The sequence below is a fragment of the Mycobacterium sp. 852002-51613_SCH5001154 genome, from assembly GCF_001667425.1.
Lineage (GTDB): Bacteria > Actinomycetota > Actinomycetes > Mycobacteriales > Mycobacteriaceae > Mycobacterium.
The window spans coordinates 54,776-108,279 of record NZ_LZII01000037.1 but is presented as its reverse complement, the minus strand read 5'-3'; the positions used below and the strand labels follow the sequence as shown (position 1 = coordinate 108,279).

Below are 53,504 nucleotides of genomic sequence, written 5' to 3'. Positions count from 1 at the left end.
CAAAGATGGGTGTGTGACGTAAATCACACATAACCGGGCGGCCATCCGGGCACGAATCATTTGGTGGATGCGTTCGACGCTGGTACAAAGCGATGCCTGAGACACGAGGCATGAAGAGGCAATAGGGCAGGGGAAACGAATATGCCTACCGACTACGACGCTCCACGGCGTACCGAGACCGACGACGTCTCGGAAGACTCGCTGGAGGAGCTCAAAGCGCGACGCAACGAGGCGGCTTCGGCCGTGGTGGACGTCGACGAATCCGAAACCGCTGAGTCTTTCGAGCTGCCCGGCGCCGATCTGTCCGGGGAAGAACTGTCAGTTCGCGTCATTCCGAAGCAGGCCGACGAATTCACCTGCTCGAGCTGTTTCCTGGTGCAACACCGCAGCCGGTTGGCCAGCGAGAAGAACGGCCTGATGATCTGTACCGACTGCGCGGCCTGACCGGGCTTCGGGATCAGCTGCGCAATGCCGAAAGCACCCGCTCGGGGTGGCGGCAACTCACCAGCCAGTACGGCGTCGGGTCGTCCGGGTCATCGAGGACGACCAGGATCATCGGCCCGATCCATGCCCGATGCAACACGAAAGCGGCCGGGTCGAGTTGGCGGCCCAGGGCCGCGGACTTGGCCGACGGGGCGACCGCAGCGGACCGGGCGATCACGGTGACCGGCAGGTGCGCCTCGCCGGCCCACAGTTCGACCCCGCCAGGGACGTTCGGGTCGGCGGTCACCCGGATCTCGACGCGGCCCAGCCACAGCAGGGCTCCGGCCGCCACCGCGAAGAGCGTTGCGTACGGCAACCAGGAAGGCCGGGGGGCGACACCCATGTTGACTTCGAAAGCGATCAGCCCCGCCAGCCCGAAGGCCAGCGGCCACCACCACCATGGCACCCACAGTCGTTCGCGATATCGCACACTGTGCGGCGCGACGCGCGTACCGGACACGCAGTCAAGGGTAATCTGTGGCCCCGTGTCGACCAGTCTCGCCATCGTCCGTCTTGATCCCGAGCTTCCTCTGCCCACGCGCGCCCACCAAGGCGACGCCGGGGTGGACCTCTACAGCGCGGAAGACCTCAAGCTGGAACCCGGGCGACGCGCCCTGGTCCGCACGGGCGTGGCCGTGGCGATCCCGTTCGGGATGGTCGGGTTGGTGCATCCCCGTTCGGGATTGGCGTCGCGCGTGGGGCTTTCGATCGTCAACAGTCCGGGAACCATCGACGCGGGCTATCGCGGCGAGATCAAGGTCGCGCTGATTAACCTCGACCCCACCGAGCCCATCGTGGTGCACCGCGGCGACCGCATCGCCCAGTTGCTCGTGCAGCGGGTCGAGCTGGTAGAGCTGGTCGAGGTGTCGTCGTTCGACGAGGCCGGCCTCGCCGACACATCCCGTGGCGACGGTGGCCACGGTTCCTCCGGCGGACATGCGAGTTTGTGATGGCACTCAACAGACGTTCCAGCAACGACGACAGCGACGAGTCGGTGGACGCAGTCGCCGATCCGATCGACGAAGAGTTCGACGAAGAACTCGACGGCCCGTTCGACATCGACGATTTCGAGGACCCGTCGGTCGCGGAGCTCGCGCGCCTGGACCTGGGCTCGGTGCTCATTCCGATGCCGGAGGCCGGCCAGCTGCAGGTCGAACTGACCGAGACCGGCGTTCCGAGCGCCGTGTGGGTCGTCACGCCCAACGGCCGCTTCACCATCGCGGCCTACGCGGCGCCGAAGACGGGCGGCCTGTGGCGCGAAGTGGCCAGTGAACTCGCGGATTCGCTGCGCAAGGACTCGGCCAAAGTCAGCATCAAGGACGGCCCCTGGGGTCGCGAAGTGGTCGGCTCCGCCTCCGGTGCGGTGCGCTTCATCGGAGTCGACGGCTACCGGTGGATGATCCGCTGCGTCATCAACGGCCCCCACGAGACCATGGAAGCCCTCGAGCAGGAGGCGCGAGCGGCGTTGGCGGACACCGTGGTTCGCCGCGGTGACACACCGCTTCCGGTGCGCACGCCGTTGACCGTGCAGCTGCCCGAGCCGATGGCGCAGCAATTGCGGGAAGCCGCGGCCACCCAGCAGGCCCAGCAGGCGGAGGCGCAACAGGCCCAACAAGGCGAGGAGCAGGAGGGGTCCAACCAGCCGGCGGCGCGCCGCAGCGTCGACGGTTCGGCCATGCAGCAGCTGCGCACCACCTCCGGGGGCTGAACCAAAGCCGCTAGCTCAGCTCGGCGAGAGCGGCCAGGCATGCCGCGCCCAGCGCGGCGGGGTCCGAGCCGATCTGGTCGAGCGTCACCGTCCGCAGCGCGGCCCGCGGCGCGGCGGCGACCCACTCCACACCGACCTGGAGTGGGTGGATGGGATCGTCGACGGCGGATGCGACAGCAAGTGGCACGGCCAGCCGGGCCAGCTCGGCGTGGTCGGGCGCCACATGGCCGGCGGCTTCGTCCATGGCGTCGGGCAGTTGTGGCCACTGGGCGCGCCACGACCGCGCCAGCTCGTCGGCCAGCCACGGCGGGCTGGACGCCCGCATCTGGTTGGTCGTCGCCTCCAGTCCGTCGGCACGGAGCTGCGATGCCGTATGCCGCGCCGCGAGTGCCGCGGGCGCCGTTTCGGGCTCCCCGGCCCAGGCCGGCAGCGCGGCCAGGACGGCGACCGCCGTGTCCGGGTGCGCCAGTGCCCAGGCGACCGCCACCGCCGCGCCGATCGAGACGCCGCCGACGGCGATCGGGCCCGTGCGCGCGGCGGCATCCAAAGCGGACACGTAGCCGTCGATCAACCGATCCGGGTTGGGCGGCGGGGTCACCAGCAGGGCACCGGCCTCGCGCAACGGACCCGAAAAAGCCCGGCGAACGTAGTCGTCGTCGGACCCCGTGCCGGGCAGCAAGACGGTCGTGACACCCCGCAGATCGACAGTCATCCCCTGATATTGCCCCGGCGTTCAGTTGTGCCCAACAGCGGTGTTTGAGTCGGTTGGCGCGCGGGAACCAACAGGTCTACGGTGTCCGTTGGCATAAATGGAAGCGCCAAGGCTTATCGGCATTGTCAGGAGGGGCCATGGGGGCCCAGGGATATCTGCGCCGGCTCACCCGCCGCTTGACGGAGGCTCCGGAGCAACGCGACTCGGAGGAGTTGTCCGACGAGGTCGCACTTACCGGCGCGCAACGAGTCATCGATTGCGAGCGTGGCCAAGAGGTCACCATGGTCGGCACGCTGCGCAGCGTGGAATGTAACGGCAAGGCCTGTGCGGGCGGTGTCCGCGCCGAGCTGTTCGACGGCAGCGACACCGTCACTTTGGTCTGGTTGGGCCAGCGCCGGATACCCGGCATCGACTCGGGCCGCAAGCTGCGGGTGCGGGGCCGGCTGGGCAAGCTGGAGAACGGCACCAAGGCCATCTACAACCCGCACTACGAAATTCAGCGGTGACTCGACCCGCCGATCGGGGGTCAAGTCCGGGACCGCATGAGTCGGGCTCGCCCGAACCCGCGAGCGCCAGCCGCATCACACCGGAACGTCTGCTGGGGCAGGTGGGTGGCGTCAGCGGTGTCATCTATTCGTCGCTGCCCGTTGTGATCTTCGTCATTGCTTCGAGCGTGTCCGGCTTGCTCGTGGCGATCGGGTCCGCGCTGGCCGTCGCCGCGCTGGTGTTGGTATGGCGGTTGATCCGGCGCGAATCGCCGCAGCCGGCATTCTCGGGCTTCTTCGGCGTCGCCATCTGCGCGCTCATCGCCTACATCGTGGGGGAGTCCAAGGGTTACTTCCTGCTGGGCATCTGGATGTCATTGGCGTGGGCGGTGGTGTTCGCCGTGTCGGTCGTCATCCGACGGCCTCTGGTCGGCTACGCGTGGAGCTGGGCCAGCGGGCGTGGTCGCGGATGGCGCGACGTGCCCCGGGCCGTCTACGCGTTCGACATCGCCTCGGTCTGCTGGGTGCTGGTGTTCGCCGCCCGGTTCGTCGTCCAGGGCCTGCTTTATGACGCCGACCAGACCGGGTGGCTGGCGGTCGCGCGGATCGCGATGGGGTGGCCACTGACCCTTGCGGCCGCGCTGGCGACGTACGCGGCGATCAAAGCGGTGCAGCGTGCCCTGCCGGCGGTCGGTGACACCGGCGTCCAGGTCGACGCCGATCCCGTCCGGGACTAGCCCTCGAGCGGCGGGCCATCCGGCAGCAGGAGCTTGCGCAGGTCCTCTTCGACCTCCGCGACCGCGACGAAGAGCAGCTCGTCGCCGCCCTCCAGCGGCTCGTCCGCCTCGGGCACGATCACGCGCGGGCCGCGCAGGATCGTCACCAGCGAGGCGTCCCGGGGCAGTTGCAGGCGGCGCACCGGCTTGCCGCCCCAGGGCGTGTCGTCGGGCAGGGTGATCTCGACGAGGTTGGCCTGCCCCCGACGGAATTCCATGAGCCGCACCAGATCACCGACGGCGACGGCCTCTTCGATGAGCGACGCGAGCATGCGCGGCGTGGACACCGCGACATCCACGCCCCAGGCGTCGGTGAACAACCACTCGTTGCGGGGATCGTTGACCCGGGCCACGACCCGCGGCACCGCGAATTCGGTCTTCGCCAGCAAGCTGAGCACGACGTTGGCCTTGTCGTCGCCAGTCGCGGCCACCACGACGTCGAAGTCCTGTAGGTGCACCGATTCCAGCAGGCTCAGCTCGCAGGCATCGCCGAGCCGCCAGTGGGCGGCGGGGATGGCGTCGACGTCGACGTGATCGGGGTTGCGCTCGATGAGCGTCACGTCGTGGCCGTTGCCGATGAGTTCGCGACTGACGGAGCGGCCGACCGCGCCGGCGCCGGCGACAGCTACCTTCATGTTCGCCGCTCCTTAAACCCGGCTGCGCCGGCTTCTTCGTCGTCGGCGGTCTTCATGTTCGCCGTCTCCTTAACCGAGGTCTTCACTGGGTGGCATGGCCGCGATGGCGATGGCCTCGGCGGCGCGGCCGGAGATCGCGGCGACGTACACCTGATCGCCGGACTGGATGACCGTTTTCGGTTCCGGCAAGACGCCGGCACCGAACCGGATCAGGAACGCGACGCGGGCGCCGGTGGCCTGCTCGAGATCGGTGACCCGGTGCCCGATCCACTCCTCGTGCAGGACGACCTCGGCGACGGCCACGGTGCCGGTCGGGTCCCGCCATTTCGCGGTCTCGGTGTCGCGCAGCAGCGCGTTGAGCAGACGGTCGGTGGTCCAGGGCACGGTGGCGATGGTCGGGATGCCGAGGCGTTCGTAGACCTCGGCGCGCTTGGCGTCGTAGATCCGGGCGACAACGCGCTTGACGCCGAAGGTCTCCCGGGCCAGCCGCGCCGAGATGATGTTCGAGTTATCCCCGGATGACACGGCGGCGAACGCGTCGGCCTCCTCGATGCCGGCCCGCAGCAGTACGTCCCGGTCAAATCCCTGCCCCAACACCCGCTCCCCGGCGTACTCGGGGCTGAGCCGGTTGAAGGCGGTGCTGTCGCGGTCGATGACCGCGACGTCGTGGCCGATCCGCGATAACCCGTCGGCCACCGAGGAACCGACGCGGCCGCAGCCCATCACCACTACTCGCACTTTCCGATCCTCTCGGCTGCGTCCTGCGCCCCCCGATCGGCAACCCACGTCGGCCAGCCGATTTCGGGTCGGCAAACATTCTCGCCTACGAAGCTACCGCCAAACCCTTGTGGGCTTACTCTTGGCTCTCGTGTCCAAACTTTCAACCGCAGCGCGTCGGTTGCTAATTGGCCGGCCGTTTCGCAGCGACCGGCTGAGTCACACCCTGCTGCCCAAGCGGATCGCCTTGCCGGTGTTCGCCTCCGACGCGTTGTCGTCGGTGGCGTACGCACCCGAAGAGGTCTTCCTGATGCTCTCGGTGGCCGGCCTGTCCGCGTACGCGTTGACGCCCTGGATCGGGCTGGCCGTGGCCGCGGTGATGCTGGTCGTGGTGGCCAGCTACCGGCAGAACGTGCACGCCTACCCGTCGGGCGGTGGCGACTTCGAGGTGGTCACCACCAACCTCGGTGACACCGCCGGCCTGGTGGTCGCCAGCGCCCTGATGGTGGATTACGTTCTCACCGTTGCCGTTTCGACGGCGTCGGCGATGTCTAACATCGGCTCCGCCATCCCGCTGGTGGCCCAGCACAAGGTGTGGTTCTGCGTGGCGGCAATCCTGCTGGTGATGGCGTTGAACCTGCGCGGAATCCGGGAGTCCGGCGTGGCGTTCGCCATTCCGACCTATGCGTTCATCGTCGGCGTCTTCATCATGATCGGCTGGGGGCTGTTCCGGATCTTCGTGCTGGGCAACCCGCTGCGCGCGGAGTCGGCGGGCTTCCAGATGCACGCCGAGCACGGCCAGGTCGTCGGCTTCGCGCTGGCATTCCTGGTGGCGCGGTCCTTCTCCTCGGGCTGCGCGGCGCTGACCGGTGTGGAGGCCATCAGCAACGGCGTTCCGGCTTTCGAGAAGCCCAAGTCACGCAACGCGGCGACGACGCTGCTGATGCTGGGGGCGATCGCGGTGGCCCTGCTGATGGGCATCATCGTGTTGGCCCAGCAGATCCGCGTTCAGCTGGTCGAGGATCCCGCCACGCAACTGGCCGGCGCCCCGCCGGGCTACTACCAGAAGACCCTGGTCACCCAGCTGGCGGAAACGGTGTTCGGCAGCTTCCACATCGGCTTCCTGCTGATCGCCACGGTGACCGCGCTGATCCTGGTGCTGGCAGCCAACACCGCGTTCAACGGATTCCCGGTGCTCGGCTCGGTACTGGCGCAGCACAGTTACCTGCCGCGCCAGTTGCACACCCGCGGGGACCGGTTGGCGTTCTCCAACGGGATCCTGTTCCTGTCGGGGGCGGCGCTACTGGCGATCATCGCGTTCCGCGCCGAGGTCACCGCCCTGATCCAGCTGTACATCGTCGGGGTGTTCATTTCGTTCACCCTGAGCCAGATCGGCATGGTGCGGCACTGGACCCGATTGCTGCGCACCGAGACCGACCCGCGTGCGCGGCGCAAGATGATGCGCTCCCGGGTCGTCAATACAGTCGGATTGCTCTCCACCGGCGCGGTTTTGTTGGTCGTCCTGGTGACGAAGTTCGTCGCCGGCGCGTGGATCGCGCTTTTCGCCATGGGTTTGCTGTTCGGGATGATGAAGATGATCCACCGGCACTACGGCACCGTCACCCGGGAATTGGAGGAGCAGGCCGCCGCCCAGCACGACGTGGTGTTGCCCAGCCGCAATCACGCGCTGGTGCTGGTGTCCAAACTGCATCTGCCCACGCTGCGCGCGCTGGCCTACGCCCGGGCGACCCGCCCCGATGCGCTCGAGGCGCTCACCGTCAGCGTGGATGACGGGGAGACCCGCGAGCTGGTGCACCAGTGGGAGGAAAGCGACATCAGTGTGCCGCTGAAGGTCATCGCCTCGCCGTACCGTGAAATCACCCGCCCCATACTGGATTACGTCAAGCGGGTCAGCAAGGAATCGCCGCGCACCGTCGTCACCGTGTTCATCCCCGAGTACGTGGTGGGCCATTGGTGGGAGCAGGTGCTGCACAACCAAAGCGCGCTGCGGCTCAAGGGCCGGCTGTTGTTCATGCCCAACGTGATGGTGACTTCTGTTCCGTGGCAACTGACTTCGTCGGAGCGGCTGCAGACGCTGGAGCACCACGTGGCTCCGGGGGACACTCGTCGGGGAATCTTCGATTGACCCGCGAATCCCCCCGCGCACCCGCGGCGGTGCTGCCCCCGCACGAGGAGCTCACGTTGGTCACCGGCGCCCCGGCCAACGGCGGCAGCTGCGTGGCGCACCACAAGGGGCGCGTGGTGTTCGTCCGTTACGCGTTGCCGGGTGAGCGGGTGCGGGTGCGGGTCACCGCCGACCGTGGATCTTATTGGCACGCCGAGGTTGTCGAGGTGCTCGAGCCGTCGGCCGACCGCGTCGAGTCGCTGTGTCCCATCGCCGGGGTGGACGGTGCCGGGTGCTGTGACCTCGCGTTCGTCGCCCCGGAGGCGGCCCGCGCGATCAAGGCGCAAGTGGTGGTCAATCAGCTGGAGCGGCTGGGCGGACACCGCTGGAATGGCGAGGCGGAACCGCTGTCGGACTCCGGGCCGACGGGTTGGCGCACCCGGGTCCGGCTCGACGTGGGCGCCGACCGTCGCGCCGGGTTTCACCGGTATCACAGCGACGAGCTGGTGACCGGCCTGCGCTGCGCGCAGTTGCCGGCCGGCATGCTCGACGGAATCGCCGAATCCGACTGGCCGCCGGCCGCCCAGCTGCACGTCGTCGTGGACGACGACGGTGCGCGCCACGTGGTGCGCACGCTGCGGCAGGGCAGGAAGACCGCGACCAAGGTCGTCGAGGGCAGCTACGAGGCGGTGCAGCGCGTCGACGGCCGCAGCTGGCAGATCCCGGTGACGGCCTTCTGGCAGGCGCACCGCGGCGCGGCGACGGTGTACAGCCGCCTGGTCGCCGACTGGGCCCAGCCCGGCACCGGCGCGACCGCGTGGGACCTGTACGGCGGCGCCGGCGTTTTCGCCGCGGCGCTCGGCGCGGCGGTCGGGGAGTCCGGTCGGGTGCTGAGCGTCGACACCTCGCGCGCGGCCACGCGCGCCGCCCGGGCCGCGCTGGGCGACCTGCCGCAGGTGCACGTCGTCACCGACTCGGTGCGGCGGGTGCTCAACGCGCAACGATCCGGCGCCGATGTGGCGGTGCTGGATCCGCCGCGCGCGGGGGCCGGGCGCGAAATCGTCGATCTACTGGCCGCCGCCGGCGTCCCGCGGATAGTGCACATCGGTTGCGAGGCAGCATCTTTCGCCCGCGACATCGGGCTCTACCTCGGCCGCGGCTATGCCGTCGAGAAGATCAAGGTGTTCGACGCGTTCCCGCTGACTCATCACACCGAATGCGTCGCGCTGCTGACCGCTGGCAATTAGAAGAAGGGCGCCGCAGCCGATAGACTCCATCGCGGTGTGCCGGGAAGTCTGGTCGGCGATGTCCCTGTCGACCAACCGAAAGGCACGAGTGCCTACCGACAAAGCGCCGTCGCGTCTGCGGGTGCCGCGATCGTGAACGATGGTCTGCGGTTCGCGCTCATCATCTTGTTCTCCAGTGCGGTAGGTCTGGTCGCTGTCTTGGCGAACCGCCTGACAGAGCGGGTCAAGGTCCCCGTTCCACTGCTCGTGCTCGTCGGGACGGCAGCGGTGGTGCACTCCGTGCCCGCGGTGCAACCACCGTCCGAGCGGATCGTGCAACAGGTAATCACCATCGCCCTGGTGCTGGTGCTGTTCGACGGCGGAATGCATATCGGGCCTTCTCGTTTCCGCGCGGCGGTGGCCCCCATCCTGTCGGCCGGCGTCGTGGGCACCGCCCTCACCGCCGCCGGCGCAGCCTTGGTCCTGCACTACGCATGCGGAATCAGCTGGTTCCCCGCGGTGCTCGTCGCAACCGCCGTAGCCCCCACCGATCCGGCCGTGGTGTTTTCTGTCCTGGGCAAACGCGAGATCAGAGGCCGCAGCAGCACCATCTTGGAGGGCGAGTCAGGCGCCAACGATCCTGTGGGCATCTCGTTGATGTCCGGCCTGATCGCTGCCGGCGGCCTCAGCGCGGCCGGATTCGCCAGCGTCGGAACTCAATTCGCTCTGCAGATGGCGATCGGCCTGGCCGTCGGGGTGATCGGCGGCCGCGCCTTGCTCGTCTTCATGCGCCGCGTGGCGCTGCCGAGCGAAGGTCTCTATCCGCTACGAACGCTGGCATCCATCCTGATGCTGTACGGCATCGCCACGCTTGCACACGGATCGGGATTTCTGGCGGTGTTCGTCGCCGGCATCGTGATCGGCGACGCTCGCGCGCCCTACAAGCCGGAGATCAAGCGATTCCACGCCGCCTTGGCCGGTCTGGCCGAGATCGTCGCGTTTGCCATTTTGGGTTTGACCGTCGACCTCAACGTGCTTACCCATCCCGATGTCTGGATTCCCGGGCTCGTCCTCGGTGTGGCCCTAACATTGGTGATTCGCCCGTTAGCGGTGGGTTCCTGCCTGGTTCCAGTCCGACTGCAGCGAAACGAACGCGTCTTCATCCTGTTCGCCGGCCTCAAAGGGGCGGTGCCGATCCTGCTCGGCGAGTTGCTGCGCGCCGCGCACATTCCCAACGCCGAACGCCTCTACGGCATCGTCGTCGTCGTCGTGATCTTCTCGGTTCTGGTGCAAGGCAGCTCGGTGCCCGGCGTCGCAAGACTGCTGGAACTGCCCATGCGCACCGTGCAGACCCAGCCATGGGAGATAGGTGTGCGGCTCGCGGACGAACCGGAGGGGGTCCATCGCTTCAGCGTTGCCGCGGGCTCTGCCGCCGAGGGGTGCACGGTCGAGGGGCTCAGTGACCGTGTCGGCGACATCTGGGTGAGCATCGTGGTCCGCACCACCGGCCTGGTGCCGGTGCGGGGCGACACCGAACTTCAGACCGGTGACGAGGTCGTCGTGCTGGCGGATCCCGAGCTTCGCGACACCCTGGCCGAGCTTTTCGGGCCCTCGTAGTCCGGCCCTCGTAGTTCGGCCCTCGTAGTCCGGCGACATCAGGCTCCCTGCTGTTCCGGCGCTCGCTGCGTAGACTATCGGGATGCTGGAACAGATCCGCGGGCCCGCTGATCTGCAACACCTGTCCCAACAGCAGCTGCGCGAACTGGCCGCCGAGATCCGCCAGTTCCTGATCCACAAGGTCGCTGCGACCGGGGGACACCTCGGGCCCAACCTCGGCGTCGTCGAACTGACGCTGGCGCTGCACCGGGTGTTCGACTCGCCGCATGATCCGATCGTCTTCGACACCGGTCACCAGGCATACGTCCACAAGATGCTGACCGGGCGCTCGCAGGACTTCGAAAGCCTGCGCAAAAAGGGCGGGCTGTCGGGCTATCCCTCGCGCGCGGAGAGCGAACACGACTGGGTCGAGTCCAGCCACGCCAGCGCGGCGCTGTCGTACGCCGACGGCCTGGCCAAGGCGTTCGAGCTGACCGGCCACCGCAACCGGCACGTGGTCGCCGTGGTCGGCGACGGCGCGCTCACCGGCGGCATGTGCTGGGAGGCGCTGAACAACATCGCGGCGTCGAAGCGGCCGGTGATCATCGTGGTCAACGACAACGGCCGCAGTTATGCGCCGACGATCGGCGGCGTCGCCGACCATCTGGCCACCCTGCGGCTGCAGCCGGCCTACGAGCACGCCCTGGAGAGGGGCCGCGAGGCGGTGCGCTCGATGCCGTTCTTCGGCGAGCTCGCCTACCGGTTCATGCACAGCGTCAAGGCCGGCATCAAGGACTCCCTGTCACCGCAGCTGCTGTTCACCGACCTCGGGTTGAAGTACGTGGGACCGGTCGATGGCCACGACGAACGCGCGGTGGAGATGGCGCTGCGCCACGCGCGGGGCTTCGGCCGGCCGGTGATCGTGCACGTCGTCACCCGCAAGGGCATGGGTTTCGGCCCGGCGGAGGACGACGAAGCCGAGCAGATGCATTCCTGCGGCGTCATCGATCCGGTCACCGGGCAGGCCACCAAGGTCGCCGGTCCCGGTTGGACCGCCACCTTCTCCGACGCGCTGATCGGCTACGCCAGGAAGCGCCGCGACATCGTGGCCATCACCGCGGCGATGCCCGGTCCGACCGGCCTGAGCGCCTTCGGGCAACAGTTCCCGGATCGCTTGTTCGACGTCGGAATCGCCGAGCAGCACGCGCTGACGTCGGCCGCAGGGCTGGCGATGGGCGGCATGCACCCGGTGGTGGCCATCTATTCGACGTTCCTCAACCGGGCCTTCGACCAGATCATGATGGACGTGGCGCTGCACAAGCTGCCCGTCACCATGGTGCTCGACCGGGCCGGGATCACGGGTTCGGACGGCGCCAGCCACAACGGCATGTGGGACATGTCGATGCTGGGCATCGTTCCCGGCATGCGGGTGGCCGCGCCCCGGGACGCCACCCGGTTGCGCGAGGAACTCGGCGAGGCGCTCGACGTCAACGACGGGCCGACGGCGCTTCGGTTCCCCAAAGGCGATGTGGGAGAAGACATTCCGGCCCTCGAGCGGCGCGCGGGTGTCGACGTGCTCGCCGTCCCGGCCGCCGGGCTGAACCACGACGTGCTGCTGGTGGGTGTCGGCGCGTTCGTCCCGATGGCGCTCGAGGTCGCCAAGCGGCTACACAACCAGGGGATCGGCGTTACGGTGATCGACCCGCGTTGGGTGCTGCCGGTGTCCGAGGGCGTGATCGAGCTCGCCGGGCAGCACAAGCTGGTCGTCACGTGCGAGGACAACGGCGTCAACGGCGGCGTGGGGTCGGCGGTATCGGCGGCCCTGCGGCGCGCGGAGATCGACGTGCCGTGCCGCGACGTCGGCCTGCCGCAGCGGTTCTACGAGCACGCCTCGCGGGGTGAGCTGCTGGCCGACCTGGGGCTTACGGATCAGGACGTGGCCCGCCGCATCACCGGATGGGTGGCCGCGCTGGGTAACGCCGTCACCGAAGCGGAGATCCGCGAGCACCTCGACTAGCGGCGATCGGGAGCGCGGCGGAGCCGGGCGAACCGGGTCGCCGCTATCGGGACTAGTCGCTTTCGGCCTCCGGCTCGTCGGGCGGTTGCAGCGCCCGGGCCAGAGCGGGATCCACCAATTCGCGCTGCCAGCGCCGGGCCTGCCCGGCCCGCAGAAACGTCTCGACGGCCTCGAAAGGGTCGGGGGCGGGCTCCCAGTCCCAGCACAGCCGTCGCACCAGGTCGGGCGAGACCAGGTTCTCGGTGGGGACGTGCACCTGCTCGGACACCTCCGACAACGCCGCCCGCGCCGCCTCCAGCCGTGCGGCCGCCTCCGGTTTGCGCCTGCTCCACCGCGCCGCCGGCGGGGGCCCGTTTGGCGGTTCGGCATCGACGGGCGGGTTCTTGGTTTGCCGGGCCGACTCCAGCGCCCCCAACCACGTGGCGGCGCTGCGACGTTGATTGCGCCCACCGAACACCGGCAAGGCGGTGAGGTCCTCGATGGTCTTCGGGTCGGCGATGGCGGCCTCGATGATGGCCGAGTCCGGCAGGATGCGTCGCGGTGCGATGTCGCGGCGCTCGGCGATGCGGTCGCGCGTCAGCCACAGCTCGCGGACGGCGGCCAGGGCGCGCTGGTCGCGCACCCGATGGATTCCCGACGTCCGCCGCCACCGGTCCCGCCGTGTGGCCGCGCTGGGCTCCCTGGCACCTGCCACCCGTAGGAAATCGAATTCCTCTGCGGCCCAACCGGTTTTGCCTTGATCGGCCAGCACATCGGCGATCGCGGCGCGCAGCTCGATGAGCAGTTCCACATCCAGCGCCGCGTAATTGAGCCATTCGGCGGGCAGCGGGCGTTTGGACCAATCGGCCGCCCCGTGCCCCTTGGCCAACCCGGAACCGAGCAGCCGCTCCACCATGGTCGCCAGGTTCACCCGTTCGAAGCCGGCCAGCCGCCCGGCGAGCTCGGTGTCGTACAGCGCGGGGGGCCGCAAGCCGACCTCCGCGAGGCAGGGCAGGTCCTGGTCGGCTGAATGCAGGATCCATTCGTCTTCGCTGAGCACCTCGGCGACGGGCCGCAGGGCCTCGAGCGGCTCGGCGCCGTGACTGACGGGGTCGATGAGCACGGTGCCTGCGCCGGCCCGCCGGATCTGAATCAGGTAGGCCCGGTTGGAGTACCGGAAACCCGAGGCCCGCTCGGCGTCCACCGCAAACGGTCCGCGACCACGGTCGAGCAGCTCCGCCGCCTCCTGGATCTGGCGGACGGTCACCGAGAGGTCCGGGATCCCTTCGGCCGGGTGCAGCAGGGGCGTGGGCGCGGATTCGGTGTCGTCGGGCGCCGTGCTGCCGGCCCCATGGGCCGCCGGTTCGCACATGTCAGGCGCGTGACCGCGAGCTCAGATCGGTTACGCCGGTCGGCGGGAGACCCGCCGCGTGTTCCAGTACCTCGCAGAAGGCCTCGACATGGACGCCGACTTGCGGCGTGGTCGCCGTCCACGACGCCCGCAGCTCCAACTGGTGGGCGCGCGGGGGTCCCGAAATGTCGCCGTAGCGCACCGAGGTGGTGGCGGTGACCGTGCCGCCGAGGGCGGTGACCTGCTCCATCCGCGACTCGAGCGCGTCGACCAGCCAACTCCACGCCACCTCCGGGAGCAGGGGGTCGACGGCCTCGCTGGGGTCCAGGTCGGCCTGGATGTAGGCGACCAGGCGGATGGTGCCGTCCCACGCGTCGGCGCCTTCCGGGTCGTACAGCAGGATCAGGCGACCGAAGGCGTCGCCGTCGGATCGCTCGGGGACGATTTCGCGGTCGGGATGCTTGACCTCGGCCCCCAGCGCGTAGCTGTAGGGCGCCAGTCGTTGCGGCGGGCGGATGGGGCCCAGCTCGATTTCCGGGCGGACGGTGACGCCGTTCATCGCCGCTACCGCCTCGCGGAATGGCTCCGGTTCAGCTGAGGTCACTTGGCGCCGCTCCTGTTCATCCCGGCCACTCTGCGTCGTCGCGGCCCGGGTCATCTGTGCCGCTCCTCCACATCGCTGCCGTCCCCCGCAAGCGGGAGGTGCCCCCACTGCGTCGTCGCGGCGCGGGTCACAGGGTCCGACGGTAGCGCTATCGGGCGACACGCGGAACCAGGCGCGCCGACCGCTACCAACCCGTTACCCGACCTCAACGGCCGGTATCTCCCCTGCTCAGGAGCCATTTCCGCCGGTAAATCGGGCCGGCCGCTTCTCGCGGTGCGCCGCGAGCCCTTCCTGCACGTCGGGGCCGCTGAAGCTGAGGAATTCCAGGCCGAGCGAGGTCTCGAAGGTGGGCGCGAACATGCGGTACCAGGAGTTGAGGCTGTGCTTGGTCCAGCGGATGGCGTCCTGTGCGCCGCGGGCCAGATCCTCGGCGATCCGCGTCGCCGTGGACAGCACGTCATCGTCGTCGACGCAGGTGGACACCAGCCCGATGCGCTCGGCTTCCTCACCGAGCAGCGTCTCGCAGGTGAGCAGGTAGTACTTGGCCTTGGCCATGCCGACCAGCAGCGGCCAGCAGATCGCTGCGTGGTCGCCCGCGGCCACGCCCAGCTTGGTGTGCCCGTCGATGAGTTTCGCGGTGCGGCCCGCCACCGAGACGTCGGCGAGCAGGGCCACCACCAGGCCCGCCCCGACGGCCGGGCCGCGGATGGCCGAGACGACCGGCTTGTCGAAGTTGACCATGTTGAGCACCAGGTCGCGCGCTTCCCGCATGATGCGCATCCGGCCCTCGTAGTCGCCGATGGTTTCGGCGATCAGGTCGAAGCTGCCGCCGGAGGAGAAGGCCTTGCCCTCGCCGCGGACCAGCACGACGCGCACGTCGGGGTCGCGGGCGATCGCCGGCCAGATGTCGGCCAGGTCCCGGTGCATCTGCGGCCCGACCGAATTGAGGCCGGGGGCGTCGAGAACCAGCGTCAGGATGCCTTCGAGACCGGTTGCGTCGCCGACCTCGCAGCGCAGGCTGGGGAACTCGTCGTAATTCACGGGCGGGTGGCTGACTGGCACGGTCGTCGATATTACGCAGCAGCGCCCTCGTGGCAGCATTGAGGACAATGAGTACTCGCCGCGACCTCCCCGAGTCGCCGTATCTGGCCGCCGTCACCGGTGGCAAACCCGGCCGGATCCCGGTGTGGTTCATGCGGCAGGCGGGTCGTTCGCTGCCCGAATACCGGGCGCTGCGGGCCCAGACCGACATGTTGTCGGCCTGCTTCGACGCCGAGCTGGTCTGCGAGATCACCCTGCAGCCGGTGCGCCGGCACGACGTCGACGCGGCGATATTGTTCTCCGACATCGTGGTGCCGCTGCTCGGCGCGGGCGTCGACCTGGACATCGTCGCGGGTGTGGGGCCGGTGATCGCGTCACCGGTGCGCACCGCGGCTGACGTCGATGCGATGAAACCCCTTGACCGCCAACGGATTCAGCCGGTGTCCGACGCTGTCACGCTGCTGGTGGCCGCGCTCGGCAGCGTCCCGCTGATCGGGTTCGCCGGCGCGCCGTTCACCCTGGCGTCTTATCTGATCGAGGGCGGCCCCAGCCGTCACCACGCCCGCACCAAGGCGATGATGCTGGCCGAACCGGATTGCTGGCATGCGCTGATGGAAAAGCTGACCGACATCACCGTGGGCTTCCTGCGGGCGCAGCTGGAGGCCGGGGTGGACGCCATTCAGGTGTTCGACTCGTGGGCGGGCGCGCTGTCGCTCGCCGACTACCGCACCTACGTGCAACCGCACAGCGCCCGGGTTTTCGGCGCGCTGGCCGACTATGGCGTGCCGATGACGCACTTCGGGGTCGGCACCGCCGAACTGCTGGGGGCCATGTCAACGGTAGGCACGACGGTGGTGGGCGTGGACTGGCGGACCTCGCTCACCGACGCGGCCACCCGGGTGGCACCGGGTAACGCGCTGCAGGGCAACCTCGATCCGGTGGTGTTGCTAGCGGGCTGGCCGGCCGTCGAACGGGCTGCCCGGGCCGTGGTCGACGATGGGCGCCGCGCCGTCGACGCGGGAGTGACCGGTCACGTGTTCAACCTCGGCCACGGCGTGCTGCCTGAGACCGACCCCGGTGTGCTGACCGATCTGGTGTCACTGGTCCACTCCCTATGAGTTCGTATTGCGTTGTCGGGGGCGGTATTTCGGGTCTGACGGCGGCATACCGGCTGCGCACGGCGGTGGGTGACGACGCGGCCATCACCCTGTTCGATCCCGGGGACCGGGTGGGCGGGATCTTGCGCACCGAGCAGGTCGGCGGGCAGACCATGGACCTGGGTGCCGAGGCGTTCATCCTGCGCCGGCCCGAGATGCCCGCGCTGCTGGCCGAGCTGGGCCTGTCGGGGCGCCAGCTGGTGTCCACCGGCGCCCGGCCGTTGATCTACAGCCAGCAGACGCTGCACCCGTTGCCCACCGGCACGGTGGTCGGGATTCCGTCGTCGGCCGCCTCCGTGGCGGGGTTGGTCGACGAAGCGACCGTCGCGCGCATCGAAGCCGAACCCGGGCGTCCTTTCAGCTGGCGACCCGGCAGCGATCCCGCGACCGCCGAACTGGTGGGCGAGCGGTTCGGCGATCAGGTCGTGGCGCGGTCGGTGGATCCGCTGCTGAGCGGGGTGTACGCCGGTTCGGCGGCCACCATCGGGCTGCGCGCGGCGGCCCCCGGCGTCGCGGCCGCCTTGGACCGCGGGGCCACCAGCCTGACGGACGCGGTCCGGCAGGCGCTGCCGCCGGTGAACGGCGCACCCGTGTTCGGGGCGCTGGACGGCGGGTACCAGGTGCTGCTCGACGCGCTCGTCGAGCGCGGCCGGCCGCACCGGGTCCGGGCCGCGGTGCAACGGCTCGAACCGGCCGGCCCCGGGTGGTCGGTGCTGGATGACACCGGCGCCCGATGGCACGCCGACGCGGTGATCCTGGCCGTCCCGGCCCCGCGGGTGGCGCGCCTGCTCGCCGATGTCGCCCCCACGAGCGCCGCTGCCGCGGGCCGGATCACCAGCGCGTCGTCGGTGGTGGTGGCGCTGGCGGTGCCGGGCGACACGCCGTTCCCGCGGTGTTCCGGCGTGCTGGTCGCCACCGGCGAGCCGTTGCGGAGCAAGGCGATTACGCTTTCGTCGCGCAAATGGGGCGCCCGCGGGGACACCCAGCTGCTTCGGCTGTCGGTCGGGCGCTGCGGCGACGACGTGGCTGTCAGCATCTCGGACGACGAACTGCTGGGCTGGGCGTTGAGCGACCTGGTCGACGTGTTCGACCTGGCCGTGGACCCCGTCGATGCCCGCGTGCAGCGCTGGATCGAGGCCATGCCGCAGTACGGACCCGGCCACGCCGAACTGGCGGCCGAGATCCGCGCGGGTCTGCCCCCGACGCTCGCCGTGGCCGGCAGCTACCTCGACGGCATCGGCGTGCCGGCATGCATCGGGGCGGCCGGCCGCGCGATCGAGGCCCTCGACGTGGAAGTGGCACGATAGGTTCCATGGCCAAGCTCGACTACGACACCCTCAACGCGACGATCCGCTACCTGATGTTCTCGGTCTTCTCCGTGCGGCCGGGCGAGCTCGGAGAAGAGCGCGATGCCGTCATCGATGACGCGTCGCGGTTTTTCAAGCAGCAGGAGGAGCGCGGGGTCGTGGTGCGCGGCCTCTACGACGTGGCGGGTCTGCGGGCCGACGCCGACTTCATGATCTGGACCCACGCCGAAACCATCGAGGCGCTGCAGGCCACCTATGCCGACTTCCGGCGCACCACCGCGCTGGGACGGGCCTGCTCGCCGGTGTGGAGCAGCGTGGCGCTGCACCGGCCGGCCGAGTTCAACAAGAGCCACGTCCCCGCATTCTTGGCCGGTGAGGAGCCCGGCAACTACATCTGCGTGTATCCGTTCGTGCGGTCCTACGAGTGGTACCTACTGCCCGACGAGGAGCGGCGCCGCATGCTCGCCGAACACGGCATGGCCGCCCGCGAGTACAAGGACGTTCGCGCCAACACGGTGCCGGCGTTCGCGCTCGGTGACTACGAATGGATCCTGGCCTTCGAGGCCCCCGAACTGCACCGCATCGTCGACTTGATGCGCGAGCTGCGCGCCACCGACGCCCGCCGGCACACCCGCGAGGAGACGCCGTTCTTCACCGGCCCGCGCGTGCCGGTCGAGCAGTTGGTGAACGCGCTGCCGTGACAACCGCACCGTTCGACCCCACCGACCCGGCCCGTTTCGAGGAGATGTACCGCGACGAGCGGACGTCGCACGGACTGCCGGCCGCCACGCCGTGGGACATCGGCGGCCCGCAGCCGGTGGTTCAGCGACTGGTCGCCCTGGGCGCGATCAAAGGTGAGGTGCTCGACCCGGGCACCGGCCCGGGCCACCACGCGATCTACTACGCGTCAAAGGGGTATGCGGCCACCGGCATCGACGGGTCGGCAGCCGCGCTGGCGCGGGCCCGCGAAAACGCCCGCAGGGCAGGGGTTTCGGTCAACTTCGAGCTGGCCGACGCCACCAAGCTCGAAGGCATGGAAGGCCGGTTCGACACCGTCGTCGACTGCGCCTTCTACCACACCTTCAGCACCGATCCCGAGCTGCAGAGGTCCTACGTGCAGGCCCTGCACCGGGCCACCAAGCCCGGTGCGCGGCTGTACATGTTCGAGTTCGGCGAGCACAACGTCAACGGATTCAAGATGCTGCGGACGTTGTCCGATAAGGCTTTTCGCGACGTGCTTCCCCTCGGCGGCTGGGAGATCACCTACCTCGGCCCGACGACCTACCTGGTCAACATGAGCGTCGAGCAGATCGAGATGATGGCCGCGCGCAATCCCGACATGGCCGATCAGGTCCATGAATTGCTGGAACAGTTCCGCTTGATGGAACCCTGGCTGGTGAACGGCCGGGTGCACGCCCCATTCTGGGAAGTGCACGCCACCCGGGTGGACTAGCCCCACCCGCCTTATCGCAACTGGTCAAGTGTCGCGAAACGCAGGAGTAGCTACTCGCCCTTAGGCACCAGGCGCAGCGAGATGGAGTTGATGCAGTAGCGCTGATCGGTCGGGGTGGGGTAGCCCTCGCCGGCGAAGACGTGGCCCAGGTGGCTGTGGCAGTTCGCGCACAGCACCTCGGTGCGCGTCGTGCCCATCGAGTGGTCGGGCCGCAGGATCACCGCATCGGAGTTCGTGGGGTCGAAGAACGACGGCCAGCCGCAATGCGACTCGAACTTCTCTGTGCTGCGGAACAATTCGGCCCCGCAGGCGCGGCACTGGTAGACACCTTCGGTCTTGGTGTCGGTGTACTCACCGGTGAAGGGCCGCTCGGTGCCCGCCTGGCGCAACACGTGAAACTCTTCGGGCGTGAGCTTCTGGCGCCACTCGGCATCGGTCAGCTGGAGCTTGGGATTCATGCATCCACGCTAGCGCGCCGACGCCCGGTCGTCAGCCAGGCCGGATCGATGCCCTCGTCCAGCCGGTTCTCGGCCTTCGCGTCCAGATACCGGAACAGCAGCACCGTAAACACCACGATGAGCAACAGCGACCAGCCGTAGGTGATCTTCAGATAGTGCAAGGCGCGGCCGTACCTCATCCACCGGTAGATCAGCCAGTCGTCCAGCGCCAAGAAGCCGTAGATCCCGAGCCACGCCGGCCAGTTGCGGATCAGCGAGTTGGGCAACACCACGGTCATCAGGAACGGGAACAGCATCATCGAGTAGTAGCCCTGGGCCAGCGACAGGACCAGCCACGACCACAGCAACAGCACGCCCGACGAGCTGGTGAACCAGAACAGTGGGTCGCGGGTGCGGTAGTAGCGATAGAGCAGCCACATCGCGCCGATCGCAATGACGGTGAACAGCAGCCGCAGGAACACGATCAGCCACGTGGGCAGGCCGAAGTAGACGCCGTTGCCCTCGATCGAGCTGTTGAAGTAGTCACGCGTGCCAAGGATGTACGGCACCGTCTTGGTGACGAAGTCCATCGGATCGCTGACCAGAGGCCACGCCGCCAGGTTGACCACGACGGGTACGACGATCGCGGGAACCAGCGCCCGCCACTGGCGGTTCAGCAGCGGCAACAACAGCAGCGGCCCGAGCAACGGTTTGAGCGTCAGCGTCAGCCCGATCGCGACGCCGGCCCACCACTGACGGCTGACGCGGCCGTCGAGCAGCCAGCGCAGGAACAGCATCTCCGCCAGCAGCACGCAGCCGTTGATGTTGGTGAATACCAGAGTGCTGGTGACGCTTTCGGTGCAGAACATGGCCAGCAGCAAGGCGGGCGCGGCCACCGACGACAGGGCGAATTTGAACATCCGCAGCAGGAGGTACCAGGCCAGCAGGATCGCGACGGTGTTGATCAAAACGAACAGATACCGCGACGGCGTGAAGGACAGGTACCCGAACGGCGCCATCAGCAGCGTGCCGCCGGGCGGGTACAGGTAGTGCGGGTCGACGTAGTCGAAGTGCTCGTTGTAGATGTCCCAGCCGCGCCGGAAGTTCAGCACCGCCCGGTAGACCGGCTTGAAGTCGTCGGTGATGTTGCCGTTGAGGGTGAGGATGATGCTGCGGTGCAGCACCGACATAATCGCCAGGGGCCACAACGCGGACCGCACGATGGTCGCCGCGCTCGGGGGGCCGCTGCGTGAACGAAAGGCGGCCAGGATCCAATCGCGAGAGCCGGCTCGGCTCGATTCAGCTGCCGTCACCAGCGCACCGTACACCGGCAGCTGGCCGGAAAATCAGGCGGGACAGTACGTGTCGGTGCCGGGCAATTTGCCGCTGTTGACGTAGCCGATCAGCGGGGGGACGGCGCAGCTCGAGTAGATGCTGGCGCCGTGTCCGATGCCCTGCCACATCACCCGCTTGCTGGCCGCGTTGGCGTTGATGACGGTGGCCGCCGTCGCCGCGACCCCTTCGGTGCCGACGATCGGGTCGTTCTGTACACCCAGCAACAGGACGTCGACCTTCAACGATTTCGGCGGTGCCGGTGGCGAGCCGGTGGGCCAGTGCACGCATTTGACCATGTTGAGCGCCGCGACGGTGCCGAACTGGGGGTACAGCTTGGCCCACGCCACGACCAGTTCGCGCACGCGGTCCGGGGTGGGGCGGTTGACGGCGTCGCTGCAGGTGTTGACGAACTGGCCGTCGGAGTCCTCGGTGGCGTCGGCGTGGTTGATCAGGTTGGTCAGCTGATTGGTGTCGCCGGATCGGGCGGACGCCAGAGCGTTGGCCAGGCCGGTGGTGGCGTTGACGCGGCCGCCCGAGGGAAAGCCCAGCGCGACGGTGATGGCGCTCGCCAGCTGGGCCACCGACGCCCCGGCGGGTCCCTTGCCGGCGCGGGCGTCGGCCAGCAACCCGCTGACGGCGCCCTTGGGGTCGGGGCCCAGCGCGCAGTTCACCGCGAGGCACTGGGCGGCGAACGCATCGAGCGCGGCCTGCTGGCCCTTGGCCTGTTGCTCGGCGGCGGCTTCGGCGCTGGCGCCCAACGCAACTGGCGAGTCGAGTATCAGCCGGGCGACCTTGTCGGGGCGCGCCGCGGCATAGGCCAGCGCCACCTGCGCGCCGTTGCCGATCCCGACCAGCGCGACCGCCGGCACGTCCCACAGCGACCGCAGTCGCTCGATGTCCGAGGCGGCGTGGGCGTTGTCGTAGGCGGACGCGCCGGGCGCGATGGCGTCGGTGCAGTTGGTGGTGGCGTTGTTCGCGACGTCCGACAGGTTGGCGACGGGGTCGTCCCCGGTCTGGAACTGCGCCTGATCGCGCATGATCTGCCGGTCGGAGGTGTCCCGGCAGTCGATCGGGTTCGACATGCCCATGCCGCGACGGTCGACGGCGACGATCGGGTGGGTCTGCAGCACGTCGGCGCCGCCCCGGGACAGCCAGACCGGCAACTGCGCCGAAGACGGCAGGTCCGAGCCGGTGGTGAAGACCAGCGGGCCCGCGTCGCGCGGCGTCTGGTTCGAGCGGGCGCGGACCACGCCCACGCTCACGGTGCCGGTTCCGCCGCCGTTCGGGTCCAGGTCGGCGTCGTAGTTCGCGCAATCCAGCTGGACCCCGGCCGCGGGCGGCACCGCGGCGTCACCGAACACCCGCGACGTGCAGTCGTGCCACGGCAGGTCGTTCTTGGGGGCGGCGAGCGGCGGCGGGCCGCTGGGGGGCGGCTTGGCGGTGGCCGCACCCTGGGGTTTGGCGCCGGAATTGGTGGCGAAGCGCGGGTCGGCGGCCAGGCCCGGGACGCAGCCGGCCACCACGGTGGTCGCCGCAATCAAGATCGTGGCGAACGTGATCTGCCGACTCATGTCGACCACAGTAGCTAGCGGCGATCGCAAGCGCGGCGAAGCCGGGCGCAGCCGGGTCGCCGTAAAGCTAGGCCTTGACGTAGCGGGTGTACAGGTAACCGGCGTCGTCGGTCAAAACGTGGGCACAGCGCATCCGGGTGAGCAGCTGGCTGGGGCCCGTCGCGATGCGCCGGGCCAGCCCGCCGACGATGTAGGGCGCGATGGTCAGGCAGAGCTCGTCGAGCATGTCGCGCTGGATCAACGAATCGAGCAGCATCGGCCCGCCCTCGGTCAGGACGCGGCGCATGCCGCGAGCGCCGAGGGTGGCCAGCATGACGTCCTCGTCGACCTCGCCGGGGTCGCTGCCGGAGCAGTCGATCACTTCGCACAGGTCGGCGAGCAGGCGGCGCGCCGGGGCGGCGGCCGCCGCACAGGTGAGGATCAGCGGCGGCACCTCGGTCCTGGTGAACACCGCCATGTCGCGGTCCAGCCGACCCGACTTGGTGACGATCGCCAGCGGCGGTACCTCGCTTTGCCCGCGGGCCTGCCGCTGCTGGCGTTGGGCGACGCTCAGCTGCGCACCGGAATAGCCCTCGACCCGCACGGTCCCCGCGCCGACCAGGATGACGTCGGCGAGCTCACGCAGCAGGTTGAAGACGAATCGGTCGCCGGGACCTCCCATCGTTCCGCTGCTGCCGCCGGAGGTGGCCCCGCCGTCCACGCTGGTGATGAAATTGGCCCGCACCCATGTCCCGTCGTGTTCGGGGTAGCCGTAGAGCCGGGGGAGTTCACCGTCGTCGACTTCGCGTATCGATCCGAGCAGCGACAGCGGCGTCTCGGGAAGGGACATGAGGTCGATTGCAGCACGTCGTTACAGTTCTGGCATGCACGGGTCCCCGTCCACGCGAGTCGCGCACCTGGTGGATCGGCATCCGACCGTCTCACCGGAGCGGTTGATCGCTCAATTGAGGCCGCCCCCAACATTCGCCGACGTGAGCTTCGCGACGTACCAGCCCGATCCAGCCGAGCCGACGCAGGCCGCCGCCGTCGTGGCATGCCGCGACTTCTGCCGACAGGCCGTGGAACGGCGCGCGGGCCGGCGAAAACTGTTGGGCCGACGGGCGGTTCTGCCCGGTGTCGGGCTATACCTGGACGGCGGCTTCGGCGTGGGCAAGACCCACCTGCTCGCGTCGGCCTACTACGAGCTGCCCGGCGAGGGGCCGGAGTCGTCAAATCCCAAGGCGTTCGCAACCTTTGGGGAGCTGACACAGTTGGCCGGGGTGTTCGGGTTCGCCGAATGCGTCGACCTGCTGGCCCACTACACGGCCGTGTGCATCGATGAGTTCGAGCTCGACGACCCCGGCAACACCACACTGATATCCCGGCTGCTCTCGTCACTGGTCGAGCGGGGGGTGTCGGTGGCAGCCACCTCCAATACGCTGCCCGAGCAGCTCGGCGAGGGCCGATTTGCCGCCCAGGACTTTCTGCGGGAAATCAACACGCTGGCAAGCATTTTCACCACCGTGCGGATCGAGGGTCCCGACTATCGGCACCGTGGCCTGCCGCCGGCGCCGCAGCCGCTGTCGGACGAAGAGGTGGCCGAGCGCGCCGCACGGGTCGACGGCGCGACGCTCGATGATTTCGACGCGTTGTGCGCGCACCTGGCCACTATGCACCCGTCTCGGTATCTGACCCTCATCGAGGGAGTGACCGCCGTGTTTCTGACTGGCGTGCACGGCATCGATGACCAGAACGTCGCGCTGCGGCTGGTGGCGCTGACCGACCGGCTCTATGACGCCGGTATCCCGGTGGTGGCCTCCGGCGCGAAGCTGGACACCATCTTCAGCGAGGAGATGCTGGCCGGCGGGTACCGAAAGAAGTATCTGCGGGCCATGTCTCGGCTCCTGGCGCTGACGGCCGGGGTCAACGAAGCACGCGGGTCATGACGAAGTCGTTCTCGCGTCCGGTGCCGACCTGAAAAGTCCGGGTGCCACTAACCGTGAATCCGCTCTTGGTGTAGAACCGCTGTGCGCGTTGGTTTGCCTGATTGACGCCCAGCCACACGCGCCGCACGTCCCATTCGCGGGCCGTGGCCAGCGCGAGGTCCATCAGCCCGGTGGCGACCCCGGTGCCGTGGTGCTCGGGTGCAACGTAGATCTTGGACAGCTCGGCGGCGTCGCCGTCGCGAATCAGCATGGCATAACCGATGATTCGGTTGTCATCCGCCGCGGTCAGGACGGCGCGTTGCGGATCGGCCAGGTATTCGGCGAAGCGATCGGGCGACAGGTTGGCCTCGACGAACGCTGCGATGTTCGCCGGCGCCATCGAGGCGGGGCAGGCCAACGGGAATGTGCGAGCGGCGATATCGGCAAGCTGCTGAACGTCAACCGAGTTCGTTGTTGCGATGCGTGTCAGAGGTTCCACTGCGCGAGGTGGTAGCCCGTCTTCTTGTCCAGCAGCACCACGGTGGAAACGGGATCACGGTAGGCGTCCCAATACACTTCGCCGCGCACGATCGCGCCGTTCGGCGCGTTGGTGAGCACGTTGTCCAGGGCGTCGGGCGCATCGGTGGCTCGTGGCTTGTAGGCGTCGGCGAACGGGGTCACGCCGTCGAAGCTGAAGTTGGTCGCCATGATGAACGGGTTGGGTACCCGGACCGCGTGGACGACCACGTCGGCCCGCTCAACCGAGCTGCCTGGAAAGCCGCGGAAGGTACCTTCGCGCGTGTAGCCGAATCCGGGGGGTGGGTCACAGGGCGACACGCCGGTGACGGTGACGTCGGCGACGTAGGTGCCGGTGTCCACCCGCAGCGTGTCCCCGATGTGGCCGATCGGTGCGTCACCGGCCCACGCGCGGGGAGCGGGAAGCCCGGCGACGGCGGTGGCGCTCGCCGCGGCGACGAGGAACGCGGACAGGACGACCAGCCAGCGGTGCATCTTCGCCTCCTAGCACCCTTGGAAGGGGACCATCGAATGATCGCACACGCGGTGAGGCGGCCGGGAGGGGTCAGACCACACCCGATCAGCCGTCCGCGTGGTCGGTCTTGCCGCCGGCGAGCGATTCCAGCGCCTTGATCAAATCGGCCTCCACACGGGCCTTGTCGACACCGCATCGGCGCAGCGGTCCCTCGTCGGAGGAGGCTTCCTCCAACTCGAGCAGGGCCAGCAGCAGATGCTCGGTCCCAATGTAGTTGTGGCCCAAACGAAGTGCTTCCCGGAAGGTCAGCTCGAGGGCTTTGCGCGCCGGGCCGCTGAACGGGATGAGGTCGGGAGTCCCGCTGCTGGGCGGGGGCAGCTCGACCGCGGCGCGCAGTGCTTCGGTGTCGACCTTTTGCAGGTGCAGCAACACGGTGGCCAGGGCGGCCGGATCGTCGAGGAGACCGAGGAGCAGGTGCTCGGGGGTGATCTCGTTGTTGGCCGCCTCGTGCGCGGCGTTCTGGGCGGCCACCACGGCGCCGCGCGCCCGCGGGGTGAAGCGGCCGAAGCCCTGTTCGGGGTCCAGAGTGGCCGGCTCGGCGCGCGGCACGAACCGCTTCTGAGCGGCCTGTTTGGTGACGCCCATGCTCTTGCCGATGTCGGTCCACGACGCCCCGGATCGGCGGGCCTGATCGACGAAGTGCCCGATGAGGTGGTCGGCGACCTCGCCCAGGTGCTCGGCGGCCAGCACGGCGTCGGCCAGTTGATCCAGCGCGTCGGCGTGCACCGATTTGATGGCGTCGATCAGCTCGTCGAGGCGGACGGGATAGGCGATGCGGGTCGGGTCCGGCATGCCGTCAACGATAGGTTGACGACCCTGGAGCTGTCAACCAGTGGTTGACGATTGTTAAAAATTGTTTCGCCAGCGGCGAACCGCCCGCGCGTCTGGGACGATTTCGAATTTATGAAGCTTGTTCTGACGATTTCCAGTGTTGCGGCCGTGATTGGCTTGGCCGTTCCCGCGCACGCCGATGACACCGACGACGCGTTCCTCGCGTCGCTGAATTCGGCCGGCTTCACCTATAACGATCCGGCGCAGGTTATCCAGGCCGCCCACTACGTGTGCTCGGCGGCCGGCGGCGGCACGGCGATGGCGGATATCGCGAAGGCGATGACATCGAAGGCGGCCGCACTGACCGAGGAGAAGGCGGAGAAATTCACCGCGATCGCGGCGAGCGCCTACTGTCCGGACGCGATCTCGTCGACCACCACGACGACCGCGACCGCCAGCTCCTGAGCGACCGATCCGCGCCACGAGATGCGGACCGTCGCCAGCTCTGGAACGATCTGTGAGCCGTGAGGCTACTTCTGACTCTGCTCGGCCTTGCGGCCGCGATCGGCCTGGCCGGCCCCGCGCGCGCCGACAGCAACGACGACGCCTTCCTCGCCACGGTGCACGCGGCCGGCCTGACCTATTCGGATTCCGAACAGGCGATAACCTCCGGAAGGTCGGTGTGCAAGTTGGTGAGCGAAGGCTCGAATCTGGCCGACGTCGTCCGGATGATCCAGATGCTCAATCGGGGGCTTCAGGGGGACGACGCCACCCGGTTCGCCGCTATCGCCGCCAACTCCTATTGCCCCCAAGCGCTCTCGGCGCCCACCGCCGCCTCCTAGGGGTGGGCCCGGTGGGGAAATGTGATGCGCTTTTTACATATCCGCTCGCTAACGGCGGGTGAACGAAACCTGTAATCAACAATTCGCCCATACCATTTCGGCGACGGATCGCGGCCGTAGTCGAAAGGAAGCAGGGGTTTGGACTTCCTTCAGCAGCAGTTGGTCGAACCCCTTAGCAACATCCTCAATACGCACATCTTGATCTATTTGCTGATCGGCGGCGGCATCTATTTCACGGTGCGCACCCGGTTCATTCAGATCCGCTACTTCGGCCGCATGCTTCGCCAGCTCCGGAGAGCGCACCACCACGACGGCGGGATCTCGTCCTTCCAGGCGTTCTGCGTGGGTCTCGCCTCGCGCGTGGGTACCGGCAATATCGCCGGTGTCGCGATCGCGCTGACCGTCGGCGGGCCCGGTGCCGTCTTCTGGATGTGGGTGGTGGCAGCGGTCGGCATGGCCACCGCGGTGATCGAGGCCACCCTGGCCCAGATCTTCAAAGTCCGCTCGGACGACGGCGCCTTCCGTGGCGGTCCCGCGTTCTACATCCAACGCGGGCTGCGGTCACGCGCGGGCGGCGTCGTGTTCGCCATGCTGTTGGTGCTCACGTTCTCCACCGCGTTCAACATGGTGGAGACCAACGCGATCAGCGGGGTCTTGCAATCGTCACACGGCATCGGGGTCGGTTGGACGACAGCCATTTTGGCGGTGCTGGCGGCGCCCGTGCTCTTCGGTGGCGTGCGACGGGTCGCCCAGTTCGCCGGGTCGGTCCTTCCGGTGGTGGCGCTGGTGTACACGGTGCTCGCGCTGGGAATCGTGGCGGTCAACATCACCGAACTGCCGACGGTGGTCAAGGAGATCATCGGCGGGGCGTTCGGAATCCGGCAAATGGCAGGCGGTTTCGCGGGGGGTGCGCTCGCCGCGATGTTCACCGGCGTCAAGCGCGGCCTGTTCGCCTGTGAGGCAGGGATGGGCAGCTCACCCAATATCGCCGGAGCCGCGACCGTGGCACATCCGGTGGAACAGGGGCTGATTCAGTCGCTCGCCGTGTTCGTCGACACGATGGTGATCTGCACGGCGACGGCATTCATCGTGCTGCTGTCGGGTCCCGAAACCTACAACCCGGCCCGGCTGGGAGCGATTGCCGGTGCGAGCCTGACGGAGTCGGCGGTTGCCGCCGATCTCGGTTCGTGGACCACGGTGTTGATGACCGCGGTGGTGTTCGTCTTCGCGTTCGCCTCGGTGCTGAGCAATTACGTGGTCGCCGAGGCCAATCTGTTCTACCTGGGTGGCCGGCGCCTGGCGGCCAATCTGTTGAAGGTGGTCACGCTGCTGTCGATCATCTTCGGGGCCCTGGCCAAGCTCACGTTGGTGTGGGCGCTTGCCGACCTGACGATGGCGGTGATGGCCATCGCGAACCTGCTCACCATCTGCCTGCTGGGGAAGTGGGCGTTCGCGGCGCTCAAGGATTACCACCGACAGTTCGTGCAAGGCGTCGCGCCGGTTTTCATTGCCAGCCAGGCCGGCCTGCCCGGCGTCCTCGACGGCGACATCTGGGAACCCGCGGAGCGCCGGCAGGTCGGGGCGCTGCCCGAGTCGTTGACGTTGCGCCGCCCCGCGCTGCGCTTCTCCCGCGCGCCCGCGGCATAGCCGGGGGGCCGGGGGAGAGTTCACCCGCCGTTTGCCCGGCGAGGTGCCATTCCCCAACAGGTCTGCGACAATCGCTGCGTTATGCGATTTCTACTGGTGCTGGCGAGCGTCGCCGCAATCGGCCTGGCCGCGCCCGCGTATGCCGACATCGACAACGATCAGGACTTCCTCAAAGACCTGCGAGACGCCGGTCTCACCTACCAGGACGGCGGCAACGCGGTCACCATCGCCAAGTCGGTGTGTGAACTGCTCGACGACGGTCAGTCGTCCGCCGAGATCGTGACGCAACTCCGCAACCAGAATCCGGCTTTCCAGGGTGCCAGCGCGGCCAAGTTCACGTACCTGGCTTCTGCCCACTACTGCCCGAAGTACATAACCGGCGAAGACCGTGGTCCCAAGCCCGAGGGTCAACCCGGCAACTGATTACGCGGAGTTGTTCCGCCGTGGCTGAGCGCGCTCAGGCTGCCCGCGCCGTCCAGGTGAAGTTGTGCATCTCGGGGATCTTCGGCGCCAGGGCGGCGGCAACCAGACGGCCTGTCCGTTCGGCCACTGCCAGCGGAGTCTCGGGGGAGAGGAAGCCCTCCACCTCGACCCGCAAAGTCCGGCCGGTCCACCGGGCCCGGGCGTGCGCGTGCGTGACGCCCGGCACCGTGGCGGCGAGGGCCTCGGCGGTCGTAATGATGTCGGGGTCCACGCCGTCGAGCAGGCGGTGAGCAATGTCGGCGGTCACCTCCCAGCCGACGTGGCAGATGAATCCGGTGACGACGATCCCGGCGACCGCGTCGGCCCAGGCCCAGCCGAGCGCCACCCCGATCAGCCCCAGCATTGCCCCGGCCGACGACAGCGCGTCCAGCCAGGAATGTTTGGCGTCGGCCACCATGGTCGCCGAGCGAATCCGCTTGCCCACCGCCAACTTGTAGCGTGCCACCAGCTGATTGCCCGCGATTCCCACGATGGCCGCGGCGATGCCCCAGCCCACGTATTCGGTGCCGCCGTGCCGGAGCAGCTTGTTGATGCTCTCGTAGGCGGCGACGGCGGCGCTGCCCCAGATGACCAGTGCCACACCGATTCCGGCGAGGTCCTCGGCGCGTTCGTAGCCGTAGGGGTAGCGCTCGGTGGGCAGTTTGCGCGACGCCCGAAAGCCGACGAACACCAGGACGCTGGTGGAGACGTCCGACAGGTTGTGCAACGCGTCGCCGAGCAATGCCACCGAGCCGGACAGCAGCGCGATGGCCAATTCGATGAGCCCGGTCAGCGCCAGGCCGACGGCGCTGACGGCGACAGCCCGGTTGGCCTGCCGGCGCTCGGCCGCATCGTCGGTGACGGTGTCGAGAGGAAAACTTGCCGCGGGGTCACGGACGCCGTTGACGAGGTGCATAGGGCAAGCATGCCCGATCGAGAGCCGGCACCGCATCCCTCGCTGGCGCCCTGGGTCACTTGTCCTGATCGAGGTGGGGGGTTTGTTCCCGCGGTGAGCGATTACGCCTCGGCAGCAGCATGAGCATGACCGGGAACCGCAGCCGCGCGTCACGGTGGGAGATTTCGAGGAACACGGTTTCTATCTCGACGTTTCTTATCGGTTGTCGTTCCATCATCAAACGCGTCCGCAGATAGTGCGGGGTCCTCAGCCACTCCACCAAATTCATGCCCGTGACTGTACTCCTCTGACGAAAGCCGTTGCAGCGCAGAATGGTTGAGTGTGCGTGGCCCCGAGTGGCGTATGTCATCGCGCATTCAGCCGGCCGGTAGGCGTAGGGGTTGGTTCCCATTGACTTCGGCTCGCGTCACCGCCGATTGTCAGGAATTCTCCAGGTCTTTAGCAGGACCGCACGGCTAGAATTCATAGCGTGAACGCGCAGGCCGAAGGCTAGCGACAATCGCCTTGGTGGATCCCCATTCACCGGAATCGCGATGAGGAAGTCGGCAGCGATATTTGTGGCCGTTGGGGCACTAATGCTCAGCGGGGCCACCGCTCACGCTGACAAGCCGTCGCCGGGTCCCACGCCGCCGCCCGGCACGCCCAAATGCCTGACGTTCGATGGCCCCCAGCTGAACTGGCTGCCCTGCGGGTGGACCACCGACGGACGGCGATGGACGCCGCCACCGCCTCCGCCGCCCGCACCGTGACCAGTGGCCCACTAATCGGGGGCCCGGCGATTGGCATCCGCAAATCCGATTATTCAGCTTCCCATAAGCTGGATTTTTCCTGCACTTCCTATTCTTCGTATTCCTCCCGCATTGGAGCCGGCCCTGACGGCCTCGTCGCCGGCGTGAGAAAGGAAGTGGATCCATGCCGCTACCTCGTTGGCGTGCGCGACTGGTCGCCCCCGTCATGGCAATCGCGGCCTTGTTCGCGAGCGCTGCGATTGCCGTCGCGGATCCCGCCGACGACGCCTACCTCGCCCAACTGCGCGCCGCGGGATTTAGTTGGCCGCCGGACCACGACGCCGCGCTGACCGGGATGGGGCGCCTCGTCTGTGACGATCTCGGGTGGGGCTGGACCTACGAGCAGATCGCTCAGAATGTGCATGCCGACTTGGATCCGAGGAACGTGACGCTGGGCGACGTCCAGTCCATGGTGAGCATCGCGCATGCGACCTATTGTCCGCTTCAGCGGTGCTGGGCCGCGCACTGCTGAGGGCTTCCCGGGCCGGGGGGTGGCCCGACTCGTTACGAAGGCGCCGGCTGGCTAAAGCGCGAAATCGCTTGCCTGAGAAGTAGGTTCACGCGGTGCGCCGCCGACGCGTGTTCGCGGAGGGAACCCGCGGAGCTGAGTCAGTCGACCCTGGGCCGTGGTTGGAGACTAGGGGCCTACTGGCCGCTCGTTGCGATCGCCCCTTTCGGAGAAGGGCAGGGGGGAATGGCGGCCGTTGGTCGCCGAGATTTAACTCCCTTGAGGTTCGTTCGGGATAACGTCGCCGGTTGCTCGCTGATGAGCGCTAGTTTCCTTAAGGAATTACGCTCGAGTTCTTATTACCATTTCAAACACATAACGTTTGCTGCTGGTGTAGCGTCCCGATCAATTTCATAGGGACGTGGCAGAAAGACCGGGCAATGAAAGCAGCAATCGCGGTCGCGACGGCAGCCGTTTTTGCGTTAGGTCTGCCCGCTGCCGCGCCGGCTCACGCGGAGACGACTGCGACCGTCAAAGCGCAGACCACGAACCGCATGAACGGCCCCAACTTGAAGGCGGGCCAAGAAGGCGTTTACAACGCCGGCCAGGTCCTCACTCTCGTGTGTCACGCCGCGGGCGACCCGGTGAAGGGCTTCTTCAGCTACCAGATTGCCAATGGGGGCTGGGACAGCCTCTGGTACAAGACAACCGACGGCCATTACGTCGCCGATGTCGACGTGGACACGCGCACGCTCGACGCCCTCGGTCCGGACTGCGGCGGGGGCGGGGGAGCGCCCGCTTCCGCTGCCGGCGACGACAAGGCCGCCCATGCTCTGGCGTGGGCTCGCGACCAAATGGCGGCTGACCCCAATAACACGGTCCAATGCGAGGCATTCGTCGAGCAGGCCTACAACCGTGCGTTCAGATATCCGTCGGCGATGGATGCTTTCAACGACTTCAACCGTAAAGGGCAGATCCATACCAACGCCGACAACATTCCGGAAGGGGCGCTCGTTTTTACGAGCAATCCGGGATTCGACCACGGCACCGGGCACGTCATGCTTAGCGAGGGCAACGGTCAGTACCTCACCGCCAACTACTTCACTCCGCCGCACATTCGGGAAATAAGGCCAAGCCCCAACGATTCGCAAAACATCTTTCTCGGCTGGGCGTATGCCCCGTAGGCGCTGAGGCCGAGGCGCACCGGCATTTGGACTCCGCCGGGGACAACACCCGTTCCGGAGACGCCGCGGCCTGTGGTACTCACGACCCCATGAACAATCCTTCGCCGGGCCCTGGCTGGTGGCTGGCCGCCGACGGCAAGTGGTATCCGCAGCAGTGGGAATACACGTGGGATTACCGGGAGGGGGACACCGCCATGGACGAGATGAAGCTGAGGGCCGACGAGCTGGGGCGGCTGGGGTGGGAGATGGTCGGACTCGACGCCGACCACCGCGGAGCCTTCTCTGTCGCCTGCTTCTTCAAGCGGCCGATCGCACCGTAAGAACGATGCACTAGGTCGATTTGGGCCCCCACGAGTGAGGCGTTACCGGCACAAGTGGGTAAACAACGCAGTAACGCGCCGGGACGCGTCGGTTGTGCGATCAGGTCACTAGTCGGAAGGCGGCAGCAAATGGTTCGTCAAGAGGGCGGCCGGTGGGACGTCGGCATCAAAGACAACGCGGTTTACCTCCAGCGCGTCTCGGAGGACGACGAGCAATTATTCGACGACTCGCTGGACTCTGATGAGGCCCGCAAACTTGCGGGGCTCTTGACGAAATTCGCCGACAAGCTCGACGACTCAGACAAGTCCGACGATTCCGACGAGGACAAGGACTCGAAGGACAAGGGCTCGAAGGACAAGGACTCGAAGGACAAGGACTCCAAGGACAAGGACTCCAAGGACAAGGACTCCAAGGACAAGGAGTCGAAGAAGTCGAAGGAGTCGAAAAACTCCGATGACGACGAAGATGAGGATGAAGACGACGATGAAGACGACGATGATGAGTCCGATGAGTCCGATGAGTCCGATGAGTCCGATGAGTCCGACGACTCCGACGACTCCGACAAGTCCTCGGATTAGGTGCCGCTAGACGCTGCGAGGCCATCCCGACCTGGTGGAGAACTGAGGGATGCGCGCCGGGAAAACCGGAGGTCACCGACAGGTCAGGCCTCCCAATTTCCTTAGCTGGACACGCCTTCCGCGCGGCCGTGGGCGTCCTGCGGACCGTGGGAGGATGGCGGTGATGGCCACGGTATCCGCGGGGTTTCCAGTTTCAATGCCGCTGACAGGTCGAGCATGCCCCTGAAGCGTGTCGACGAATTGGAGCCCGGGGACAAGATCCGGATGAAGATCGGGCATGCCACCGTCGTCGCGACTGAGCCGCTTGACGACGGCCGCACCCTGCTCAGCTTTGCCTACGGGACCAAAGCCCCCGCTGACAACGATCTCACGGTGGATGTCCTGAATCCTGACGAGTGGGGTTGGTAAGGCGAGGATCCACGGGGACGCCTAGACAATCGGCCAAAATGCTTGTCGCCGATAACTCTGGGTACGACCATTGGGGAAATGGTCACGGACTCAGAGGAGAAACGATGACCTCGGACCGCTTGAAAATGTTCGTCGGTTTATCCGCGGCGTCGCTCCCGATCGCCCTGTCACTTTCCCCGACAGCCTTCGCCGACAACCCGTCCTGGAACGGCCAGTACGCGATCACGTTCATGGTTGGGCCGAAGGCCGGGACCAGCATGGCGGTCGGCGACCCTGAGGGGCAGCACACCGAGACCTACGGTCTCCGCTCGAGCTGCACGAACGGAAAATGCGTCGCCACAATCATCAGTGGCCCTCCGCCCAGCAACCCGACTGTTCCACAGCCGGTTCAGTTCACGTGGGATGGAACGGCCTGGTCGCAGACCAATGATTTTCAGTGGGACTGCATGATGCCCGACACGACGATCCAATGGAGTCCGGCGCGAGCCACCGTGCGCTACACGCCGCAACCCGACGGGTCGCTTGACGGGGTCATGCACACCGACATCTTGAGCGGGCCGTGCCAGGGCACCATCGACATGGACATGAAGGCCGAGCGCGTGTGAAGTTCAAATTCGCCCAAAAGCATTGACGCACAACGTATTTCAAACGGTGAGTCGTGTTTTGCCGGCGATTTCGGCGGGCGCGCTAATGCGGCCGGTTGGCCATGAAGCACTGCACTCGTTTAACGGCGTCGGCCGGCGCGACTCCCATTTCCACTAATCTCGCCTCTACCTGGTTAGAAGGCACTCCACCATCGATATCCGTCGCTATGACATGAATGCTGGGAAACCAATCTTCTGCATTTACCCCCGGCGGCGGGGGCTTCGCATCGCCTCCCACGCATTGAACGTAACCATTGACCCCGGTGTCAGCGTGAGCCGGCGACGCCCCCATCGGCACGGCGATGGTTATGCCGACCGCCGCGGCGACATAGATGAAACGCATGCTGCATTATCGCTGCGTTCGCGCGTTCGCGGAAGACCTGAATTGAGACATCAGGCCGTCTAGCGCCGGTTTATCTGGCGCTTGCCGAACCAGGCTCGGTAGGCGAGGTAGCTCATCAACACGGCGAGGCCCCCGTTACTGATCAGGCCCAGCGTCGTGCCGTGGGTGCAGACATTCAGCACGAAGAGGGTCAAGAACAGCACAGCCATCAGTGTGTAGAGGGCCCGGGCGCAGCCGGAGTTCGCGTTCACGCGCGCATTCTGCCTGTCGTGGGCGTGTCTGGGATCAGCTTGTCAATCATCATCCAGCGTCAGCCGCACCATCAGGGCGAGAAGCTCACTGCCCCTGAGAACGTGGTTCAAGGATGGGACCGCAGACGCACGTGCCAGCCGCGAACGCCGCTGGAGGCGATGAGACCATGAGCGGATGACCACCCAAACCTGCATGGGTTGTGGCCTCAAAACCCGCTACTCGTACGGGCGCACCTGCATGGGTTGCGGCCTACAAACCCGTTACTCGTACGGTCGGTGTCCGGATCATGCGCCGCGCGCGGCAGAGGCGCTCGCGGCGCTGACGAGAATTGTGAACCTGAGCGGCCGGCATCCCACGGCCGCGCTGGCGCTGACGGTGCCGAGCGTGATCATCGGGTTGGCCGCGGTCGCCGCGTACCCGTTCGTGTTCGTGCCATCGCTGGTTTTGCTCAGCGTGGCTTTGGTGGCCTCAGCCCGCTACGAGGAAGCCCGCAACCACCCGAAGTAGTGGGTTGGCCGCAGGGTGCAAGCGAAGCCCAGCAGGCGGCCGAGCGGTGACGCGAGCCCCCGAACCTCTCGGGGGCGGCTCACCGCACACGTCAAACCCGGCTGCACCTCGATCTACCTGCCGCCACGGCCAGACCGATACCGCGAAGGGGCGCTACGCGGGCTCAGATAAGCCGTCTCAGAGGACTTCCCGGCTCAAGGGCCAGTGCATTGACCCAACCCAAATGTCCTCATCGCAAGCGCCACATGCAGTTTCGCGGCGGCGACAGTCCCATGAACCCGGCCAGGAAAGAAGCCCGCAACGTCGAGAACCGACTTGGTGCATGAGGTCAGCGCTCGGGAGGACGGCGCCACGTAACACTCGTCGTTGCGTCGGCGTATCACCAACAGGGCATAGCGGGCCGACACCGACGACGCTGGTGTCGAAAGGTGGTCGTCCGCCCTCCCACGTCGGCACGTGATCGACTGGGGCTGACGGCGAACAAATCCTTCGCTGACATCGTGTCTTTGGTATGAAGTTCGCAATGATCGCCGCGCTGGTGTTCGCACCGCTGGCGCCGTCGCCGGGTGACCAGTGCCCGCTGGGCGCACCACCCGCCACAGACGGGCAGGGCAAGCAGATGGTGTGCGTGCATCATCACGAGTTGAACCACACAAACATCTGGGAATACCCACCCGATAACTGAAGAAGTTGTCCGTCCTTGATGATGCACAGCCCATCTGGCTCGTTGTCGCCGGCGACAGAACACACGGCTACTGCTGCCCGAAACGCTGGGCTAATTAATGACGGCCTCAGTGTGTTTGCGAGGCTTGCACTTTCCGGGTCAGAACCGGAGCATGATTGGGCGGTGCGACCGGCCGGTGGGGATTCGTGCGTGCCGGCGCAGCACTGACGACGATTTTCCCGCCGGTGCAGGTGACGAGCTTGCCTCCGACGATGACGCCCTGGCCCTCGTCGATCGGGATGTCGTAGCCGTCAGGGTCGGTGTAGTGGCATCCGCTGCTCGAGCCGGTTGACCCGTTGGGCTCGGCGTAGGCGGTGGCAGGGGCCAATGCGGCTATGGCCAGCGCGCCAAACAGCGTGGCGGCGTAGTGGATGCGAGTCGGTTTGCGGGTGGTGTTCTTCATGATGATCTCCTTTAGGTCGTCGCGGCCCGTCCTTCGGGCTGCATTCATAGACCTGGAGCAACCAGGAACACCGAAAAGGGACACTTTCCCTTGTGCGGGGGTGGATGGCATGCCATAACTGGTCGGCAGGGGGCGCCTGCTCACTATTGACGCCGCCCTCAAGCAGCCGTCACTGATCGCGAAGCTCGCCGAGCGGCCAGGGCATAGCCCTAAAATAGATCCTGACCTGCAAAAACTCTGGTGCGCGATACTGGGATTGAACCAGTGACCTCTTCCGTGTCAGGGAAGCGCTCTCCCGCTGAGCTAATCGCGCCGGGGTCAAAAGCTGGAGGTGGAGACGGGAATCGAACCCGTGTGCACGGCTTTGCAGGCCGTTGCCTCACCACTCGGCCACTCCACCGCTGGATTGATGCCACTTGCACCTTCGAGCGGATGACGGGATTCGAACCCGCGACCCTCACCTTGGCAAGGTGATGCGCTACCAACTGCGCTACATCCGCGCGCCCCGGACGAGATCGTCGCCCGGTGCGAAGCACGACGATAGTCGACGTGAGCGGGCACATACAAATTTCTTGGTACGGACCGCGTCTAGGCTATCGCGGCGTACCGATGACGCGCAGGCGGCCGGTACTGTCGAGGCCAGGCTCGTGCTAATCTTCGACGTCGTTCGCCTCTCGGCGCCGGTCCCGTGGCTCAGTGGGAGAGCGTCCGCTTCACACGCGGAAGGTCGCTGGTTCGATCCCAGCCGGGACCACAAGTAAAGACGCAGGCACAGCGGGCGCGAATGGTGCTCAACCCCGCAGCCGCAAAACCTCGCTGAGCGGTCGACGCGGCGTTGGCTTGGGTGGTTCGGCCGCCGCGGGCGCCACACCCACACGGACCAGGACCTGCGGCCGCCTGCCCTCTTCCAGCAGGTCCGCAATCATCTCGCGCGTGACTTTGAGCTCGGTGACGTGAGTGACCGGGCACGTGGCCAGGTTCGCCACCGTGCATTCCAGTAGCACCGCGGAGAGCGCCTCGCCGGACAACAACGCGCCAAGCTGACTGTCGTCGTCGGTGGACAGCATCAGAATCGTCGACTCGTCGGCGGGGATGTCGGTGCGCCGTTCAAGGTTATGCGTCATCGGGAACGTCCGCCCCACGTCGACGCGCTCCCTTTCGGCCGGCGACACCAGCGCACTGTACGGAATGCCCTCAGCGGCCTCGAAAGGCGCTGTCCACCAACGAAGTTCCTCCTGATAGGCGGTGTCATAGAGGCGCACCGATTCGGCCACCCACGACGCCTGTGCCAGCCTGCCGCGCGCGTCGTCGGCCATCACGTCCAGATGGACGGCATCGTTGTCGATGGCACCCCGCAGCGACGGCTCGAACGCCTCCCAGTTCATCGGCGCGATGAACGGCAATCGGTCGGTCCGGCGGGCCCAGATCGCGGAGGCGCGACGCCGTTCTTCGTCGGTGACGTTCTCCGCCGGGGTGAAGTCGACGGACGCCAGATGGTTCGGATCCTTCGGGTCGGGGAATCGCGAGATCCGGGCTTGCCACCCCGCAGCGGCGAGTGCCACTCGAAGGTGATCGAGCGCGGCGCCACAGCTGATCAGCGCCTCCCGGCCGGACCGGTCGGACACCATCGCCCGGTTTGCATCAAGAAAAAGATCCAGCTGACGGCCGCCGGCCACCCACTGCCAGGGTTGGCTGTTGTGCAGTGACGGCGCGCGGCATGCTGACCGCACCGCGTCCTCGAGGAGTTCGGTGTCCGCCATGGCGGCTGGCATTTCGACCTCAATTCTTGTCCTGGCACCGAGCATTCCACTTCTCAAGCCTATTGTCGGCCGAGTTTCGATATGACGATTGCGAACGGTCCAGATGACCGCGGGGACGCCGCCGTAAAGACGCGGTGGCGCCTCGTCTGGATGGTTGGCCACGCGCTCATGGGAGGAGCCGAGCGGCTATTCGCCAGGGCTTACGGGTGCTCCTGGATAACGCACTCCACAATCCGATTGGCCAAGCGCGGGTCGAACCCCATACGCGACACCTTCTGCGCTTCGGCAGCGGGCGATACACCAGAATTGAGGTCCTGCTCAACGACGCCAATGAGCTGCTGGTTTTGGGAGTCGTGTTCCCACAACGGGACTTCCGTAACGCTTCCCACGCAATTTCCGTAACCGCTCAAGTCGGCGCGAGCCGGTGCGGCCAACAGAGTGGCGATGGCTATGCCGACCGCCGCAGCAACGGAAAAGAAACGCACGGTCACCTGGGTACCCGGGTACAACGCAAAATAATCAGCAAACCTTTGCACGGCCGGCCTCTCGCTCGAAGACGTGTTGCCCTCAGCTATGAACGATGCTGGGATTCAAGAGAACTCCGCAAAGGATGGTGGACGATGATCGGCAATCAAGAGGGCGTCGGCACGCTGAAACTCGAGTGTCCGCAAGGCCATCCCGTGGGCAGGATCCTCAAGGACGCCCCGCACCAGGCTGTTCAGTACGATCCCGGCGCCATGGTGGGGGCGCGCCGGTTCTGGCCGGACGAGGATGACCAGCCGCAATTCAAAACGAGCTGCCGATCCTGCGACAAGCCGGTCGGGGATGCCACGGCCACGCTGCAGGTGAAACTGGCCGAAGTGATCGCCGACGCGGCCGCGACCACCGGGACGGCCACGCTGGCGTATCTCTAAGCGGCCGCCGCCGCTACTGTAAGTGCGACAGTAGCGACCGACGTAGAGGAGTCCCGTGGCCCAGGTTCCCCCGAACTCGCATGACGCCCCCCGCCCGCCCGAGGGGGATTGGCTCGGCACGCCATACCTCACCTTCGAGCGTCAGGGGTCGATCGCGGTGTGCACCATCGACCGTCCCGAAGCGCGTAACGCGCTGACGCCCGCGATGTACTTCGGAATCCGTTACGCCGTCGGGCGTCTCAACGAGGATCCCGATCTGGCCGGGCTGCTGATCACCGGGACCGGAGACGTGTTCGCGCCCGGAGGTGACATGGGCGGCGGGGGAGCCACCGACAACTGGATCACCTTCGGCGGCGCGCTGGGCATGGACGTCACCCCGTTCGACACCGTGCGCACGTCGGCCAAGCCGATCGTCTCGGCGGTCAATGGCCTGTGTCAGGGCGGCGGGTTCCAGATCGCGCTGTGCAGCGACCTGTCGGTGGTCAGCGACCGGGCCACCTTCCGCGTGCCCGAGCTGTTCCGCGGGTACGCCGACACCTACTACAGCCAGATGCTCACCCGGGTCATCGGGCCGGTGCGCACCCGCGACCTGATGTTCACCGGACGGGTGCTGACCGCCGTCGAGGCCCTGGACTGGGGCCTGGTCACCCGCGTCGTGCCGCACGAAAGCCTGCTCGACGCTGCCAAAGACCTGCTGGCGCAGTGCTGCCGCACCGCGCCGCGCGCCCGCGGCGTCATCAAGTCGAGCATCGACAGCTACCTGGGCCTCTACGACCGCATCGGCATGACCAGCAGCCTGAGCGACGCCGAGGCGCGGGAAGGCTTCCGCGCCTTCAAGGAGCGCCGCTCGCCCGACTGGGTGCACCCGGACCTGCGCGCCGAGGGGCGGCTATAAGTCGATCCACTCCCCGTGGGCAGCGACCCGCAACCGGTCACCGATCCCGGCCTGATCGAACGCCGCGGCGAACTCGTCGACGCCCTCGCTGAAGTGCGCCCAGCCGTCGACGTGGGCCGGTATCACCACCCGGACGCCCAGGACCTCGGCGGCGGCGGCCGCGCGCGCCGCGGTCAGCGTCAGCGGCCGCCCGCGCTCCTTGGTCGGCACGCTGGCCGCCCCGGCGAACAGCACCGCCACGTCGATGGCGCCCACCCGGTCGGCCACGTCCTTGACCGCCGCCATCGAGGCGTTGTCGCCGCTGAGGTACACGGTGGGCAGCCCGGCCCCGGACAGCACGAAGCCGGTCACCTCGCAGTTGATGTGGCCGCCTTCGTCGCGCTGCCCGTCGGCCGGGCCGTGCACCGCCGGAACAGCTTGCACCGCAAGCGATCCGGAGAGCTCATGCGTCTGCCAGGGTGCCAGCCCCACTGCCGGCGGTCCCAACCGGCCGGCACCGCCGGGATGGGTGAGTACCAGCGGCGCGGCCAGGGCCATCCGGCGGCCGTCGTCGTCGAGGTTGTCGGGATGCTGGTCGTGGCTGATCAACACCGCGTCCACCGGGCCGAGTGCGTCGGCGCGCACGGCGGGCCCGGTGAGCTTGGTCAGGTACGCGTGCACCCCGGGCGGGTCGAACGTCGGGTCCATCACGATCCGGCGGCCCGCAATGTCGACGACCGTGGTCGGGCCGCCCAGCACACTGATCGCGCAGGCGCGCCGCTGCGCGTCCACCAAGGCGCTCATATCCCCCGGGCCCGGTCGCGCCAATACGGTTCGCGCAGCTCGGTTTTGAGGATCTTTCCGCTGGCATTGCGGGGCAGCGATTCCACGAAGTCCACGGTTCGCGGGCATTTGTAGCCGGCCAGGTGCTCACGGCAGAATGCGATGACGTCGTCGGGATCGATCTCGCCGGTGGCCACCACGATCGCCTTGACCGATTCCCCCCAGAAGTCGTCGGGCACGCCGATCACCGCGGCGTCGGCGATGGCGGGATGCTCGATGAGCACGCTTTCCACCTCGGGCCCGTACACGTTCTCACCGCCGGTGATGATCATGTCCTTGAGCCGGTCTTCGATGTACACATAGCCGTCGGCGTCCAGGCGGCCGATGTCACCGGTGCGCACCCAGTCGTCGTCGGTGATCGTCTCGGCGGTCGCCTCCGGCCGGTTCAGGTAACCGCTCATGTTCTGGTTGCTCCGCACCCAGATCTCGCCCGGCTCCCCGGCCGGCAGCTCGGCACCCGTCTCCGGATCGACCACGCGAATCTCGGTGCCCAGCACCGCCTTTCCGGCCGCCAGCTGCAGGTGTGGGCGGGCGGAATCGCGATGATCGGCGTCGCTGAGCGCGGTGACCGCGCCGCACAGTTCCGTCTGCCCGTACACCTGCACGAAACGCGTTTCGGGCCAGGTGGACAGCGCCCGATGCAGCAGGGGCAACGGCATGGGCGCGGCCCCGTACACGATGTAGCGCAGGCCCGCGAACATGGCGTGCGCCGCTTCGCCGGCGTCGAGGAACCGGGCGATCACCGGCGGGACGAAGAACGCGTGGGTCGCGCCGGACCGCACCGCGCCCATCAGGGCGGCGGCGTCGGGCTCGCGGGTCATGATCGTCGGCACGCCGGCCCGAATACCGAAGAGCGCGTAGCCGATTCCGCCCACGTGGAAGAGGGGCATGGCGACGAGATTCGCGTCCCCGTCGTCAAACGGGAACGCCGGCGCCAGGTTCGCCGCGTGATTGACCAGCGCGCGCTGGCTCAGCAGCACGCCCTTCGGCCGCCCCGTGGTGCCGGAGCTGTAGATCACCAGCGCGGTCTCGCTCCCGTCGACCTGAGCGTCGCTGTCCGTGGGCGCCGCCGCGTCCAGCAGCGATTCGTACTCGTCGCCCACCACGACGATGCGCTGCACGCCCGGCGCTCGTTGGGCGGCCGCCTCGGCCGCGGCCTGCAGCTCCGCGCCGACGAAAAGCAGCCGCGCGCCGCTGTCCTCGAGCACGTGGACGAGTTCATCGCCGACGATGCGCCAGTTGACGACGGTCGTCACCGCGCCGATCGACGCCGCGGCGAACAGCACCTCGAGGCAGGCGGGGTGGTTCTTGTCCAGAACGGCCACGCACTGCCCGCGCTGCACACCGGCGTCGCGCAGCGCGCCGGCCGCGCGCCGGATCCGCGCGGCCCAGTCCGCCCAGGACCACTGCCCTTCGCCGTAGCGGATCGCGATGGCGTCGGGCTGCTGGCGCGCGTGCCGGTCGACGAATCCGGCGAGCGTCTCCGTCGTGTTCGCCGTGGTGTCGGCTGGTGGCATGAACTCCTCCGAGGTCGATTTGCTCCAGTCTGTGATACGCGGTCGCGGCCGCGCACGCCACGGCGGCCCTCATTCCATCGATCGGATCATCATCGCGCCGTCGTCGACGGCCTGAGGAGTCGCGTTGTTGTTCTGTCGGAAGTCGATGAAGGCCGACCGTTGGTTGGATGTGTTCAGCAGCTCGGTGAAGGTGCCGAGGACGGGAATCGGTCCCTCTGCTGCCGGCACATCGGCGGTGTAATCCACTGAAGCCTGTTGCTGAAAGCTGGCGCTCTGGAGCGGTTGCGTATCGGGTGCGGCCAAGTTCCTCAGATTGCCCAGGCCGGACGCGGATGCGTATTGATTCATGTCGTCCTGCAGGACCGCGCCGACATCCGTACTGCCGGCCTGCTTGACCGCCACTCGTAGTTGCGCGCTGCCGTCGGTATTGCTGAGTGCCACCCAATTCGGACCGCGGTGCCCGAGAACCCACCCGGGTGCCGGAGCGACCGAGACGCCGTCGGCAACAGCGATCGGCTCGGCCGATGCGAGCCGCACAGGAGGCGGTTCGGCGGTGGCGATCAGGACGGTCGCCGCCGTTATTGCGGTGGCCACGGCCATCGCGGCGGCGACCCGCTTGGGATGTATTGGCCCGAGTATCGACGAACGCATGCGCTGGCTCCTGGTCCGGGGGCAAAAAGGGGATTCGCCCGCTGGTTCTACGATCTCCCCGGAAGGCGCGCGGTGTCCAAGATTGGGCCGCTATTTGCTGATCGCCCTTCCTTATCGAGGAAAGCCGGGAAAAGCGCCGCGCCGGAGTTCCCCCTCGCGCGGGGGCGCGGTGTGCCAACATGACTGCCATGGTGAACCCCGACCGGGCCGGCTCGCGCACCTTCGTCGTGACGGGCGCCGCGTCGGGAATCGGCCTGGCGACCGCGAGGCGCCTACTGGCCGAGGGCGGCACGGTGATCGGCGCCGACCTGGTCGCAGCGCCGGACCTCGGTCCCCGGTTCCAATTCGTCACCGCCGACGTGACCGACGAAGCCGCGATCGCCGAGGTGCTGGCCGCCGTGCCCGGCCGCCTCGACGGCGTCCTGCACGCCGCCGGGGTCGCCGGGGGAGGCCCGGTGCACCTGCTCGACCGGACCGAGTGGGATCGGGTGATCGGGATCAACCTCACCGGCACCTTCCTGGTCGCGAAGGCGGCGTTGGCCCGGATGATCGAGCAACCCCGCGTCGGCGGGGAACGCGGTTCGCTGGTGACCGTCGCGAGCGTCGAGGGATTGGAAGGCACCGCGGGCGGAAGTTCGTACAACGCGGCCAAGGGTGGCGTCGTGCTGCTCACCAAGAACATCGCGCTCGACTACGGGCCGAGCGGCATCAGGGCGAACGCCATCTGCCCGGGCTTTATCGAAACACCAATGGCGCAAAGCGTGTTCGGTCTCCCGGGGATGGAGGGCCCGCTGCAATCCATCACCTCCGAACACGCCCTGCAACGGTTGGGCCAGCCGGAGGAGGTGGCGGCCATGGCGGCATTCCTGCTGTCGCCCGACGCCTCGTTCGTCAGCGGCCAGGCGATCGCCGTCGACGGCGGCTACACCGCCGGTCGCGATCACGGTGTGGTCAAACTCTTCGGCTTTCCCTCCTAGCGCCTTAAGATTCGCGCATGGTCACTCCCGATGAGGCGATCGAGGCGATCCGAGGCACCGGCGGTGCGCAGCCGGGCTGCCGCGCGCTGCACGCCAAAGGCACGCTCTACCGCGGCACGTTCACCGCGACGCCCGACGCCCTCATGCTCACGCGCGCAAAGCATCTCGACGGCTCGACGGTCCCGGCGCTGATCCGCTTCTCCAACGGCGCAGGCAATCCCAAACAGCGCGACAACGTGCCGGGCATCCGCGGGATGGCGGTGAAGTTCACCCTGCCCGACGGCTCCACCACCGACGTGTCGACGCAGACCGCACGCCTGTTCGTTTCCAGCACACCCGACGGGTTCGTCGATCTGCTCAAGGCGATGCGACCCGGCCTGACCACACCCCTGCGCATGGCCAAATACTTCCTCACCCATCCGAAGCTGCTGGGCGCGCTGCCGGTGGTGCGGGACGCCAACAGGATTCCGGCGAGCTACGCCACCGTCGAGTACCACGGCCTGCACGCCTTCCGCTGGGTCGCCGCCGACGGCAGCGCCAGATTCGTTCGCTATCACCTGGTTCCGGCCGCCGCGGAGAACTTCCTATCGGCGTCGGCCGCCCACGGCAACGGGGCGGACTTCCTCACCGACGAGCTGAACACGCGCCTGGAGAGCGGGCCGGTGCGGTTCGGATATCGCGTGCAGATCGCCGGGCCCACCGACTCGACGGTCGATCCGTCGGCGCCCTGGCAGAGCACGCAGATCGCGACCGTCGGCACCATCGAGATCACCGGGCTGGAGACCGAGCGCGAGCACGGCGGCGACATCGTCGTTTTCGACCCGATGCGTGTCACCGACGGCATCGAGCCCTCCGACGACCCGGTGCTGCACTTCCGGACGCTGGCCTATTCGGCGTCGGTCAAGCTGCGCACCGGCGTCGGTCGCGGGGCCGAAGCGCCGCCCGCCTGACGGGGGAACGCAACCGGCGGTCGCCCGCTTGCCGAAACCTGCGGCAGGCTAAGGTTTTTCTTCAGTGTCGCCTTCCCACATGATTCTCATTTGCTTGGCCGGGTTCTGCGCCGGCGCCATCAACGCGCTGGTCGGGTCCGGGACGCTGATCACGTTCCCCACGCTGGTCGCCCTCGGCTTCCCGCCGGTGACGGCCACCATGTCGAACGCGATCGGTCTGGTCGCCGGCAGCGTGTCGGGCACCTGGGGCTACCGTGCCGAGCTGCGCGGCCAATGGGATCGGCTGCGCTGGCAGCTTCCGGCGTCGCTGTGCGGCGCGGTGCTGGGTGCGTTCCTGCTGCTGCATCTGCCGGAGAAGGTCTTCGCCGAAGTGGTGCCGGTGCTGTTGGTCCTGGCGCTGGTCCTGGTGGTCGCCGGGCCGCGGATTCAGGCGTGGACGGGCCGGCGCGCCGAGGCCGCGGGCCGCTCGCCCGAGCACATCACGCCCCGCCGCATGGCCGTCCTGGTGTTCGGGACATTCGCCGTCGGCGTCTATGGCGGTTATTTCACCGCCGCTCAAGGCATCCTGTTGGTCGGCCTGATGGGCGCGCTGCTGCCGGAGTCGGTACAGCGGATGAACGCCGCCAAGAACCTGCTGGCGCTCGTGGTGAATGTCGTTGCCGCGATTGCCTATACGTTGGTCGCCTTCGGTCGCATCAGCTGGCCGGCCGCCGGGCTGATCGGCGCGGGGTCGCTGATCGGCGGGCTGATCGGGGCGCGCTACGGCCGCCGGCTGTCGGGAAACGCGCTGCGCGCGACGATCGTGGTGGTCGGCCTGATCGGGCTGTATCGACTCCTCGCCGTGGCCTGACGGGCGTGGCTGCGCCCCAAGGGGTTCAGCTCAGCGTGGCGGTGGCCACTTCGTCGATGACGTCCATCACCTCGCCCCGAGTGCGCCACGCCCGCAGCTGACGCATCGCCCCGTTGCCCTGCGTGGCGACACGGTCGAGTTCGCCCACCACGCGGTCATATTCGCCGAGCGTCTCCAGCGCCGGCCGCACGCGCTGTACGAGGGCGCCCAACTGCTCGCGCGCGGACACCGCTCCGCGGCCGTGGACAAGGTCGAGCGTGCGTCCGGCGAGCCCGTCGTGGGCGGCCTTCCAGTACGCCGCGCGCAGGGCCGCCGGCGGAAGCCGCCCGGGCTGGTCGTCGTCCAGCGCCGTCATCACCGCGGCCCGGACCAGCGTGGCGAGCAACACCGTTTCCGCGACGGTCGCCGGCACGTCGGCCACCCGCACCTCGATCGTCGGGAAGTTCTCCGACGGGCGCACGTCCCAATAGACCATCTTCTCGTCCAGGATCACTTCGCTGTCGATCAGCATCCGCACTGTGCGGTCGTATTCGTCGGGCGACGGGAAGAAGGGCGGCGGCCCGGCCACCGGCCAGCGTCGCCACAGGACACTGCGCCAGCTCGCGTAGCCGCTGTCGGCGCCGCGGTACACCGCCGAATTAGCCGCCAGCGCAAGCAAATTCGGTAGCCACGGCCGCAGCCAGTTGCTGACATGGATGGCAGCCGCGCGGTCGGGAACCTCGACGTGCACATGGCATCCGCAGATCCCTTGCTCGTGTGCGACCATCCCGTACTCCGCGCCGATCCGGCGATAACGGGGGGTGTCGGTGACGGGAAACTCGTGCGGTGTGGCCGGCGGAAGACCGGCGGCGAGCAGCCGAAGCCCCACAGCCTCGGCCGCCTGTGCCGCGGTGCGCCGCAGCCGGGCCAGCTCTTGGCCGAGTTCCGTGCTGGTCGACACCACGCTGGAGGTGGTTTCCACTTGGCAGCTGCTCAGTTCCAGCTGCAGCTCAACACCCCGGCGCTTGGCCTCGGCGGCCACATCGGCGTTTTGCGGAGCCGGTTCGCCGGTTCGCGGGTCGACAAGGAGGAATTCTTCCTCCGCGCCGAAGGTGGGAGGGTCGTTCATCCAGCCGCAGGGGCCCTATCGGTGTCCGTGCCGCGCCGTCACCAACGGGCCGCGGATGCCAGCGCGGAATCGGCGGTCGGGTAGATGGGCAGCAGGGCCGACAGGCCGCACGCGTCGACGATACGGGCGACGATCGGCTCGCGGCTCACCAGGCGCAACTCGATGCCGCGCTCCTTGCAGCGCTTCGCCTCGTCGGCCAGCACCGCGAACGCGCAGCAGGCCATGAAATCCAGCCCCGTGACGTCGACGACCAGGGACCCCGGCGCGATGACGATGCCGGCGACTTCGCTGACCAGCTGGCGCCAGGTGTGCTCGTTGCAGGCGTCGACCTCCCCGCCGGCGTAGATCAGTACCGCCGGGCCGCTGCGATCGGCTGACGCGCGCAGCGTGCTGTTGGGGTCGCCAAGCTCGTAGACCAGCTTCGTGCTCAGCATCAGGTGGGTAGTTGTCATGGGTTCTGCAATGACCGAGCTCAACATCGTGGACTCCTAATCGACCGGCGTCTACGACGCTGCGATGGATGCCCGTCCTGCCGTCTGAAGACAGACTTTTTCGCGGAATGCGAATCTCATTTCTATAACAAGACAGGTCTGTCTGTCTACCTATGCCAGCTAAGAGTATGTTGTGGGTTGCCATGACAACCTCCGATGTCGGAACGCCCGCCGCGTCGGCTCGTGAACGTATCCTGTCCGCGGCATATGAACTGTTCAGTCGGCGTGGAATCCGTGCCGTCGGCACCGAAGAGGTGATCGACCGGGCCGGTGTCGCCAGGGCCACGTTGTACCGGCATTTCGCCACCAAGAACGACCTCGTGCTGGCCGTGCTGCAGCGGCGCGAGGAACTGTGGACCCACGGCCTGATCGAGGAGCAGTCACGGCAGCGGGGCGAGACGCCGGAGCAACAGTTGCTCGCGATCTTCGACGTCATGCACGACTGGATTCAGCTGCGTGACGGCTACGAGGGCTGCTCGTTCATCAACGTGCTGCTCGAACTCGGGCCCGATTCGCCTGCGGGACGGGCCTGCATCACCCACATCGAGCACGTACGCGACATCGTGCGTCAGCGCGCCGTGGCGGCGGGCCTGACCGACGTCGAGGACTTCGCCTCGTCCTGGCACATCTTGATGAAGGGCGCCATCGTCCTGGCGGCCGTGGGCGACATTGATGCGGCGTCGCGTGCCCGCAGGATGGCCGTTGCCCTCATCGAAGAGCACCGTCCGGCTGCGCCCGAGGATCTCGGCGAGGCGGCCAGCTAACCGCTGTCTCAAGCTGCGTCGGCCGCGGTGCTGTCGGCATTGCGGTAATGCTCGGCCTCGAGTTCGGCGATGGCCCGGGAGGTGCGTTCGCGCAGCGCGAAGGCGGCGATCAGCCCGAACACGATCGCGATGACCAGCGCTATCCAGGAGAACCGCTCCAGCCAGCGTTCCGCGGCCATTCCGGCGTAGTACACCAGCGCGGTCGTGCCGCCGGCCCAGCAGATGGCGCCCGAGACGTTCGCCGCCAAGAAGCGCGGGTAGTGCATCTTCAGGGCGCCGGCCAGCGGCCCGGCGAAGATCCGCAGCAGCGCGATGAACCGGCCGAGGAAGACCGCCCGAACTCCCCAGCGGTTGAACAGCTTTTCGGCCAACGCGACGTGTCCGGGACCGAAATGTTTGGGGAACCGCCGGCCCAGGCGGTCGAAGAGCGGCATGCCGAACCGGCGTCCGATCGCGTACCCGATCGAGTCGCCGACCACGGCGCCGATCACCGCCGCGACGCCGACGCCGACGGGGTTGACGGGCAGATCGTCGTGCGACGACATCAGCGCGGCGCTGACCAGGATGATCTCCCCGGGGAGCGGAATGCCCAGGCTTTCCAGCCCGACCACACCGCCGACCACCAGGTAGACCGCGAGCGGCGGGATCGCGTGCAGCAAAGCCTCCACATCCATGCGTCCAGGATGCCTGACCGTCCGGCGATACGCGCCCTAAACCCTCCGGTTCGCGTCGGCCGGTCGGCTCGGCGCGCTGAGACTCTCCAGCTGTGGCCGTTTGGGCTCCCGGCCGTCGGCCGACGACAGGCCGCGCAGGCGCCGCCAGATCCACGGAAAGAAACTGTCCTGCGTCCAGCGCAACTGTTCATAGGTGCCGGTAGTCAGCGACCGGCGCCTCGCGTCGGGGCTCCCGTGGGCCCAATCATGGTTGCTGCCAGGCAAATTCAGCGCCTCAGCGGCCGCGGCGGCGAACAGCATGTGCCCTTTGGTGGAGGCGTGCACCCGGTCGATGGCCCAGGTGTCCAGCTCGCGCATCGACGGCGCGTTGTACAGGTCGACGAGCCGGAACCCGTAGCGATCGGCCGCGGCCGTGATCGCGGCGTTGATGCGGGCGAGACGCCCGGACACCAGCCGACCGAGCGGGAGGAACTGCGCGACGTTCGGGAAGGTCGTCGTCACCACCGTCGCGCCGGATCTGGCCAAGGCGGCGTAAACGTGCTCGAGGTCGGCCAGGGCGGGAGCGAACGATCGCCCCGGCTGGATGACGTCGTTCATCCCCGCGCACACGGTGATCAGGTCGGGCCGCATCGCCAGGGCCTGCGGGACTTGCTCGGACAAGACGTCGGCGACCCGTTTGCCGCGGATCGCCAGGTTGGCGTAGTGCAGTCCCGGGTACAGCGAATCAATCATGACGGCGAGCCGGTCGGCGAAGCCGAGGAGACCGACGGCGTCGTCGCCGTCCCACAAGCCCTCGGTCTGGCTGTCCCCGATGGCGACGTAACGGCGATATCCAGACGGAATAGCCCCGAACACGAAGCCGAGAGTAATAGCGATCGCGATCGCGGTGTGGTAGGCATGGCCGCCACTTGCCGCGCGCGGCCGTGCTCAGCTTGCTGTGAGTCGCAACCGGCGCGAGTACCTTCGCTGTCATGGCGAGAAAGAGCGAGCGGGCCACGGCCGCGCCGGCCGCCGATTCGCTTGCGCCGCAGTATCCGATCGAGTCGGTCGACAACGCACTCAAGCTGCTGCTGCTGCTGGGCGAACAACCCCAGATCCGGTTGAGCGAGGCCACCCGCTACCTGGGCGTGGCGTCGTCCACCGCGCATCGGTTGCTGGCGATGCTGGCCTACCGCGGGTTCGTCCGGCAGGACCCGGTGTCGAAGGCGTACCTGCCCGGACCGGCGTTGACCGGTGTGGCGTTCGCGATCTTCGGCCGCATCGACATCCAGCGATCGGCCGCCCCGATCATGCGAAGCCTCGGTGAGCAGCTGCGCGAAACCATCCACGTCGGGATGTTGGACGGCGCCAGCGTCCGCTTCATCGCCGCCGTCGAAGGCCCGGCCGCGGTCCGGGTGGCTTCGCGGCTGGGCCGCACCATGCCGGCGCATTGCACGTCCACGGGCAAGGTCATGCTGGCGCAGCTGCCCGAACCGGAGCTGCGTCAGCTGCTGCCGCACGAGCGGTTGGAACGCATCACGGCCGCGTCGATCGGCAGCCGGACCGAGTTGGAGGCCGAGCTCGCCGCTATCCGCGAGCGCGGCTACGCCATCAACCGCGAGGAAAGCGAGGAAGGCGTGGCTTCGGTCGCGGTGCCCATACCGACGCGGGCGCCGGGCCTGCGCCTCGCGCTCAACGCCGCCGCCCCGCAGAATCGGCTGGACGCCTCCCGCTACGGCGCGGTGGCCGCGGCTCTTGGCAAGGCGGCCAAGGAGATTGGCGACCAACTCGGCTGAGACGGCGCCCCGAACGCTGCCCGGCGACCGCGGCATTGTCATGGCCGTGCGGGGGATGGCGCGGGGTTTGATACCGTCCGCGCTACCAGCGCTCTCCGCAAGGATGTGTGCACTCCCGTTTTTGATAGCGCCCGCGCTATGAAATTCCGTGTGAGCCATATGGTCCGGAGAGCCGCGCCTCCCCGGGACATGAGTGACTCCCGATCTTGATAGCGCCGGTGCTATCAAATCCGGCGTGAGCCGCCATCGACCACGTGACAGCTGCTGGTGCCCGAATGATTTGAGTATTCTTACGGATTCCGGCGAGCAGCGCGCTGCCGCAGGCTCTTTGGCATGACCGTTCCCAATAACATCTCCAAAACCACAGCCGCATTCTTCGTTCAGGCCGCCGTCGCGTTCGCGATCAGCCTCGTGGCAGCGCTGGGCGGGATCTACTTCCTTCCGCTCGATGGGTGGCAGCGATCGTTTCTCGGCATCACCTTCCTGTTCTTGGTGTCGAGCGCGTTCACCCTGGCCAAGGTGATCCGCGACCAACAGGAAGCCGCGACGGTGCGCGTCCGGTTGGACGAAGCACGCATCGAGAAACTGCTGGCCGACTACGACCCGCTCAATACCGCCGCGAACTGAGTAGTACTACTCAGGCCAGACGCGTAGAACTGCGCGGGCGCGGGCCCCGCGCGATCGGCCATGCTTATCCCGACATCCCACCGCTTAATCCCTTGTTCACCAACAGATTCACTGAAAGGGCCGAACATCCCATGGCAGCTCTCACAAGATTCCCCGACGTCGCCGAGGTGGCGGCGGCCACTCCGGCCGACCGCGATCGCGTGCTGGACGTCATCCGCATCACGTCGCTGATCGGTGTGGTGCTCGGCCACACCGTGATGGCCATCAGCACCATCCGCAACCACGTCTTGATCTGGGATAACCTGCTGACCACCTCGGTGGTGTTTCAGGCGGCGACCTGGCTTCTGCAGATCATGCCGCTGTTCTTCTTTGCCGGCGCCGCGGCCTGCCTATCGTCGTGGTCTGCCGGCACAAACTGGGGTGACTGGCTGATGAAACGCTGCACCAGACTGTTCCGGCCGGTGTTCTACTACCTTGCGTTTTGGGCAGTCGCGCTGACGATGCTGAATCAGGTTCTGCCGCAACATATCTACGAGCCGGTCGCCGGTGTCAGCACGCAGCTGCTGTGGTTCTTGGGTGCCTACGTGCTGGTGCTGGCCGCCATGCCGGTGCTGTATCGCATCACCACCGCGGGGCGTCTTGCCGCCGCTGTGGCCGGCGTCTACGCGACCATCGCGGCGATCGACGCCATCCGGTTGCACTGGCCGGCCATGATGCCGCTGGGCTACCTCAACCTGGCCGTCTGGCTTATCCCCGCCATGTTCGGCATCGCGTACCGCCGCCGGCTGCTCACCGGGCGTGCCGCACTCGTCATCGCGGCCATCGGGTTCGCCGTCGACATTGCGCTGGTGCATTGGGGTCCGTACCAGATCAGCATGGTGGGCACCGGTGATCACCAGCTGTCCAACACCAGCCCGCCCTCGCTGCTGTTGGCCGGGCACGCAATCATCCTGAGCGCCTTGGCTATTGCTGCCGCGCCGACGATCGCACGCTGGGCCCAGCGACCGAGGGTGTGGTGGTGGACCGCCATTGGTAACTCCGGCGCCATGACGCTTTACCTGTGGCACATGCCCGTGCTGCTCGGCGTGCACCTGGTCTTCGACTGCCTCGGCTGCCCTCGTTACCCGGGCTCGCGGGACTTCCTCGCCGTCAGCCTCGCGCAACTGCTCGTCGTGGCGGTCGCCGTGGCGGTGCTTTTCGTCGCGCTGCGGCCGCTGGAGAACAACCCACTGTCGGGCTGGGACGGCGCCCCGACGGTGACAGGGCGCGGGCGGGGAACGGCGATCGGCGCCCTGTTGTGCGTGGCGGGCGTGGCCATCCTTGCCGCCATCAGGTGGGGGCTCAAAGACGACGGCCTGGTGTGCATGGCCGTAATGGTGACCGCGTTGGTGGGTGCCCGCGTGGTGGCCGCCGCTTCGGCCAAGCGCCCCAACACGGTTCGCGGGTAGAGATTTCGTTGACCCGCAGGGCGGTCAGCTGGCTGCTCTGCGGGTCACGGGTCCTCGTCGAGGCCGTGCTCGATGGCGTAGCGCGCCAACTCCACCCGATTGGCGACCTGAAGTTTGCGAAAGGTCGCCTGCACGTGGTTTTCCACCGTGCGGTGGCTAAGCGACAGCTTCTGGGCGATCTGCTTGGCGGACAAGCCCTTTGCCACATAGCGCAAAACCTCGGTTTCGCGTTCGGTGAGGCTGGGCCGTGCGGGACCGTCGTCCTTGCTCTGCGCCATCCGCCGGTATTCACCCAACACCAGCCCGGCCAGACTCGGGGTGAACACGGCGCGGCCTTCAGCGGTCGCTGTCACCGCCTGCGCCAGTTCCGATT

The 53,504-nt window shown here is 67.6% G+C and carries 64 protein-coding genes, 4 tRNA genes and 1 pseudogene (1 of these 69 cut by a window edge); 36 read left to right on the top strand and 33 right to left on the bottom strand.

Going from position 1 to position 53,504, the window contains the following annotated elements:
• Window positions 1-141 precede the first annotated feature (141 nt).
• Window positions 142-444 carry a DUF4193 domain-containing protein gene (locus tag A5750_RS09625; protein ID WP_007171590.1) on the top strand — a complete coding sequence of 101 codons (303 nt, stop codon included), beginning with the start codon at window positions 142-144 and terminating at the stop codon, window positions 442-444.
• Window positions 445-457: 13 nt separating this feature from the next.
• Here A5750_RS09625 and A5750_RS09620 read toward each other — a convergent pair whose 3' ends face one another.
• Window positions 458-943 carry a DUF3093 domain-containing protein gene (locus tag A5750_RS09620; RefSeq protein ID WP_066950306.1) on the bottom strand — a complete coding sequence of 162 codons (486 nt, stop codon included), beginning with the start codon at window positions 941-943 and terminating at the stop codon, window positions 458-460.
• A gap of 25 nt (window positions 944-968) precedes the next feature.
• Here A5750_RS09620 and dut point away from each other — a divergent pair, with 25 nt between their 5' ends.
• Both dut and A5750_RS09610 read left to right on the top strand, forming a co-directional pair.
• On the top strand, window positions 969-1,433 hold the full coding sequence (gene dut, locus A5750_RS09615) for a dUTP diphosphatase (protein WP_066950303.1): 465 nt from the start codon (window positions 969-971) through the stop codon (window positions 1,431-1,433).
• Entirely contained in the window at window positions 1,430-2,191 is a 762-nt protein-coding gene (locus tag A5750_RS09610) for a DUF3710 domain-containing protein (RefSeq protein ID WP_067262326.1), read from the top strand. Before dut ends, A5750_RS09610 begins: the two co-directional genes overlap by 4 nt.
• Before the next feature lie 10 nt (window positions 2,192-2,201).
• On the opposite strand, the gene A5750_RS09605 is transcribed toward A5750_RS09610, so the two are convergent.
• Window positions 2,202-2,903: a hypothetical protein gene (locus tag A5750_RS09605; RefSeq protein ID WP_067262323.1), complete on the bottom strand. Its 702-nt coding sequence runs from the start codon at window positions 2,901-2,903 to the stop codon at window positions 2,202-2,204.
• 137 nt (window positions 2,904-3,040) lie between these two features.
• Here A5750_RS09605 and A5750_RS09600 point away from each other — a divergent pair, with 137 nt between their 5' ends.
• Window positions 3,041-3,409, top strand: a complete 369-nt coding sequence (locus A5750_RS09600) for an OB-fold nucleic acid binding domain-containing protein (protein ID WP_066950294.1) — start codon at window positions 3,041-3,043, stop codon at window positions 3,407-3,409.
• A gap of 74 nt (window positions 3,410-3,483) precedes the next feature.
• Window positions 3,484-4,125, top strand: coding sequence for a DUF3159 domain-containing protein (locus tag A5750_RS09595; RefSeq protein ID WP_067262463.1), 642 nt, complete (start codon window positions 3,484-3,486; stop codon window positions 4,123-4,125).
• On the opposite strand, the gene A5750_RS09590 is transcribed toward A5750_RS09595, so the two are convergent.
• Window positions 4,122-4,799: a TrkA family potassium uptake protein gene (locus A5750_RS09590; RefSeq protein WP_066950292.1), complete on the bottom strand. Its 678-nt coding sequence runs from the start codon at window positions 4,797-4,799 to the stop codon at window positions 4,122-4,124. The two genes, A5750_RS09595 and A5750_RS09590, sit on opposite strands and share 4 nt — an antisense overlap.
• Before the next feature lie 69 nt (window positions 4,800-4,868).
• The gene (locus A5750_RS09585; protein ID WP_197505394.1) at window positions 4,869-5,537 is read right to left on the bottom strand and encodes a TrkA family potassium uptake protein; all 669 of its coding nucleotides are present in this window, start codon (window positions 5,535-5,537) and stop codon (window positions 4,869-4,871) included.
• A 130-nt stretch (window positions 5,538-5,667) separates the two neighbouring features.
• Between A5750_RS09585 and A5750_RS09580 the strand changes: the two genes are divergently transcribed.
• From A5750_RS09580 to dxs, 4 genes are all read left to right on the top strand, one after another.
• A complete protein-coding gene (locus A5750_RS09580; protein ID WP_067262309.1) occupies window positions 5,668-7,662 on the top strand; it encodes an APC family permease in 1,995 nt (664 codons plus the stop codon).
• 29 nt (window positions 7,663-7,691) lie between these two features.
• On the top strand, window positions 7,692-8,888 hold the full coding sequence (locus A5750_RS09575; protein ID WP_067262305.1) for a class I SAM-dependent RNA methyltransferase: 1,197 nt from the start codon (window positions 7,692-7,694) through the stop codon (window positions 8,886-8,888).
• 132 nt (window positions 8,889-9,020) lie between these two features.
• On the top strand, window positions 9,021-10,484 hold the full coding sequence (locus tag A5750_RS09570; protein ID WP_082959079.1) for a potassium/proton antiporter: 1,464 nt from the start codon (window positions 9,021-9,023) through the stop codon (window positions 10,482-10,484).
• 82 nt (window positions 10,485-10,566) lie between these two features.
• Complete coding sequence (gene dxs, locus A5750_RS09565; protein WP_066950280.1) at window positions 10,567-12,480, top strand: 1-deoxy-D-xylulose-5-phosphate synthase; 1,914 nt, start codon at window positions 10,567-10,569, stop codon at window positions 12,478-12,480.
• Between the two features lie 52 nt (window positions 12,481-12,532).
• Here dxs and A5750_RS09560 read toward each other — a convergent pair whose 3' ends face one another.
• The 4 genes and pseudogenes from A5750_RS09560 to A5750_RS09550 form a co-directional block, all read right to left on the bottom strand.
• Window positions 12,533-13,831 (bottom strand): ribonuclease D, encoded by a 1,299-nt coding sequence (locus tag A5750_RS09560; RefSeq protein WP_066950277.1) that lies wholly within the window; start codon window positions 13,829-13,831, stop codon window positions 12,533-12,535.
• Window position 13,832: 1 nt separating this feature from the next.
• Window positions 13,833-14,468 carry a DUF3000 domain-containing protein gene (locus tag A5750_RS09555; protein WP_066950274.1) on the bottom strand — a complete coding sequence of 212 codons (636 nt, stop codon included), beginning with the start codon at window positions 14,466-14,468 and terminating at the stop codon, window positions 13,833-13,835.
• Window positions 14,465-14,543: pseudogene (locus tag A5750_RS26580) on the bottom strand (hypothetical protein); the annotation flags it as partial. The gene A5750_RS09555 and the pseudogene A5750_RS26580, both read right to left, overlap by 4 nt.
• A gap of 99 nt (window positions 14,544-14,642) precedes the next feature.
• Entirely contained in the window at window positions 14,643-15,515 is an 873-nt protein-coding gene (locus A5750_RS09550) for an enoyl-CoA hydratase/isomerase family protein (protein ID WP_156659338.1), read from the bottom strand.
• A gap of 8 nt (window positions 15,516-15,523) precedes the next feature.
• Between A5750_RS09550 and hemE the strand changes: the two genes are divergently transcribed.
• From hemE to A5750_RS09530, 4 genes are read left to right on the top strand one after another with little or no spacing between them, the layout of a single operon-like run.
• Window positions 15,524-16,573: a uroporphyrinogen decarboxylase gene (hemE, locus tag A5750_RS09545; protein ID WP_066950268.1), complete on the top strand. Its 1,050-nt coding sequence runs from the start codon at window positions 15,524-15,526 to the stop codon at window positions 16,571-16,573.
• Window positions 16,570-17,919, top strand: a complete 1,350-nt coding sequence (locus A5750_RS09540; RefSeq protein WP_066950265.1) for a protoporphyrinogen oxidase — start codon at window positions 16,570-16,572, stop codon at window positions 17,917-17,919. The genes hemE and A5750_RS09540 overlap by 4 nt, the downstream gene beginning before the upstream one ends.
• A gap of 5 nt (window positions 17,920-17,924) precedes the next feature.
• Complete coding sequence (hemQ, locus tag A5750_RS09535) at window positions 17,925-18,620, top strand: hydrogen peroxide-dependent heme synthase (RefSeq protein ID WP_066950264.1); 696 nt, start codon at window positions 17,925-17,927, stop codon at window positions 18,618-18,620.
• Window positions 18,621-18,664: 44 nt separating this feature from the next.
• On the top strand, window positions 18,665-19,372 hold the full coding sequence (locus A5750_RS09530) for a class I SAM-dependent methyltransferase (RefSeq protein WP_067262456.1): 708 nt from the start codon (window positions 18,665-18,667) through the stop codon (window positions 19,370-19,372).
• 50 nt (window positions 19,373-19,422) lie between these two features.
• Here A5750_RS09530 and msrB read toward each other — a convergent pair whose 3' ends face one another.
• From msrB to A5750_RS09510, 4 genes are all read right to left on the bottom strand, one after another.
• Entirely contained in the window at window positions 19,423-19,830 is a 408-nt protein-coding gene (gene msrB / locus A5750_RS09525) for a peptide-methionine (R)-S-oxide reductase MsrB (protein ID WP_066950260.1), read from the bottom strand.
• Window positions 19,827-21,137, bottom strand: a complete 1,311-nt coding sequence (gene aftC / locus A5750_RS09520) for an arabinofuranan 3-O-arabinosyltransferase (RefSeq protein WP_066950257.1) — start codon at window positions 21,135-21,137, stop codon at window positions 19,827-19,829. Before aftC ends, msrB begins: the two co-directional genes overlap by 4 nt.
• A gap of 18 nt (window positions 21,138-21,155) precedes the next feature.
• Window positions 21,156-22,715: an alpha/beta hydrolase gene (locus A5750_RS09515; RefSeq protein ID WP_066950254.1), complete on the bottom strand. Its 1,560-nt coding sequence runs from the start codon at window positions 22,713-22,715 to the stop codon at window positions 21,156-21,158.
• 67 nt (window positions 22,716-22,782) lie between these two features.
• Window positions 22,783-23,544, bottom strand: coding sequence for a pyrimidine reductase family protein (locus tag A5750_RS09510; protein ID WP_066950251.1), 762 nt, complete (start codon window positions 23,542-23,544; stop codon window positions 22,783-22,785).
• Between A5750_RS09510 and zapE the strand changes: the two genes are divergently transcribed.
• A complete protein-coding gene (gene zapE, locus A5750_RS09505) occupies window positions 23,543-24,640 on the top strand; it encodes a cell division protein ZapE (RefSeq protein WP_156659336.1) in 1,098 nt (365 codons plus the stop codon). The two genes, A5750_RS09510 and zapE, sit on opposite strands and share 2 nt — an antisense overlap.
• On the opposite strand, the gene A5750_RS09500 is transcribed toward zapE, so the two are convergent.
• The 3 genes from A5750_RS09500 to A5750_RS09490 all read right to left on the bottom strand — a co-directional run bounded on the left by A5750_RS09500 (window position 24,618) and on the right by A5750_RS09490 (window position 26,462).
• Entirely contained in the window at window positions 24,618-25,118 is a 501-nt protein-coding gene (locus A5750_RS09500; protein ID WP_067262299.1) for an N-acetyltransferase, read from the bottom strand. The genes zapE and A5750_RS09500 overlap by 23 nt on opposite strands.
• A complete protein-coding gene (locus A5750_RS09495; RefSeq protein WP_067262295.1) occupies window positions 25,106-25,630 on the bottom strand; it encodes a hypothetical protein in 525 nt (174 codons plus the stop codon). Before A5750_RS09495 ends, A5750_RS09500 begins: the two co-directional genes overlap by 13 nt.
• Before the next feature lie 85 nt (window positions 25,631-25,715).
• The gene (locus A5750_RS09490) at window positions 25,716-26,462 is read right to left on the bottom strand and encodes a Clp protease N-terminal domain-containing protein (protein WP_067262291.1); all 747 of its coding nucleotides are present in this window, start codon (window positions 26,460-26,462) and stop codon (window positions 25,716-25,718) included.
• Window positions 26,463-26,513: 51 nt separating this feature from the next.
• On the opposite strand from A5750_RS09490, the gene A5750_RS09485 reads away from it, so the two are divergent.
• The 4 genes from A5750_RS09485 to A5750_RS09470 all read left to right on the top strand — a co-directional run bounded on the left by A5750_RS09485 (window position 26,514) and on the right by A5750_RS09470 (window position 29,353).
• The gene (locus A5750_RS09485) at window positions 26,514-26,906 is read left to right on the top strand and encodes a DUF732 domain-containing protein (protein ID WP_231989161.1); all 393 of its coding nucleotides are present in this window, start codon (window positions 26,514-26,516) and stop codon (window positions 26,904-26,906) included.
• A 59-nt stretch (window positions 26,907-26,965) separates the two neighbouring features.
• Complete coding sequence (locus A5750_RS09480) at window positions 26,966-27,283, top strand: DUF732 domain-containing protein (protein WP_066950234.1); 318 nt, start codon at window positions 26,966-26,968, stop codon at window positions 27,281-27,283.
• A gap of 138 nt (window positions 27,284-27,421) precedes the next feature.
• Window positions 27,422-28,930, top strand: coding sequence for a sodium:alanine symporter family protein (locus A5750_RS09475; protein ID WP_066950231.1), 1,509 nt, complete (start codon window positions 27,422-27,424; stop codon window positions 28,928-28,930).
• A gap of 81 nt (window positions 28,931-29,011) precedes the next feature.
• Window positions 29,012-29,353 (top strand): DUF732 domain-containing protein, encoded by a 342-nt coding sequence (locus tag A5750_RS09470; RefSeq protein ID WP_066950229.1) that lies wholly within the window; start codon window positions 29,012-29,014, stop codon window positions 29,351-29,353.
• Window positions 29,354-29,387: 34 nt separating this feature from the next.
• Here the strand turns inward: A5750_RS09470 and A5750_RS09465 are convergent, their stop codons facing one another.
• Together A5750_RS09465 and A5750_RS09460 are read right to left on the bottom strand one after the other, a co-directional pair.
• The gene (locus tag A5750_RS09465; RefSeq protein ID WP_066950226.1) at window positions 29,388-30,308 is read right to left on the bottom strand and encodes a cation diffusion facilitator family transporter; all 921 of its coding nucleotides are present in this window, start codon (window positions 30,306-30,308) and stop codon (window positions 29,388-29,390) included.
• A gap of 55 nt (window positions 30,309-30,363) precedes the next feature.
• Window positions 30,364-30,576 (bottom strand): hypothetical protein, encoded by a 213-nt coding sequence (locus tag A5750_RS09460; RefSeq protein WP_067262284.1) that lies wholly within the window; start codon window positions 30,574-30,576, stop codon window positions 30,364-30,366.
• A gap of 644 nt (window positions 30,577-31,220) precedes the next feature.
• Here A5750_RS09460 and A5750_RS09455 point away from each other — a divergent pair.
• The 6 genes from A5750_RS09455 (at window position 31,221) to A5750_RS09430 (ending at window position 34,640) form a co-directional block, all read left to right on the top strand.
• On the top strand, window positions 31,221-31,568 hold the full coding sequence (locus A5750_RS09455) for a DUF732 domain-containing protein (protein WP_066950220.1): 348 nt from the start codon (window positions 31,221-31,223) through the stop codon (window positions 31,566-31,568).
• Between the two features lie 416 nt (window positions 31,569-31,984).
• The gene (locus A5750_RS09450) at window positions 31,985-32,728 is read left to right on the top strand and encodes a hypothetical protein (RefSeq protein ID WP_067262281.1); all 744 of its coding nucleotides are present in this window, start codon (window positions 31,985-31,987) and stop codon (window positions 32,726-32,728) included.
• Between the two features lie 89 nt (window positions 32,729-32,817).
• Window positions 32,818-33,048 (top strand): hypothetical protein, encoded by a 231-nt coding sequence (locus A5750_RS09445; RefSeq protein WP_066950214.1) that lies wholly within the window; start codon window positions 32,818-32,820, stop codon window positions 33,046-33,048.
• A 129-nt stretch (window positions 33,049-33,177) separates the two neighbouring features.
• Window positions 33,178-33,627 carry a hypothetical protein gene (locus A5750_RS09440; protein WP_067262274.1) on the top strand — a complete coding sequence of 150 codons (450 nt, stop codon included), beginning with the start codon at window positions 33,178-33,180 and terminating at the stop codon, window positions 33,625-33,627.
• 216 nt (window positions 33,628-33,843) lie between these two features.
• A complete protein-coding gene (locus A5750_RS09435; protein WP_067262272.1) occupies window positions 33,844-34,035 on the top strand; it encodes a hypothetical protein in 192 nt (63 codons plus the stop codon).
• Window positions 34,036-34,139: 104 nt separating this feature from the next.
• Window positions 34,140-34,640: a hypothetical protein gene (locus A5750_RS09430; RefSeq protein ID WP_082948090.1), complete on the top strand. Its 501-nt coding sequence runs from the start codon at window positions 34,140-34,142 to the stop codon at window positions 34,638-34,640.
• 82 nt (window positions 34,641-34,722) lie between these two features.
• On the opposite strand, the gene A5750_RS26070 is transcribed toward A5750_RS09430, so the two are convergent.
• The gene (locus tag A5750_RS26070) at window positions 34,723-35,022 is read right to left on the bottom strand and encodes a hypothetical protein (protein WP_082959077.1); all 300 of its coding nucleotides are present in this window, start codon (window positions 35,020-35,022) and stop codon (window positions 34,723-34,725) included.
• A 59-nt stretch (window positions 35,023-35,081) separates the two neighbouring features.
• Window positions 35,082-35,273, bottom strand: a complete 192-nt coding sequence (locus A5750_RS09425) for a hypothetical protein (protein WP_067262271.1) — start codon at window positions 35,271-35,273, stop codon at window positions 35,082-35,084.
• Window positions 35,274-35,448: 175 nt separating this feature from the next.
• Here A5750_RS09425 and A5750_RS25795 point away from each other — a divergent pair, with 175 nt between their 5' ends.
• Window positions 35,449-35,781 (top strand): hypothetical protein, encoded by a 333-nt coding sequence (locus tag A5750_RS25795; protein WP_156664307.1) that lies wholly within the window; start codon window positions 35,449-35,451, stop codon window positions 35,779-35,781.
• A 511-nt stretch (window positions 35,782-36,292) separates the two neighbouring features.
• Window positions 36,293-36,466: a hypothetical protein gene (locus A5750_RS25790; RefSeq protein ID WP_156624693.1), complete on the top strand. Its 174-nt coding sequence runs from the start codon at window positions 36,293-36,295 to the stop codon at window positions 36,464-36,466.
• A 106-nt stretch (window positions 36,467-36,572) separates the two neighbouring features.
• Here the strand turns inward: A5750_RS25790 and A5750_RS09420 are convergent, their stop codons facing one another.
• The 4 genes from A5750_RS09420 to A5750_RS09405 all read right to left on the bottom strand — a co-directional run bounded on the left by A5750_RS09420 (window position 36,573) and on the right by A5750_RS09405 (window position 37,408).
• Window positions 36,573-36,908 (bottom strand): hypothetical protein, encoded by a 336-nt coding sequence (locus A5750_RS09420; protein ID WP_197505393.1) that lies wholly within the window; start codon window positions 36,906-36,908, stop codon window positions 36,573-36,575.
• A gap of 238 nt (window positions 36,909-37,146) precedes the next feature.
• Window positions 37,147-37,221 (bottom strand) — tRNA-Val (locus A5750_RS09415).
• A gap of 13 nt (window positions 37,222-37,234) precedes the next feature.
• Window positions 37,235-37,308 (bottom strand) — tRNA-Cys (locus A5750_RS09410).
• A 27-nt stretch (window positions 37,309-37,335) separates the two neighbouring features.
• Window positions 37,336-37,408, bottom strand: a tRNA-Gly gene (locus tag A5750_RS09405).
• A gap of 182 nt (window positions 37,409-37,590) precedes the next feature.
• On the opposite strand from A5750_RS09405, the gene A5750_RS09400 reads away from it, so the two are divergent.
• Window positions 37,591-37,662: transfer RNA gene (locus A5750_RS09400), tRNA-Val, on the top strand.
• Window positions 37,663-37,699: 37 nt separating this feature from the next.
• Here A5750_RS09400 and A5750_RS09395 read toward each other — a convergent pair.
• Together A5750_RS09395 and A5750_RS09390 are read right to left on the bottom strand one after the other, a co-directional pair.
• Window positions 37,700-38,680 (bottom strand): NAD(P)H nitroreductase, encoded by a 981-nt coding sequence (locus tag A5750_RS09395; protein ID WP_067262267.1) that lies wholly within the window; start codon window positions 38,678-38,680, stop codon window positions 37,700-37,702.
• A gap of 188 nt (window positions 38,681-38,868) precedes the next feature.
• Window positions 38,869-39,159, bottom strand: a complete 291-nt coding sequence (locus A5750_RS09390) for a hypothetical protein (RefSeq protein ID WP_156664305.1) — start codon at window positions 39,157-39,159, stop codon at window positions 38,869-38,871.
• Window positions 39,160-39,288: 129 nt separating this feature from the next.
• On the opposite strand from A5750_RS09390, the gene A5750_RS09385 reads away from it, so the two are divergent.
• Complete coding sequence (locus A5750_RS09385) at window positions 39,289-39,582, top strand: hypothetical protein (protein WP_067262258.1); 294 nt, start codon at window positions 39,289-39,291, stop codon at window positions 39,580-39,582.
• A 55-nt stretch (window positions 39,583-39,637) separates the two neighbouring features.
• A complete protein-coding gene (locus A5750_RS09380; RefSeq protein ID WP_067262256.1) occupies window positions 39,638-40,477 on the top strand; it encodes an enoyl-CoA hydratase/isomerase family protein in 840 nt (279 codons plus the stop codon).
• Here the strand turns inward: A5750_RS09380 and A5750_RS09375 are convergent.
• The 3 genes from A5750_RS09375 to A5750_RS09365 all read right to left on the bottom strand — a co-directional run bounded on the left by A5750_RS09375 (window position 40,472) and on the right by A5750_RS09365 (window position 43,416).
• Window positions 40,472-41,248 carry an MBL fold metallo-hydrolase gene (locus A5750_RS09375; protein ID WP_067262452.1) on the bottom strand — a complete coding sequence of 259 codons (777 nt, stop codon included), beginning with the start codon at window positions 41,246-41,248 and terminating at the stop codon, window positions 40,472-40,474. The genes A5750_RS09380 and A5750_RS09375 overlap by 6 nt on opposite strands.
• An 8-nt stretch (window positions 41,249-41,256) precedes the next feature.
• On the bottom strand, window positions 41,257-42,816 hold the full coding sequence (locus tag A5750_RS09370; protein ID WP_066950185.1) for a long-chain-fatty-acid--CoA ligase: 1,560 nt from the start codon (window positions 42,814-42,816) through the stop codon (window positions 41,257-41,259).
• Between the two features lie 69 nt (window positions 42,817-42,885).
• Window positions 42,886-43,416 (bottom strand): hypothetical protein, encoded by a 531-nt coding sequence (locus A5750_RS09365; protein WP_369829483.1) that lies wholly within the window; start codon window positions 43,414-43,416, stop codon window positions 42,886-42,888.
• A 230-nt stretch (window positions 43,417-43,646) separates the two neighbouring features.
• On the opposite strand from A5750_RS09365, the gene A5750_RS09360 reads away from it, so the two are divergent.
• From A5750_RS09360 to A5750_RS09350, 3 genes are all read left to right on the top strand, one after another.
• On the top strand, window positions 43,647-44,444 hold the full coding sequence (locus A5750_RS09360) for an SDR family NAD(P)-dependent oxidoreductase (RefSeq protein ID WP_197505392.1): 798 nt from the start codon (window positions 43,647-43,649) through the stop codon (window positions 44,442-44,444).
• A gap of 17 nt (window positions 44,445-44,461) precedes the next feature.
• A complete protein-coding gene (locus A5750_RS09355) occupies window positions 44,462-45,394 on the top strand; it encodes a catalase family peroxidase (RefSeq protein WP_067262254.1) in 933 nt (310 codons plus the stop codon).
• Window positions 45,395-45,458: 64 nt separating this feature from the next.
• Complete coding sequence (locus tag A5750_RS09350) at window positions 45,459-46,244, top strand: sulfite exporter TauE/SafE family protein (RefSeq protein ID WP_067262253.1); 786 nt, start codon at window positions 45,459-45,461, stop codon at window positions 46,242-46,244.
• A gap of 25 nt (window positions 46,245-46,269) precedes the next feature.
• Here the strand turns inward: A5750_RS09350 and A5750_RS09345 are convergent, their stop codons facing one another.
• Entirely contained in the window at window positions 46,270-47,352 is a 1,083-nt protein-coding gene (locus tag A5750_RS09345) for a glutamate--cysteine ligase (RefSeq protein ID WP_067262250.1), read from the bottom strand.
• A 38-nt stretch (window positions 47,353-47,390) separates the two neighbouring features.
• Window positions 47,391-47,786, bottom strand: a complete 396-nt coding sequence (locus tag A5750_RS09340) for an anti-sigma factor antagonist (protein WP_067262247.1) — start codon at window positions 47,784-47,786, stop codon at window positions 47,391-47,393.
• A gap of 200 nt (window positions 47,787-47,986) precedes the next feature.
• Here A5750_RS09340 and A5750_RS09335 point away from each other — a divergent pair, with 200 nt between their 5' ends.
• Window positions 47,987-48,607 (top strand): TetR/AcrR family transcriptional regulator, encoded by a 621-nt coding sequence (locus tag A5750_RS09335; protein WP_067262244.1) that lies wholly within the window; start codon window positions 47,987-47,989, stop codon window positions 48,605-48,607.
• 8 nt (window positions 48,608-48,615) lie between these two features.
• Here A5750_RS09335 and A5750_RS09330 read toward each other — a convergent pair whose 3' ends face one another.
• Window positions 48,616-49,281 carry a DedA family protein gene (locus tag A5750_RS09330; RefSeq protein ID WP_066950164.1) on the bottom strand — a complete coding sequence of 222 codons (666 nt, stop codon included), beginning with the start codon at window positions 49,279-49,281 and terminating at the stop codon, window positions 48,616-48,618.
• 36 nt (window positions 49,282-49,317) lie between these two features.
• Window positions 49,318-50,136 (bottom strand): SGNH/GDSL hydrolase family protein, encoded by an 819-nt coding sequence (locus tag A5750_RS09325; RefSeq protein WP_082959076.1) that lies wholly within the window; start codon window positions 50,134-50,136, stop codon window positions 49,318-49,320.
• A 116-nt stretch (window positions 50,137-50,252) separates the two neighbouring features.
• On the opposite strand from A5750_RS09325, the gene A5750_RS09320 reads away from it, so the two are divergent.
• From A5750_RS09320 to A5750_RS09310, 3 genes are all read left to right on the top strand, one after another.
• Complete coding sequence (locus A5750_RS09320; protein ID WP_067262241.1) at window positions 50,253-51,056, top strand: IclR family transcriptional regulator; 804 nt, start codon at window positions 50,253-50,255, stop codon at window positions 51,054-51,056.
• Between the two features lie 333 nt (window positions 51,057-51,389).
• Complete coding sequence (locus tag A5750_RS09315) at window positions 51,390-51,683, top strand: YiaA/YiaB family inner membrane protein (protein WP_067262235.1); 294 nt, start codon at window positions 51,390-51,392, stop codon at window positions 51,681-51,683.
• 131 nt (window positions 51,684-51,814) lie between these two features.
• On the top strand, window positions 51,815-53,131 hold the full coding sequence (locus A5750_RS09310; protein WP_067262442.1) for an acyltransferase: 1,317 nt from the start codon (window positions 51,815-51,817) through the stop codon (window positions 53,129-53,131).
• Window positions 53,132-53,175: 44 nt separating this feature from the next.
• Here A5750_RS09310 and A5750_RS09305 read toward each other — a convergent pair whose 3' ends face one another.
• Window positions 53,176-53,504, bottom strand: partial view of a response regulator transcription factor gene (locus tag A5750_RS09305; protein ID WP_067262234.1) — the 3' portion only. Its footprint extends 334 nt past the window's final position; only the last 329 of its 663 coding nucleotides appear in the window; its start codon lies off the right edge, out of view; its stop codon occupies window positions 53,176-53,178.

Excerpts from the sequence above, each read along its gene's own strand:
- A5750_RS09625 (WP_007171590.1), top strand. The coding sequence starts at position 142 with ATGCCTACCGACTACGACGCTCCACGGCGTACCGAGACCGACGACGTC.
- A5750_RS09605 (WP_067262323.1), bottom strand. The coding sequence starts at position 2,903 with ATGACTGTCGATCTGCGGGGTGTCACGACCGTCTTGCTGCCCGGCACG.
- A5750_RS09600 (WP_066950294.1), top strand. The coding sequence starts at position 3,041 with ATGGGGGCCCAGGGATATCTGCGCCGGCTCACCCGCCGCTTGACGGAG.
- A5750_RS09590 (WP_066950292.1), bottom strand. The coding sequence starts at position 4,799 with ATGAAGGTAGCTGTCGCCGGCGCCGGCGCGGTCGGCCGCTCCGTCAGT.
- dxs (WP_066950280.1), top strand. The coding sequence starts at position 10,567 with ATGCTGGAACAGATCCGCGGGCCCGCTGATCTGCAACACCTGTCCCAA.
- A5750_RS09560 (WP_066950277.1), bottom strand. The coding sequence starts at position 13,831 with ATGTGCGAACCGGCGGCCCATGGGGCCGGCAGCACGGCGCCCGACGAC.
- A5750_RS09555 (WP_066950274.1), bottom strand. The coding sequence starts at position 14,468 with ATGACCCGGGCCGCGACGACGCAGAGTGGCCGGGATGAACAGGAGCGG.
- A5750_RS09550 (WP_156659338.1), bottom strand. The coding sequence starts at position 15,515 with ATGCTGCCACGAGGGCGCTGCTGCGTAATATCGACGACCGTGCCAGTC.
- hemE (WP_066950268.1), top strand. The coding sequence starts at position 15,524 with ATGAGTACTCGCCGCGACCTCCCCGAGTCGCCGTATCTGGCCGCCGTC.
- A5750_RS09540 (WP_066950265.1), top strand. The coding sequence starts at position 16,570 with ATGAGTTCGTATTGCGTTGTCGGGGGCGGTATTTCGGGTCTGACGGCG.
- hemQ (WP_066950264.1), top strand. The coding sequence starts at position 17,925 with ATGGCCAAGCTCGACTACGACACCCTCAACGCGACGATCCGCTACCTG.
- A5750_RS09530 (WP_067262456.1), top strand. The coding sequence starts at position 18,665 with ATGTACCGCGACGAGCGGACGTCGCACGGACTGCCGGCCGCCACGCCG.
- msrB (WP_066950260.1), bottom strand. The coding sequence starts at position 19,830 with ATGAATCCCAAGCTCCAGCTGACCGATGCCGAGTGGCGCCAGAAGCTC.
- A5750_RS09515 (WP_066950254.1), bottom strand. The coding sequence starts at position 22,715 with ATGAGTCGGCAGATCACGTTCGCCACGATCTTGATTGCGGCGACCACC.
- zapE (WP_156659336.1), top strand. The coding sequence starts at position 23,543 with ATGAGGTCGATTGCAGCACGTCGTTACAGTTCTGGCATGCACGGGTCC.
- A5750_RS09510 (WP_066950251.1), bottom strand. The coding sequence starts at position 23,544 with ATGTCCCTTCCCGAGACGCCGCTGTCGCTGCTCGGATCGATACGCGAA.
- A5750_RS09495 (WP_067262295.1), bottom strand. The coding sequence starts at position 25,630 with ATGCACCGCTGGCTGGTCGTCCTGTCCGCGTTCCTCGTCGCCGCGGCG.
- A5750_RS09490 (WP_067262291.1), bottom strand. The coding sequence starts at position 26,462 with ATGCCGGACCCGACCCGCATCGCCTATCCCGTCCGCCTCGACGAGCTG.
- A5750_RS09470 (WP_066950229.1), top strand. The coding sequence starts at position 29,012 with ATGCGATTTCTACTGGTGCTGGCGAGCGTCGCCGCAATCGGCCTGGCC.
- A5750_RS09465 (WP_066950226.1), bottom strand. The coding sequence starts at position 30,308 with ATGCACCTCGTCAACGGCGTCCGTGACCCCGCGGCAAGTTTTCCTCTC.
- A5750_RS09460 (WP_067262284.1), bottom strand. The coding sequence starts at position 30,576 with ATGAATTTGGTGGAGTGGCTGAGGACCCCGCACTATCTGCGGACGCGT.
- A5750_RS09455 (WP_066950220.1), top strand. The coding sequence starts at position 31,221 with ATGCCGCTACCTCGTTGGCGTGCGCGACTGGTCGCCCCCGTCATGGCA.
- A5750_RS09450 (WP_067262281.1), top strand. The coding sequence starts at position 31,985 with ATGAAAGCAGCAATCGCGGTCGCGACGGCAGCCGTTTTTGCGTTAGGT.
- A5750_RS09445 (WP_066950214.1), top strand. The coding sequence starts at position 32,818 with ATGAACAATCCTTCGCCGGGCCCTGGCTGGTGGCTGGCCGCCGACGGC.
- A5750_RS09440 (WP_067262274.1), top strand. The coding sequence starts at position 33,178 with ATGGTTCGTCAAGAGGGCGGCCGGTGGGACGTCGGCATCAAAGACAAC.
- A5750_RS09435 (WP_067262272.1), top strand. The coding sequence starts at position 33,844 with ATGCCCCTGAAGCGTGTCGACGAATTGGAGCCCGGGGACAAGATCCGG.
- A5750_RS09430 (WP_082948090.1), top strand. The coding sequence starts at position 34,140 with ATGACCTCGGACCGCTTGAAAATGTTCGTCGGTTTATCCGCGGCGTCG.
- A5750_RS26070 (WP_082959077.1), bottom strand. The coding sequence starts at position 35,022 with ATGCGTTTCATCTATGTCGCCGCGGCGGTCGGCATAACCATCGCCGTG.
- A5750_RS25795 (WP_156664307.1), top strand. The coding sequence starts at position 35,449 with ATGACCACCCAAACCTGCATGGGTTGTGGCCTCAAAACCCGCTACTCG.
- A5750_RS25790 (WP_156624693.1), top strand. The coding sequence starts at position 36,293 with ATGAAGTTCGCAATGATCGCCGCGCTGGTGTTCGCACCGCTGGCGCCG.
- A5750_RS09420 (WP_197505393.1), bottom strand. The coding sequence starts at position 36,908 with ATGAAGAACACCACCCGCAAACCGACTCGCATCCACTACGCCGCCACG.
- A5750_RS09395 (WP_067262267.1), bottom strand. The coding sequence starts at position 38,680 with ATGCCAGCCGCCATGGCGGACACCGAACTCCTCGAGGACGCGGTGCGG.
- A5750_RS09385 (WP_067262258.1), top strand. The coding sequence starts at position 39,289 with ATGATCGGCAATCAAGAGGGCGTCGGCACGCTGAAACTCGAGTGTCCG.
- A5750_RS09370 (WP_066950185.1), bottom strand. The coding sequence starts at position 42,816 with ATGCCACCAGCCGACACCACGGCGAACACGACGGAGACGCTCGCCGGA.
- A5750_RS09365 (WP_369829483.1), bottom strand. The coding sequence starts at position 43,416 with ATGGCCGTGGCCACCGCAATAACGGCGGCGACCGTCCTGATCGCCACC.
- A5750_RS09360 (WP_197505392.1), top strand. The coding sequence starts at position 43,647 with ATGACTGCCATGGTGAACCCCGACCGGGCCGGCTCGCGCACCTTCGTC.
- A5750_RS09355 (WP_067262254.1), top strand. The coding sequence starts at position 44,462 with ATGGTCACTCCCGATGAGGCGATCGAGGCGATCCGAGGCACCGGCGGT.
- A5750_RS09345 (WP_067262250.1), bottom strand. The coding sequence starts at position 47,352 with ATGAACGACCCTCCCACCTTCGGCGCGGAGGAAGAATTCCTCCTTGTC.
- A5750_RS09340 (WP_067262247.1), bottom strand. The coding sequence starts at position 47,786 with ATGCTGAGCACGAAGCTGGTCTACGAGCTTGGCGACCCCAACAGCACG.
- A5750_RS09335 (WP_067262244.1), top strand. The coding sequence starts at position 47,987 with ATGACAACCTCCGATGTCGGAACGCCCGCCGCGTCGGCTCGTGAACGT.
- A5750_RS09330 (WP_066950164.1), bottom strand. The coding sequence starts at position 49,281 with ATGGATGTGGAGGCTTTGCTGCACGCGATCCCGCCGCTCGCGGTCTAC.
- A5750_RS09320 (WP_067262241.1), top strand. The coding sequence starts at position 50,253 with ATGGCGAGAAAGAGCGAGCGGGCCACGGCCGCGCCGGCCGCCGATTCG.
- A5750_RS09315 (WP_067262235.1), top strand. The coding sequence starts at position 51,390 with ATGACCGTTCCCAATAACATCTCCAAAACCACAGCCGCATTCTTCGTT.
- A5750_RS09310 (WP_067262442.1), top strand. The coding sequence starts at position 51,815 with ATGGCAGCTCTCACAAGATTCCCCGACGTCGCCGAGGTGGCGGCGGCC.